Below are 49529 nucleotides of genomic sequence, written 5' to 3'. Positions count from 1 at the left end.
GGGGGGGGCGGCCGGGGGTGTCCGGGTGCTCCCCCCCCGCGGCGGTCGGGCCGGGGGGGCCGTCGCGCTCCTGGTCACGGTGGTCTGTCCTGCGGTGATGCGGGCTCCTTCGTCTCCCGGCGGCTGGGCCGGGCTCGGTGTGCCTAGAGGTGTGCGAGCTTGTAGAGCACGGGAGCGGCTTCCCGGAGGACGGCCCACTCCTCATCGTCGAGCCCCTGGGCGAGCTCGGCGAGCCAGACGTTCCTGCGCCGGCGACTCTCCGTGAGGATCGCCTCGGCCTGCTCGGTGCTGCTGACGACCACCTGGCGGCGGTCCTCGGGGTGCGGCTCTCGCCGCACCAGCCCCTTCTCCTCCAGCATCGCGACGATCCTGGTCATCGAAGGAGGCTGCACGTGCTCCTTCCGGGCGAGCTCACCCGGCGTCGCCTTCCCGCACCGGGCGAGGGTGCCCAGCACTCCCATCTCGGTAGGGCTGAGCGACTCCTCCACCCGCTGGTGTTTGAGTCGTCGGGAGAGGCGCATCGTGGACGACCGCAGCTGTGAGATCGCTGCGAGGTCCTGCTCGGACATCTCGGGCATCTCTTTAGCTTACGTCATTACTCTCGCTAAGGAAAAACGGGTTCCCACCGCGCCGGAAGATCGGCCCGGTGCCATATTGGTCATGGGGCCACCGCTCCCGATGGGGCCACCGCTCCCAACTCCCGGAAGGGCCGACCAGCCATGTCCGACGTCGTCGCCGAACAACCGCCGCAGTCCCCCCAGGGCGACACCGGCTTCGCCCGGCTCGCCATGGTCACCATCGACTGCGCCGACCCGGTCGCGCTGGCCTCGTTCTACGGCGAGCTGCTGGGCTGGGAGACCCGCCACGTGGACGAGCACTTCGCGATCCTGGACAACCCGGAGGGCGGCAGCCCACTGGGCTTCGGACGGGTGACCGGGTACCGGCCCGAGCCGTGGACCGAGCCGGACGGCAGCAAGCACTTCCACCTCGACTTCTACGTGGACGACCTGGAGGAGTCCACCGCGAAGGCCCTCGCGCTCGGCGCCACCGAACCCGGCTACCAGCACGGCCGCACCCTCAAGGTGCTGATCGACCCGGCCGGCCACCCGTTCGGGCTCGCCCCGCTGGAGTAACCGACAAAAGGGCCTGGCGGCGGTGCGCAGGCGGTGTCAGGGCTTGGTGCCAAGATCATGCAGACGGCGTAAAGATGAACCCTGACCTGGGATTTCACGAAAAGCGCGAACCTTGTGCGACCGGTGGGTAGGGGTTACTGTCCCGGCTGTCAGGTGCACCACACGCCAGGCCCCGTCTCAGCGGAACCCGTCTCGTGCCCGTTTCCCGCACGCCCTCCCCGACCGTCCGGCCTGCTGCTTCCGCCCGAGCCCTGGCGCCCGCAACCCCATGTCCAGGGAGCTCAATTGGGTGAGATCCACCATGCCGACCACGGCTGGGTGACACCGGCGGCCTCGTACTTCGTCGCCTGCCTCGGCGCCTTCGTGGCGCTGCGCAGCGCCCGCTGGGCACTCGTCTCGCAGGGGCGCAGCCGGATCGCCTGGCTGCTCTTCGCCTCGACCTCGCTCGGGGCCGGCATCTGGTCCATGCATTTCATCGCGATGCTCGGCTTCTCGGTCAGCGGCGCCGACATCACCTACCAGCCCGGGCTGACCGTGTTCAGCCTGCTGGTCGCCGTCGCCGTGGTCGGCATCGGCCTGTTCACCGTCGGCTACTGGCGCAGCCACCCGATGCTGGCCCTCCTGATCGGCGGGCTGACCACCGGGCTCGGCGTCGCGGCGATGCACTACCTGGGCATGGCCGCGATGGTCCTGCCCGGCCACCTCGCCTACGACCACGTCACCGTGGGGCTGTCGGTCGGCATCGCGGTGTTCGCGGCGACGGCCGCGCTCTGGGCCGCACTGAACATCCGGGGCACCCTCGCCGTACTGGCGGCGGCTCCGGTGATGGGCGTGGCCGTCTGCGCCATGCACTACACCGGGATGGCGGCGCTGTCCGTCCGGCTGGACTACTCGCACTCCACCCAGGGCGGCGTGATGGCCCTGCAGTTCATCTTCCCGCTCGGGGTCGGCCTGGGCTGCTACGTCTTCTTCGGCTCCCTGGCCTTCGCCGTCTCGCCGAGCAAGGCCACCGCGAAGCCGCTGCTGGCCGGCCCGGCGGCGCCGCTGCCGCCGCGTACGCCCCGGGTCCCCCCACAGCAGCGGCGGGCGATGACCGGGGCGCGCGCCCGGCACTGAACCCCGACGTCGGACACCGGCGTCGAACCCCGACGCGACGACGCCCGGCCGGGCCCCCCACCCCGGCCGGGCGTCGTCGTGTCGGGACGGGCCCGGGGGCTACTCCGGCTTCCCGAGCAGCCCGGTCAGGTGCTCCGGCGTGGCCACCGGGCAGACCTTGCGCACGAAGTCCCGCCGCAGCGCGTGGTACGGCTCGCCCGTACGGTAGAAGTTGGCGTGCATCCGGCGCAGTTCCTCCGCCCGGTACTCGGCCAGCGGCTTCGCCTCCTCGTCCTCGGCGCGGCGGCGCTTCTTGTCCACCAGCCGCCCGGTGAGCTCGGGCGAGTCGGCCAGCCGGGCGGCCTCCCGGGCCACCCAGCGGCGGAAGTCGGACGCGTCCCCGCCGGCCGTACGGTCCACCAGGCCGATCCGGCGGGCGTGTTCGGCCCCGACCGGCAGCGCCTCGGTGGTCAGCCGCTCGGCCTGCTCGGCGCCGACCCGGGCCGGCAGGGTGTACGTCCAGTACTCGGAGCCGTACAGGCCCATCAGCCGGTAGTGCGGGTTGAGCACCGCCGACTCGCGGCACCACACCTCGTCGGCGGCGAGCGCCAGCATCAGCCCGCCGGCCGCCGCGTTACCGGCCAGCGCGGCGACGGTCAGCTTGTCGCCCGTGGTCAGGATCGCCTCGACCAGGTCGTCCATCGCGTTGATGTTCTCCCAGGACTCCAGCGCCGGGAAGGCCGCGCCCTCGATGACGTTGAGGTGGATCCCGTTGGAGTAGAAGTCCCGGGGCGCGCCCAGCACCAGCACCGAGGTGGGCCGGTCGGCGGCCTCGCGGTAGGCGGCCAGCAGCCGACGGCACTGCTCGGTGCTCATCGCCCCGCCGGCGTAGGCGAATTCCAGGAAGCCGACGTCGCCCTCCTCCCGGTAGCGCAGCTCCGACCAGGTGGTGCGGCGGGCGGCCTGGGCCGGGGTCACCGGCACCTCGCGGACCCGGTGCAGCTCGTCGGCCAGCACCGTGGCGGCCGGCAGCTTGAAGGTGACCGGCCCGCCGGGGGTGCGGCGCGGGCGCAGCTGCGGGATCCAGACCGCGCCGTCCACGGTGGCCCGGCAGATCGCACCGTCCCGGGTGGCCAGGACGGCGCCGGGCTCCGGGCCGCGCAGCTCGTCCTCGGGGTGGCCGCCGTGCAGGAAGAACTCGCGCCCGTACAGCTCGTCCAGCACTCCGGGCTGGGAGTCGGCGGCGCGCAGCTTGCGCAGCACGGTGGCGGTGTCGTCCTGCTGCCAGTCGATCCGGCGCACCTCCTGCCGCAGGAACGGCCGCAGTTCGCCGCGCACGTCGGGGCGGGCGTAGTCGAGCGGCTCGGGGGTGAACAGCCCGCCCTCGTACCGCTGGACGGCGAGCAGGACCGCCTCGACGGCGGCGTCCGCGACCTCGCCGCGGTACAGCTCGCTCTTGCCGCAGTCCGGGACGGCGAACTCGACGGACGCCCAGATGTCGCCGGCGTCCATCTCCTCGACGGCCTGCAGCACGGTGACGCCCCAGCGCCGGGCGCCCTCGGTGATCGCCCAGTCGAGCGAGGAGGGGCCGCGGTCGCCCTTCGGACCCGGGTGCACGATCAGGACCGTCCGGCTGGACCAGATGTCCGACGGTACGGCCCTGGTGAGCATCGGGCAGATGATCAGCTCCGGGTCGATGCGGGCCACCGCGTCCCTCATCTGGTCGTCGCCGAGCGCGAGTTGGACGGCGACCTGGTGGCCACGCTCGCGCAGCTCGGTGTGGACGCGCTGGGTCAGGCTGTTGAACGCCGTGGCGATCAGGAGAATGCGCAAAGGGGCCTCCGGGCAGGGACTGCGGGTCGCGCGGAGGCGATGAAACCAGGGCATGGACACGTAATGGTCACGGTCCGTGCCTCGGCGCTCTACTCTCACGCACCCCGCACACCTGTGGGCCCGGCGTGGCCGCACTTCGCGGGATCTCCCCAGCCCCTCCCCGGGGTCGGCCCGGGAAGCGCCTTGCGGATGCCCGCCCGGTCGTACCGCGGACGTCCAGCGCCTGCCGCGGACGCCCGTTCGCTACCGCGGCACGTCCGACCCCTACCGCGGGAACGCCCGGCGGGCCCGCCAGGTGGTGTGCTCCCGGGAGACCGCGTCCTCCGCCTCGGCGGCCAGCCGGGCCCAGCGCAGCTCGGCGTCCGGCGCCTTGAGGTCGAGGTCGGAGAGCTGGTTGCCGACGTTCTCCAGCTCGCGCGCGGCCAGCTGGTAGGCGGCGGCCAGCGGGCGCAGCTGCTTGAGCTGGGTCCAGGCGATGATCGCGGCGGCCGCGGCCGAGCTGGCGCCGAAGATGTGCACCTCCAGGGCACCGGTGGCCTGGGCGATCGCCGCAGCGGCGCCGATGATGATCAGCGTCGCTATGCCGAGCCCCCAGGAGACCGCCTGGGACTCGCAGGACTCGGCCCGGGAGCGGTACCAGGTGCGCTGGCCCTCGACCCGGGTGCGCAGGTAGAGGGTGCGCCGGGCGGTCAGGCTGTCGGCCCGGGCGCGCCGCATCTCCTCGGTGATCTCCGGGACACTGCCGGGCGGCACGATCTCCGGGTCCTCGAAGGCCCGCAGCACGTCCTCGACCTGCAGCAGGTAGCCGCGGTCGGCGTCCGCCGACTCGGCCTCACCGTCGAAGGGCCGGGCCCGGACGCTGTACTTCCAGGCCAGCGTCTTGACCGACTCGGCCGCCGCCCGCGCCTCGTACCACCGGCCCTGCGGATTGCTGCGGCGCAGCCGGGACCAGAAGTAGCCGGCGACCAGGAAGGCCGCGACCGAGAACAGTGGCTTGATGTCGCTGTCGCCCTTGTGGTCCGGGCCCGGGAGCGAGCCGATCATCGCGGCGACCACCAGCATGGCGATCAGCCCGCGGTGCCAGCGGAGCGTCTCGCGCTGTCCGTCCAGCGAGGCCTTGTCCGCCCGCCAGAACAACTCCGGCAGCAGTCGCGCCTCGACTCCCCCGGGCGGATCCTGTTGCACCATCGGTCGAGTCCCCTCCCCGTCTCCGTCCAGGCAGTATGCCCCCCGCCAACTTCCCTACACAGGCGCCTTTTTGACACCTTCCGCCGGCCGCCGATTGCCCTGTCCATTCGTAACCGGTAGAAACGGTTACATGCCACTGCACTGGAAGCTCGTCATCGACTGCGCCGACCCGCACCGCCAGGCCGCCTTCTGGGGCGCCGCCCTCGACTACGCCGTCGAGGACCACGGCGCCCTGATCACCCGCCTGCTGGCCGCCGGCGCGGTCACCGGGGACGCCGTCACCGAGGTCGACGGCCACCCCGCCTGGCGCACCCTGGCCGCCGTCCGCCATCCCGAGGACGAGTACGACCCGGCCTCGGACACCGGTCTCGGCCGCCGCATCCTCTTCCAGGCCGTCCCCGAGGAGAAGCGGCAGCCCAAGAACCGCCTCCACCTGGACGTCCACCCCGGCCCGGGCGAGCGCGCGGCCACCGTCGCCCGCCTCGAAGCCCTCGGCGCCACCGCCCTGCGGGACGTGCAGGAGTCCGGCGGCGAGTGGACCGTCATGCGGGACCCGGAGGGCAACGAGTTCTGCGTCCACTGACGGGGCCCGCCGAGAACGCCGAAGGGACCTCCCCGCGCGCGGGGAGGTCCCTTCGGGGCAGTACGGCTCAGAGCAGGCCGAGGGCCGGCATCAGGTAGTAGAAAGCGAAGACCGCCGCCACCGCGTACATCGGGGCCGGCACGCCGCGGCCGCGGGCGGCGGCCAGGCGCAGCACGCAGAAGGCGATGAAGCCGAAGCCGATGCCGTTGGTGATCGAGTAGGTGAACGGCATCATCACGATGGTCAGGAAGGCCGGGATCGCGATGGTGTAGTCCGCCCAGTCGATCTCCTTGATCGAGTTGGCCAGGATCAGGAAGCCGACCGTGACCAGGGCCGGGGTGGCGGCCTGGGCGGGGACCATGGTGGCGAGCGGGGTGAGGAAGAGCGCCACCACGAAGAGCAGGCCGGTGACGATCGAGGCGAACCCGGTGCGGGCACCCTCGCCGACGCCGGCGGTGGACTCGACGAAGCAGGTGTTGGCGGAGGCGGAGGTGGCGCCGCCGGCCGCGGTGGCGATGCCGTCGACCATCAGGATCCGGTTGATGCCCGGCAGGTCGCCCTTCTCGTCGAGCAGGTGGGCCTCGTCGGCGACGCCGAGGATGGTGCCCATCGCGTCGAAGAAGCAGGACATCAGCACGGTGAAGACGAACAGCGCGCCGGTCAGCACGCCGACCTTCTCGAAGCCGCCGAACAGACTGACCTTGCCGACCAGCCCGAAGTCCGGGGCGGCCACCGGGTTGCCGGGCCAGGTGGGGACGGTGAGACCCCACTTGGACGCCGGGACGTCGGCGACCTTGTCGATCACCAGGGCGAGCACGGTGGAGGCCGCGATGCTGATCAGGATCGCGCCGGGCACCTTGCGGATCACCAGGACCAGGGTCAGCACCAGGCCGAACGCGAAGACCAGCACCGGGAAGCCGAGCAGGTGCCCGTTGCCGCCGAGCTGCAGCGGGACGGTGGTGTGGGCGGCGTCCGGGATGCGGCTGACGAAGCCGGAGTCGACCAGGCCGACCAGGCTGATGAACAGGCCGATGCCGATCGCGATGGCCTTGCGGAGCCCGAGCGGCACGGCGTTCATGACCCGCTCGCGCAGGCCGGTGGCGACCAGCAGCATGATCGCGAAGCCGGCCAGCACCACCATGCCCATGGCGTCCGGCCAGGTCATCTTGGGCGCGAGCTGGAGCGCCACGATGGTGTTGACGCCGAGGCCGGCCGCCAGGCCGATCGGCACGTTGCCGATGACGCCCATCAGCAGGGTGGTGAGCCCCGCCGTGAGCGCGGTGGCGGTGACCAGCTGGGCGCTGTTCAGGTGGGCCCCGGTGACGTCCGTGCCACTGGCCAGGATGATCGGGTTCAGCACCAGGATGTACGCCATGGTGAAGAAGGTGGCGACACCGCCGCGGATCTCGCGCGGCAGCGTGGAGCCGCGCTCGCTGATCCTGAAGAAACGATCCAGGGCGCCGTTGGGGGGCGTCGGCGCGGGGGCCGCGGGTTCGGGCGACTCGGTGGTCGGCTGGACCACAGGCATTCGTGCGTCCTCTGTGGGGGGCTGAGGAGAGGGAGACCGCCCGTGGCGACGGTGGCCGGGCGTGGACCTTCAAGTATGGTTTCCCGGTCGCACACGCGCTATCTTCGCGCGTAGAACCCGGCTGGCGCCGGGAGGCCCCCGCCGCATCCCCGCGACCCGCCGCGCACCGTACGCTAGGCCCCATGCCCAAGACGCCGCTGCACCCCTCGCCCCCTCCGCTGGAGGCCAATGACGTCGCCATCGTCGGCGGCGGCACGGTGCTGTGGTTCGTCGCCTTCCTCGCCCTGCTCCCCTTCCAGGGCACCCTCTCCGCCCACGGCCACGGCACCTGGCCCTGGATCTGCCTCTCCGGCGGCCTGCTCGGCCTGATCGGCCTCTGGTACTGCCGCGCCCGGCGGGACGCGATCGCCCGCAGCCGCGCCGCCGAGGCGGCCGCCCGTGCGGCCGAGAACGACCACAAGGGCCCGGCCACCCAGTCGGACTGAATGGTCCTTTAGTAGCACGCATCGGACAAAAGGCACCCGTAGAGTCGGTGCCATGACCCAGCCCGCCCAGCCCGCGGAAGAGCAGCCGAGCGACGGATCCCGCCCCGACGGGGCGCACCCGCTCGGGCTGCTGCCCCGCCGGCGCGGTGGCCTCACCACCGCCGAGGTGGCCGAACGCGTCGCGAAAGGGCAGGTCAACGACGTCCCGGTGCGGTCCAGCCGGTCCGCCAAGGAGATCGTCCGGGCCAACGTCTTCACCCGGTTCAACGCCATCATCGGCGTCATGTTCGGGATCATCCTGATCGTCGGCCCCATCCAGGACGGGCTGTTCGGCCTGGTCATCGTGGCCAACACGGCGATCGGCATCTTCCAGGAACTGCGCGCCAAGAAGACCCTGGACAGCCTGGCGCTGATCGGTGAGGCCCGCCCGCAGGTCCGCCGGGACGGCAGCGTCCAGCAGATCGCCGTCTCCGGGATCGTCCTCGACGACACCGTGCTGCTCGGCATCGGCGACAAGGTGATCGTGGACGGCGAGGTCACCGAGGCGGACGGCCTGGAGATCGACGAGTCACTGCTCACCGGCGAGCCCGACCCCGTCCTCAAGAGGCCCGGCCACCAGGTGATGTCCGGCAGCTTCGTGGTGGCCGGCGCGGGCGCCTTCACCGCCACCAGGGTCGGCCGCGAGGCCTACGCGGCCCAGCTGGCCGAGGAGGCCAGCAGGTTCACCCTGGTGAGGTCGGAGCTGCGCAGCGGCATCAACAGCATCCTGCGGTTCATCACCTACCTGCTGATCCCCACCGCCCTCGGTCTGATCGTCAGCCAGCTGGCCGTCGAAGGCCGGGACTGGCGCGAGGCCGTGCGCCGGATGGTGGCCGGCATCGTGCCGATGGTCCCCGAGGGCCTGGTGCTGCTGACCTCGGTCGCCTTCGCGATCGGCGTGATCCGGCTGGGCCGCAAGCAGTGCCTGGTCCAGGAGCTCCCGGCGATCGAGGGCCTGGCCCGGGTCGACACCGTCTGCCTGGACAAGACCGGCACCCTCACCGAGGGCGGCATGGACGTGGTCGACCTGCGGCTGATCTCCGACGGCGAGCCGGCCCCGGTCGACGAGGACACCGTCCGGCACGCGCTCGCCGTGATGGCCGACGCCGACGCCCGCCCCAACCCGTCCATGCAGGCCGTGATCGACGCGTACGGGCGCGGCGACGGCCAGGGCCCGGGCGGGGGCTGGCGGGTGATCGAGGCGATGCCCTTCTCCTCCGCCCGCAAGTGGAGCGGCGTGCAGCTGCTGGAGCCCCAGGGCGGCGAGGCCAGCTGGCTGCTCGGCGCCCCGGACGTCCTGCTGCCCGCCGGGCACCCGGCGCTCGCCGAGGTGGAGGAGCTGGGCGCCCGGGGCCTGCGGGTGCTGCTGCTCGGCCGCACGCCCGTCCCGCTGGACTCCCCCGATCCGGCCTCCGGCCTCACCCCGCTCGCCCTGGTGGTGCTCCAGCAGCGGCTGCGTGCCGACGCCGCCGACACCCTGCGCTACTTCGAGGGCCAGAACGTCCGGCCCAAGGTGATCTCCGGCGACGCCGCCGTCTCGGTCGGCGCCGTCGCCGCGCACCTCGGGCTCCCCGGCGCGGACCAGCCGCTGGACGCCCGCACCCTGCCGGAGGACCCCGAACGGCTCGCCGAGACCGCCGACCGGACCAGCGTCTTCGGCCGGGTCACCCCCCAGCAGAAGCGCCTGCTGGTCGGGGCGCTGCAGTCGCGCGGACACACCGTGGCGATGACCGGCGACGGCGTCAACGACGTGCTCGCGCTCAAGGACGCCGACATCGGAGTGGCGATGGGCACCGGCTCGGACGCCACCAAGGCCGTGGCCCAGATCGTGCTGCTCGACGACTCCTTCGCGACCATGCCCTCGGTGGTCGCCGAGGGCCGCCGGGTGATCGGCAACATCGAACGGGTGGCCGGGTTGTTCCTGGTCAAGACGGTGTACTCGGTCCTGCTGGCGCTGCTGGTGATCTCCACCCACTCGCCGTACCCGTTCCTGCCCCGGCACTCCACCGTGCTGTCCACCCTCACCATCGGCGTGCCGGCCTTCTTCCTCGCCCTCGCCCCGAACAACGAGCGGGCCCGCACCGGCTTCGTGAAACGCGTGCTGCGACTGGCCGTCCCCGGCGGCGTCATCGCCGGCACCGGCACCTTCGTCGCCTATGCGCTCGCCCGGGCCAACCACGCCACCGACCTCAAGGCCGACACCAGCGTGGCCACCCTGACGCTCTTCCTGATCGCCATCTGGGTGCTCGCCATCATCGCCCGACCGTACAACTGGTGGCGCCTGCTGCTCATCGGCGCCATGGGCTTCGCCTTCACCCTGGTGCTGGTGGTGCCGTGGCTGTCGGACTTCTTCGAGCTCTCCCTCGTCGGCGGCCGCGACCCGTGGACGGGCGTCGCCATCGCCCTGGTCTGCGGCATGCTCCTGGAGACCGCCTGGGCCTGGATGAAGCGCCGCGGGACGGAGTGACGGCCGAGGACGTGGCCGACCGTTCCCGCCGGGCGCGCGACGCGAATTGTCGGCCGCGCCCTCGGCCGTGTCCTTCGGATCACGCCCTAGCATCTTCCCCCGAGAGGGGGTGCCGAATGGCGCGCAGAGGTGGAGAGCTGGAGGCGTTCACCGCCTTCCTGGGCGGACTGCTGGCGGCCGGACTGGCGGCGCTGACGATGGCGGGCGTCGGCCTGACGGACAGGCCGACGCCCGCGCTGAAGACCGCGGCACTGGTGACGCTCGGCGCGATCTGGCTGACCGTCACCACCACCGTCTACCTGCGACTCAAGCCGCGCAGCAGCTGACGCTCGCGGTCGGTACGGCTAGCCCTCGAAGTCCCGGGCCGCGGACAGCTCGTACGCCCGGTCCGGCTCGCTGAGCGCCGCCAGCACCTCGAAGCGCCGGTGCCACTGGCCGACCGACCAGGCGAGCCCGGCCGCCAGGCCCTCCGGGGTGGCGGCGTGCAGCAGGCCGGGCACCGGCGGGACCTCGAACTCGTCGTCCTCGTCGGCGGCTTCGGCCAGCTCCGGGTCGTACGGCGGCTCCGGGGCGTCCGCCTCGTGGTCCCACCGCCAGTCGACCGCGGCCTCGCCGCCGTCCGGGCCGACCACCAGCAGCTCCTCGTGCTCCTCGTAGGCGACCGGGCAGCCGGGCAGCAGCTCCCGCACCACGGCCGGGACGCGGTGCAGCACGCCCTCGGAGAGCACCCGCCCGCCGGCCACCTCGCTGGCCAGCGACACGTGCAGCCGCTCGGCGAGGTCCGCGGCGAGCCCCGGGGCGACCGGCAACAGCGGGTACGGATGGAGGAGTTGGACCAGGTCCGGGGCGTCCGCGACGACCGCCTCGGTGGCGTCCACCACCACGGTGCGGTCCGGGCGGCGTCCGGTGGCCGGATCCAGCGGCGGCAGCGCCCGTACCGTGTCCAGGGGTTCGATCCGCTCGCGGTCGACCCGGGCCAACGCGCTGTGGATGCCGTGCAGTTGGCGGTGCCCGACCTCGGCAGCCGGGTCGGTGAGCCGGTCCAGCACCTCGTCCGGTCCGTGCACCTCGGCGAGCAGCGCGGCCAGCGTGGTGCGCACCCCGAGGGCGTGCAGGAACTGCTCGTCCAGGGTGGTGCGGGCCTCGTCGTACAGGCCGCGCAGCAGCGGGTCGGCCCCGGCGGCGCGCAGCCCGGCGGGCTCGCGGCCGCCCAGCACCGGGTGGTCGCGCAGCCACCAGGCGGTGTACGGCGGCAGGTCGGCGTAGGAGCCGTCCGGCAGCAGGGTGCGCACCGGGTTGACCACGGCGTCCCGGTACGGCGGGCGGGCGAGCGCCGCGAGCGCCTCCGGCCAGGCGTCGTCGTCCACCAGGTCGAGGTCCCGGACGGCCAGCAGCTCGGCGGCCACCGGCGGCACGCCGACCACCTCGTCGGCGTGCAGCGCCTCCAGGGCGTCCTCGGCCCACTCGGCGAGCCCGTCGGGCGCCTCGTCCAGCAGCCCGGTGGGGTGGCCGCCGGCCGCCCGGTCGGCGGGCACGGTCGGGTCGAGCCGCTCCAGGTCGTCCGGGTCGAGCACCACGTCCTCGGCGCGCACCAGCACGAAGTCGGCCAGCACGCCGACGGCCGTGAGCACCTCGGGGCCCCAGCGCTCCAGCAGCTCGTCGTCCACCCAGCCGGCGTCCTCCTCCCGGGCGAGCGCGGCGAACGGGCTGCCGGGCAGCACCAGTTCACCCGCCCGGGCGGGCTCGCCCTCGTCGTCCAGCAGCGCCAGCCGGGCCAGCCACGGGTGCTCGCCGGGCGCCGGGGCGGCGGCCTTCACCAGGGCCATTACGGCGTCGGCCAGTTCGAGCGCCGCGTCCAGGTCGTCGTCGGCCAGTTCGTAGGAGCGGGCGACGGCGGCGCGCACCTCGGGGGTGTCCAGCACTCCGGCCGGGGTGGCGGTGCCGGCACCCAGCTTGGCCAGCAGCGGGTGGGCGGCCTCGGGGTGGGCGAGGCGCAGGTCGAGCGCGGCGAGCGCCGGGGCCAGCGACTCGGGGTAGCCGGGGAAGGCCGCCCAGTCGGCGTCCTCGGAGGGCAGCAGCACCCGCCGGGGCCCGGTGACGGTCCGCCCGTCGGCGAGCGGCACGGGCAGCGCGCCGAGCGCCTCCGGGTCGGCCGCGCCGAGCGCCGCGTACAGGTTGCGCCACCAGGCGGGCTCCCGGTCGAGCCCGCCGAGCTGGTCCACCACCTCGGCCAGCGGCACCCGGCGCACGTTCAGCACCCGCAGCTCGGTGCGGCGCTCCAGCCCGGCCGGCAGCAGCCCTGGGAAGATCGGCGCGAGCGCCTCCACCACCGAGCCGTCCGCACCCTCCAGCAGCGTCGCGTCCCGGGGCCGCAGCGCGGGCGTGCCCTCCTCGACGCCGCCCGGGTGCGGCAGGAACGGCGTGCCGGGCAGCCGGGAGAGCACCGCCCCGCGCAGCGCGTTGTCCAGCGTGCCCTGCCCGAGCGGCCCGGGCACCAGCCCGAGCGAGCCCAGGTCGGCGCCGCGGGCGCGCAGCAGGTCGGCGTAGCTGTCGGCGGCGCGCTCGGTGAGGAAGTCGGCGAGCGGGCCGGGGGCGATGTGCCGGCGGGTGGAGTCCAGCGGGTAGGAGGCGATCAGCAGCGCGGGCAGGCCGATCGGCTCGTCGCTGGGGGTGGGCGCGTGCAGCACCGGCGCGATCGCGGGCCGCTGCGGGCTGCCGTCCTCCTCCACGGGGACGGCCCAGGTCACCGTCCAGTACGGGCGGGTGCGCTCCTCGGTGGGCCGGTCGGCGAGCAGTTCGGCGTCCAGCCGGCCGGAGGCGGCGGCGGTCTGCCAGACCGTCCGCCGCGGCCGGCCCTCCGCGTCGTCGGTCACGGTGACCTCGGTGACGCCGTCCGGGCGCGGCTCGGCGGCGCTGCGGGTGAGCGTCCGGGTGCCCTCCGGGGTCTCCACCACGACCTCGGCCAGGCCAGGCAGGGTGAGCAGCAGGGCGTCGTCGATCCCGGCCAGCAGACGGCGGGTCAGGTCCTCGGCGGCGGCGTCCCGCAGCGGCAGCACCACCACGGTGTCGTAGCCTTCGGGCGCCGGGCCCTCGGCCGCGAACGGCAGCCGCAGCAGCGGCACGTGGCCGTCCCGGGCCCGCAGTTCGTCGGCCAGCGCGGGCTGCGCCGCGGCGAGCGCCCGGGCCTCGCCCAGCGACCAGCGCACTCCGCCCGCGGCGCCGAGCACGGCGGGCTCGTCGGTGACGGCGAGGACGGCGGCGAAGCCGACGCCGAACCGGCCGACGGCGGGCTCCTCGCCGCGCTTGGAGGAGGCGCGCAGGGTGGACAGCGACTCGACGGCCGCCGCGTCCAGCGGGGCGCCGGTGTTGGCGGCGGCCAGCACGCCGTCGGCCAGGGTCAGCCGCAGCCGCCCGGGGCCGCGCCCGGCCCGCACCGCCGCGTCGGCCGCGTTCTGCGCCAACTCGACCACGAGGCGGTCCCGGTAGCCGCCGAGCGCCAGCTCCTCCTCGGCGTTGGCGTCCTCCCGGAAGCGGGCTGGCGAGGCGGCCCAGGCGTCGAGTACCCGCCGGCGCAGCGCGGCGCTCCCGAACGGGTCCGCGAGGTGCTCGTCCGCGCCGCTGCCGATGATCCGAGGTTCCACTGGACCTGCCGCCTTCCCGCCGCCCTGTACGTCGTAGGGCATTCTTCCCTGCCCCACCGACTACTTCCGACCACGGCCTGTTCCGGCGACGGCCAGGACCGGGAATCCGCAGGTGCCGCGCGGCGAACGGGGGGCGGCGAGCAGGGGCGGGGCAGCGGCGAGCAGGGGCGGCGGCTGTCGGCCGGCACCCCACCGGCCGGGCCGACGGCCCGCCCTGCCGCCGCCCGTGGGCTGGGGGTCCCCACGGACGGCGGAAGGGCCGGGGGCCCGCGGCGGCGGGCGCCCCCACCCGGAGGAACGCCGCGGCCCGCCCCACCGGTTCAGTGGGACGGGCCGCGAGAAGTGATCAGGAGTGGCCGAGCTCCTCCGTCGGCGCGTCCGGCTCGACGGAGCCGGAGGCGCGGTCCGGATGGAGCTGCAGCGGCTCGACCACCAGCTCGTCCAGGATCAGCTCGGACGGCGCCGGCGGGGCCGGGATGACGGCCGCCTCGGAGTGGCCGCCGCAGCCGTACGCGAAGGAGACGATCTGGCCGTCGGCCGGTCCGAACTCGTTTCCGCACACGCCGAAGGCCTGTCCGAGCGAGCCGCCGATCGGGATCAGGAAGCCGCAGCTGCCGCACGCGGCCGGGGCGGCCTGCGCCATCGGGGTCTGCGGGCCGTGGGCCTTCTCCCAGCGGTCGGCGGCCAGGTGCAGGCCGAGCCGGGACAGCACCCGGCTGCGACCCATGCCGAGTTCCTCGGCGACCGCGTTGATCTGGGCGCGGGCCGGGGCGGGCTGGACGTGCGGATCGGTGAGGACCACGTCCTCCTCGGCCGCGAGGGCGACCACGGAGTTCGGCGCGGGCTCGTCCTCGCCGCTCCAGCCGGGCTCCAGCCGCAGGTCGTCGGCACCGGTCGGCAGCAGGTCGCCGGGGCCCATGTCGCCCGGGCGCAGCCGCTCGCTCCACGGCACCCACTCCGGCGCCAGCACGGCGTCCGGGCCGGGCAGCAGCACGACCTCGTCCAGCGTGACGTTCTTGGCGCGCGGCGCGCGGGCGACGGTGACCGCCCAGTGCCAGCCGCGGTAGGCCGCGTCCAGGCACTCGAAGCTGTGGGTGACGACGCGGTCGGCGTCGGCCTGCACACCCAGGTGCGGTCCGACTGCCTCCGGGCCGACCGCCTCCTCGGCAGCCTGGCGGGCGAGTTCGACGGCCTCGGCACAGAGCCGGTCGGGGGTACGGCTTCGCATCGCAGCACTCACGGCGTCGATTCTCTCCCAGTTCTTCTGTCGCCCACGGCGTGTTGCCTTCTCCGTCGCGGCTCGGTAGTCCCTCATCCATTCTGCGCGACCCGGGGCCGCCGCGGGTACCGGCCGCGCCGCTCGTCCGGCCTGCCGGCGCCCCTGCGCCCCGGCGGGCGGACCCTGGGGCAGGCTACCCGCCGGTCGGTGCCCCGGCACAGTCCGGGGCGGAGCCGACCGTTCCGGAGGCCGCGCCGAGCGGATCCGGATCCCGCGTCACCGTGGCGATTCTGGGGCAGGATGGGCTTGTGGCGGACGACGACCCGTCGCAGCACGCAGTGCGCGCCTCACAGGCCGGCGGCCCCGACGAGGCGGACGCCGCGCCGCGACAGCAGCCTCACGTCCCCGCTGCGGGCGAACCGCAGCCGGCGGACGGTGACGGGGCGTCCACCGCCCCGGTCGGCATGGAGAAGTCCGCCCGGCCGGAGGCCCCGGAAGCCCGGGAGACCTCGCCGGCGGCCCCCGGTCCGCCGGAGGAGGAGGATCTGCCCGAGGGATCCCCCGAGCCCCGCCGGCACTTCCTGGTCCGCACCGCCTCCGCCGCCGGCCTGCGCACCGGCAAGATGGTGCACGGCACCGGCCGCCGGATCCGCCGGGCCACCTCCGCCGAGGGCGCGGGCGAGTCGGGCCTGGCGAAGCTGATCGAGCTGCACGCGCTGAACTCCTTCGGCGACATGCTGATCACCATCGCGCTGGCCTCCACCATCTTCTTCTCCGTCCCGACCGGCGAGGCCCGCGGCCGGGTCGCCCTGTACCTGCTGATCACGATGGCCCCGTTCGCCCTGCTCGCCCCGGTGATCGGCCCGCTGCTGGACCGGCTGCCGCACGGCCGCCGGGCCGCCATGGCGACGTCCATGCTGGCCCGGGCCGTCCTGGCCTGGACGATGGCCGGGGTGATCTCCGGCGGCGGCATCGCGCTCTACCCGGAGGCGCTGGGCGTGCTGGTGGCGTCCAAGGCGTACGGGGTGGTGCGCAGCGTGGTGGTGCCCCGGCTGCTGCCGAGCCGGCTGTCCCTGGTGAAGGCGAACTCCCGGGTCACCCTGGCCGGGCTGCTGGCCACCGGCGTGGCGGCCGGGGTGGGCGGGCTGCTGCACCTGATCGGGCCGGGCTGGCCGCTGCGCGGAGCCTTCCTGGTGTTCGTGATCGGCACCCTGATGGCCTTCCACCTGCCGCACACCGTCGACTCGGCCAAGGGCGAGCAGCGGGCCGTGCTGCACGCCGACCTGCCCGGCGAGGGCCAGGGCTCCCACCTGATCCACCACAGGCCGCCGAAGGTGAAGGCCTCGCTGCGCACCGTCGGCCCGTCGGTGGTGCTGGCGCTGCGGGCGATGTCGGGGATGCGGTGGCTGGTCGGCTTCCTGGTGTTCTTCCTGGCCTTCCTGCTGCGCACCGACCCGATCGGCGGCCTGCAGCCGACGGTGGCGCTGGGCCTGGTGGCGCTGTCGGCCGGGACGGGCAACGCGCTGGGCTCGGTGCTCGGCTCCTGGCTGCGCACCCGCGGCCCGGAGGCGACGGTCACCGCGATGCTGCTGCTGGCGACCTGCGTGACGGCGGCGGCCGCGCTCTGGTACGGCGTGGTGACGGTGGTCCTGGTCGCCGGGGTGTCCGGGATGGCTGCCTCGCTGGGCAAGCTGGCGCTGGACGCGCTGATCCAGCGGGACGTCCCGGAGGCGGTGCGGACCTCGGCGTTCGCCCGTTCGGAGACGCTGATGCAGCTGTCCTGGGTGGCGGGCGGCGGCGTCGGCATCGTGCTCCCGCTGAGCGGGGTGCTGGGGCTGTCGATCGCCGCGGCGGTGGTCGGCCTGGTGCTGGTGTGGACGGGCCACTCGCTGCTGCGGCTGGGCCTGCGGCGGCATCCCGCCGCGCCCCGGGTGGCCTGAACCCGCCTGAACGGGGTGACGGGCAACACGCGGTGGCCGACCCCCGCGTAGCGTGATCGGCCGGGCCCGGTAGATTCTGACGCATGAGCCTCAATACCCGTGTCATCGCCGCCCTCGGCGCCGTCGTCGTGGTCGGTGCCGCCACGGTGGGCACCTCCGTCGCGATCGCCGCCGGCAAGACCGAGCACAACAGCCACCGGGCCACCCTGACGGTCGGCACCTCGTCGATGGCCGCGGACCCGTTCTGCTGGAACGGCGGCAGTCCGCTGACCGACGACCAGCAGGACCAGTGCAAGGCCAACGCCACGAAGGCCCTGAAGGACGGCTCGCTGCCGTCCTCCGACGTGGTGCCGAGCGACCGGATCGGCGTCGGCGTCAGCCCGAACGTGGCGAAGACCGGCTGGTGGGCCTCCACCAACGGCGGCTCGTCCGCCCAGGGCGGGCAGACCAGCCTGTTCTCGTACGCCCAGGGCCCGACCTTCTCCGGCCTCCAGACCGCCGGCTCGGTGCTGAACGCCAGCGGCCGCACCCTGGTCACGGTGGTCGAGATCGACAAGAAGGCCGAGGCCCCGATCGCGGTCTGGTACTTCCAGCTGAACGGCAAGAACGCCACGGACGCCGGCAACAGCTGACGCCCTCGCGATGACCGCGCACGTCGTCGACGCGCACTCCGGGCAGCCGGGCCCCGAACGGGCCCGGCTGCTCGTCGTCGTCGCGGTCCCGGCGGAGGCCGAGGCGGTGCTGCGCGGTCTGCCCGGCGGGGCCGAGGCCGTACCTCTGCCCGGCGGGGTGCTGCACCGCTGCGCGGGCGCGCCGGTGGACGTCCTGGCCGCCGGGGTCGGACCGGCCGCCGCCTCCGCCGCCGCCTCCGCCGCCCTGGCGGCCCGCCCGTACGGTCTGGTCGCCTCGGCCGGGATCGCCGGCGGCTTCGCCCCGCACGCACCGGTCGGCGCCACCGTGCTGGCCGACGCGATCGTCGCCGCCGACCTCGGCGCCGAGACCCCGGAGGGCTTCGCCGACGTCACCGAACTGGGCTTCGGCACCGTCCGGCACACCCCTCCCCCGGCCGCCGTGGCACTGGCCGCGAAGGCGCTCGGCACCCGGGACGTCGACGCCGTCACCGGCCCGGTGCTGACCGTCTCCACCGTCACCGGCAGCGCCGGGCGGGCCGCCGCGCTGGCCGCCCGTCACCCGGGCGCCGCGGCCGAGGCGATGGAGGGCTTCGGCGTGGCCGAGGCCGCCGCCCGGTACGGCGTGCCGGTCATCGAGCTGCGCACCGTGTCCAACCCGGTGGGCCCGCGCGACCGGGCCGCCTGGCGGATCGGCGAGGCGCTGGCCGCCCTGGAGCGGGCCTTCGCGGCCCTGCCCGTCCGAGAACTGATCGAGGAGGCCGGCCGTGGCTGAACGGCTGAGCATCGCGTACTCGCCCTGCCCGAACGACACCTTCGTGTTCCACGCCTGGGCGCACGGCGAGGTCCCCGGGGCGGACGCCCCCGAGGTGACCTTCGCCGACATCGACATCACCAACGGCCTGGCCGAACGCGGTGAGCTGGACGTGCTGAAGATCAGCTACGGCGCGCTGCCCTGGGTCCTGGAGGAGTACGCCCTGCTGCCCTGCGGCGGCGCGCTCGGGCGCGGCTGCGGCCCGCTGGTGCTCACCCTGCCGGGCGTCGGCTCCCCCGCGGAGCTCGCCGGGAAGACGGTCGCGGTGCCGTCCGAGCGCTCCACCGCCTACCTGCTGTTCCGGCTCTGGGCGGCGCGGGCGGTGCCGGGCGGCTTCGGCGAGATCGTCGTGCTGCCGTTCCACGAGATCATGCCCGCCGTCCGGGACGGCCGGGTGGACGCCGGCCTGGTCATCCACGAGGCCCGCTTCACGTACCAGCAGTACGGCCTGCACAGCCTGGCCGACATGGGCGAGGCCTGGGAGGCGGAGACCGGCCTGCCGATCCCGCTCGGCGCGATCGTCGCCCGGCGCTCGCTCGGCGCCGAGCGGCTGCGCGAGCTGGCCGCGACGATCCGCACCTCCGTCCGGCAGGCCTGGGCGGACCCTTCGGCCAGCCGGGAGTACGTGCTGGCGCACGCCCAGGAGATGGACCCGTCCGTGGCCGACCAGCACATCGGGCTGTACGTGAACGAGTTCACCGCCGACCTCGGCGAGGAGGGCTACGGAGCCGTCCACGCGCTGCTCACCCGGGCCGCCGCGGAGGGGCTCGTCCCCCCGCTCGACCCGGGTGCGCTCGCATTCCCGTCCTAGGGCCTGTCGCAGGGCCTCCCAGGGCCTGTCAGACGTCGAACTGGTCGGCCACGGCGCGCAGCAGGCCGGCCAGCTTCTGGCCGGTCGGCTTGGCCGGGTAGCGCCCGCGCTGGAGGCCGGGCAGCACCGCGTCCAGGGTGGTGATCAGGTCCTGGACGATCGGCGCCATGTCGTCGGCGCTCCGGCGCTGGGCGGCGGCCACCGAGGGCAGTGCGTCCAGCAGCTGCACGGCCATCGCCTGGTCCCCGCGGTGGCCGGCGACCACCCCGAACTCGACCCGCTGGCCCGGCTTCAGCACGGTGACACCGGCGGGCAGCGCCTTGGTGTGGACGAAGACGTCGCCACCGTCGTCGCGCGACAGGAAGCCGAAGCCCTTCGTCTCGTTGAACCACTTGACCTGGCCGGTGGGCATCTCGAACAGTCCTCGAATGGGTGTGAGGGATCCCGGAGCTGGCCGGGGATCACTGGGTGGGGTGGAAGAAAGACGGCCGGCCTCGACTCGGCGCCCGCGGGCGCTCACGGCCGGTGCGTTGTCAGGAGCAGACTAACGGCCCGTCACTGCCTCATCCGCGTTCCGCGATGGATCCGCGTTCCGAGGCCCGCCAGGGGCGACGGGGGCGCGGGGATCTCACGGTCACGGGCGACCCGGCACTGGCACGGCCGGGGCGCGGTCCTGCGCTGTCCATCGGCTCACACCCCCGGGTCTGAGGACACGGGGCGCACCTGTAGCGCCCCTCGGCATCCCGTGCATACCCCCGCCCAGCAGGGATCAAAACGCATCGCTGCCGGGAAACTGCGCAACGTGACCGGGCCGCTCCGGTGGGCCGCCGCGCCGGGCGTTCTGTCAGACTGGACGGCGCAGACTGGGGCCCGCACCGGGCGGCCCGGCGCAGCCCCCGAGGAGTGAGCGGACGTGAGCAGCCAGAGCGCCGACCCGGGCGACGTGTACGTCAAGGCCGGGACTGTCGTCTTCGCCCTGGGCGCGCTCGCCACCCTGGTCACCTTCGTCCCGCTGTTCCTGCACCTGACGCCGCTGCCGACGGCCATGTACTGGCTGAGCATGCTGATGCCGGCCGGGTTCCTGGCCGCGCTGACCGGGCTGTTCCTGAACGCCCGGGCGCAGCGCCGCCGGCTGGAGCCCCGGCAGCCCGCCTAGGCGCCCTCGGGTGCGCCCTGGCCGGCGAGGTGCCGGTCGAGCCACTCCGGGAAGCCGGTGAGATCGGCCAGCACCACGTCCGCCCCGGCCGCGCGCAGCTCCTCCGCCCCGTACGGGCCGGTGGCCACGGCGACCGCGACGGCCTCCGCGTGCCGGGCGCCCACGATGTCGCCGAGGTGGTCGCCCACGTAGATGCCCGCGCCGTTGGCCCGCAGCGCCTCGCCCTTGGTCTCCGCCCACAGGTCGCCGATCACGGTGTCGGCCTTCAGCCCGGCGTGCTCCAGGTGGAGGCGGGCGTTCGGCTCGTACTTGCCGGTGATCACCGCGACCCGGCCGCCGCGGGCGCGGACCGCCTCCACGGCGGCGTGGGCGCCGGGCAGCGGCACGGTGGGGGCGAAGGCGTGGTCGCGGTAGAGCTCGCGGTAGCGGTTCGCGGTCCGCTCCACCTCCGCCTCCGGGAACCAGTTGCGGATCTCCTCCAGCAGCGGCGGGCCGAGCCGGGTGACCACCAGGTCCGCGTCGATGTGGACGCCGGTCTCGGCGGACAGCGCCCGGTAGGTGGCGTGGATGCCCGGCCGGGTGTCCAGCAGTGTCATGTCGAGGTCGAAGCCGACGGTGAGCGGGGCGGGTGCGGTCGCGGGCATGCCGTCAGGCTACCGAAAGGAGCTCCGGGCGTGACGCGGCGATTTGCCCCACCTCCGAGGGGGAACTCAGGTTTACCTGAGTTCTCTGCGGAGAGGCCCCATGACCGACACCACCGCACCACCGGGCAAGCGGCGGACACCCCGTCACCGAATCCTGTGGCTCGCCGCCGCGCTGGCCGTCCTGGCCGTCGCGGTGCTGCTGAGCCTGGCGGTGGGCAGCCGTGACGTGCCGCTCTCCGGGACGGTCGGCGCACTGCTGCACGGCGGCGACTCCGCCGACGCCGTGGTGATCCGCGAGCTGCGGGTGCCGCGGACGGTCGTCGGGCTGGCCGTCGGCGCGGCGCTCGGCCTGTCCGGGGCCGTGATGCAGGGCCTGACCCGCAATCCGATCGCCGATCCGGGCATCCTCGGCGTCTCGCAGGGCGCGGCGGCGGGCGTGGTGGTCGCCATCTCCGGATTCGGGGTCTCCACCCTGACCGGGTACGTCTGGTTCGGCTTCGCGGGCGCCGTGGCCGCCACCGTGCTGGTGTACGGCCTGGCCGGGCGCGGCCGGGGCGGGGCCACGCCGGTCAAGCTGGCGCTGGCCGGCTCGGCGATGTCCGCCTTCATCGCCTCGCTCAACGCCCTGGTGCTCACCACCGACGCCGCCACCATGGACCGGTTCCGGTTCTGGCACGTCGGCTCGCTCTCCGGCCGGACGGCGGACGTGGCCTGGCAGCTGCTGCCCTTCCTGGCCGTCGGCACCCTGCTGGTGGTGGCGGTGGCCCGCGGGCTGGACGCGCTGGCGCTCGGCGAGGACACCGCGAAGGGCCTGGGCGCGAAGACCGGTGCGGTACGGGCGGCCGGAGCGCTCGGCGCCACCGTGCTGACCGGCTCGGCGGTCGCGGCGGCCGGCCCGATCGCCTTCATCGGCCTCGCCGTCCCGCACGCCGCCCGCGCCGTGGCCGGCGCCGACCACCGCTGGATCCTCGCCTTCTCCGCCGTCCTCGGCCCGGCCCTCCTGCTGGCCGCCGACACCCTCGGACGGGTGCTGTTCCCGCCCTCGGAGGTCCCGGCCGGCGTGATGACGGCCCTGGTGGGCGTTCCGGTGCTGGTCGCCCTGGTCCGCCGCCGCAAGGTGGTGGCGGCATGACTTCGGTGTCCCTGCGCGGGTACTCCGCCGTCCGGGCCGGGCGGGCGTCCTTCCTGCTGCACCGGCGCTCGGCGCTCGCCGCCGTCGGGCTGCTCCTCGCGCTCGCGGTGACCGTGGTCGCCTCGCTGTGCCTGGGCGAGTCGACGGTCCCGCCGGGCGAGGTGGTCAAGGTGGTGCTCGGGCAGCCGAGTCCGGACGAGCTGGTGGTCGGGGAGTTCCGGCTGCCGCGCGTGGCCGTCGGGCTGCTGGTCGGCGCGGCGCTGGGGCAGGCCGGGGCGCTGTTCCAGACCGTCGCCCGCAATCCGCTGGCCAGCCCCGACGTGGTGGGCGTGACCTGGGGCGCGACCGCGACCGTGGTCGGGCTGATGGCCTACGGGGTGGTCGGCTCCACCGGGCAGGCGCCGTACGCGGCGGTCGGCGGCGGGCTGGCGGCCGGGTTCCTGGTGTACGCGCTGGCCTGGCGGCGCGGGCTGCACGCCCAGCGCTTCGTGCTGATCGGGATCGGGATCAGCGTGGCGCTGTCCTCGCTGACCTCGGTGTTCCTCACCAAGGGCGACGGCTTCCAGGCCCAGGCCGCGAAGGTCTGGATGACCGGCAGCCTGAACGGCTCCGGCTACGACCAGGCCGGGTGGCTGGCCCGGGTGCTGCTGGCGGCCCTGCCGGCGGCGCTGTGGGCGGCGCGCGCCCAGCGGTCGATCTCCTTCGACGACGCGACCGCCGTCGGCCTCGGGCTGCGGCTGGACCGGATCCGCCTGGGCATGGCGCTGCTGGGCGTCGTGCTGGCCTCCTGCGCGGCGGGCGCCGCCGGACCGGTGGACTTCGTGGCGCTGATGGCCCCGCAGATCGCCCTGCGGCTGGCCCGGTCGGCGCAGGTCCCGCTGCTGTGCTCGGCGCTGACCGGCGCACTGGTCGTGGTGCTCGCCGACCTGATCGCCCGGCGCCTGCTCGCCCCGACCGAGCTGCCGGTGGGCGTGGTGACCGGCATGGTCGGCGCGCCGTACCTGATGTGGCTGTTGATCCGTTCCCGCCGTGGAGGCTCCTGATGACCGCACACCGTCTGGAGGCCCGGGGCCTCACCCTGGCCTACGAGGCGCGCACGGTCGTCGAGGGGCTGGACGTGGGCATCCCGGACGGGCGGGTGACGGTGATCGTCGGGCCGAACGCCTGCGGCAAGTCCACCCTGCTGCGGGCCCTCGGCCGGCTGCTGAAGCCCGTACGGGGCGCGGTGCTGCTGGACGGCGAGGAGCTGGCGCGGATCCCCACCAAGCGGATCGCCCAGCGCCTGGGTCTGCTGCCGCAGTCGCCGACCGCCCCGGAGGGCATCTCGGTGGCGGACCTGGTCTCGCGCGGCCGCCAGCCGCACCAGAGCTGGTGGCGGCAGTGGTCGCCGGAGGACGAGGCGGCCGTCGCCGAGGCGCTGGAGCGCACCTCCACGGCGGAACTGGCCGACCGCAGCATGGACGAGCTGTCCGGCGGCCAGCGCCAGCGCGCCTGGATCGCGATGGCGCTCGCCCAGGGCACCGACGTCCTGCTGCTGGACGAGCCGACCACCTACCTGGACATCGCCCACCAGGTGGAGGTGCTGGACCTGGTGCGCCGGCTGAACGTGGAGCGCGGCCGGACGGTCGTCGCCGTGCTCCACGACCTCAACCAGGCCGCCCGGTACGCCGACCACCTGGTGGCGATGCGGGACGGCCGGGTGGTCGCCGAGGGCGCGCCCGGGGACGTGGTGACGGCGGAGCTGGTGCGGGAGGTGTTCGGGCTGGACTCGGTGGTGGTGCCGGACCCGGTGACGGGCACCCCGCTGGTCGTCCCGGGCGCGCCGTGGGCGGCGAGGGAGGAAGCCGCGGACAGCGTGGAGGCTTGACGGCACTTCACGACTTCCCGCCCGATTTCGGACATAATCGACGCGCCCCCGCAGCCTCACGCCCGAGGACCCGCCGATGCCCCGGATCGCCCGCCGTACGTTCCTCGCCGGCCTCGGCGGGGCCGCGCTCACGGCGTGCACGTCCCCCTCCGGGGGTCCGCAGCCGCCCACCCCGGACGGCTTCGAGGGGAGCGGTGCGCCCTCCCCCACCCCGCTGCCGCGGGTGACGGTGAACGCCGTGAACGGCCCGGTGCTGGTACCCGGCGAGCCGCAACGGGTGGTCGTCCTGGACACAGACGTGCTCGACTCCGCGCTGACCCTGGGCATCACCCCGGTCGGCGCCGCGCTCCCGGCCGCCGACACCCGCTTCCCCGACTACTGGCCGGTCTCCCGCACCACCGGCATCCGGCTGGTCGGCCCGGCCGGCGCGCCCGACCTCGACGCGGTACGGGCGCTGCGGCCGGACCTCATCCTCTCCAACCAGGCCCGCGACGGGGACCGGTACGAGCAGCTGCGCGGGATCGCCCCGACCGTGCTCACCCAGACCACCGGGGCGCCGTGGAAGGCGGACTTCCAGCTGCACGCCCAGGCGCTGAGCCGGGAGGCGGCCGCGGCGGCCTTCGTCGCCGCGTACCAGAAGCACGCCGGTCAGGTGGTGCAGGCGCTGTCGGCGGCGAAGCTGTCCGGGCGCCGGGTGAGCCTGGTGCGGTTCGTCGAGGGCGGCGGGATCCGGCTGTTCGGCCGGCAGAGCTTCCCCGGGACCGTGCTCGCCGACGCCGAGGCGGGGCGGCCGGACGCGCAGAACGTCGACCAGTCGGACTTCGAGATCCCGCTCGACCAGCTCGCCAAGGCGGACGGTGACCTGCTGCTGTACGCGACGTACGGCGACCCGGCGAAGGCCGGCACCGACGCGGCGCTGGCGAGCCCGGCCTGGCAGGCGCTCGGGGCGGTCAAGGCGTTCCGGGCGTTCCCGGTGGACGACCAGCTGTGGTTCCAGGGGATCGGGTACACCGGCGCCAACTTCATGCTGGACGAGCTGCAGCGCTTCCTCGGGGCGTAGTCGGTCCACTGACGACAAGTCGACATACCCGGGTTGTACGACCGACCGGCACTTCCGCCACAATGGCGCCGCCCGTCACACACCTTTCATCCCGGGGGACGAACACCATGTCAACTGCGGTAGCTCCGACCGCTCCCGCCCGCAAGGGGAAGGCCGCCGCGCTCGGCTGGCTGATCAGCATCGCGTTCAACGTGGTCGCGCCGATCATGATCTACAACCAGCTGCACGACCACGGCTACAGCGAGTCGACCGCCATCCTGCTCTCCGGCCTCGGCCCGGTCGTCGACACCGCGATCTACCTGGCCTGGCACCGCCGGATCGACGAGTTCGCCGTCGTCTCGCTGCTCTTCGTGGTGCTGAGTCTGGTCGTCGCGCTGGTCGGCCCGACCGACCCGAAGATGCTGCTGGCCAAGGACTCCTTCGTCACCGGCCTGCTCGGCGTGTTCTACCTGGCCTCGCTGGCCGCACCGAAGCCGATCATGTTCTACTTCGGCCGCAAGTTCGCCACCGACGGCACCCCGGAGATGGTCTCCTGGTGGAACTCGATGTGGCAGTACGAGGGCTTCCGCAAGGTCCAGCGCAACCTGACCCTGGTGTGGGGCATCGCCTTCGTGCTGGAGGCGGTGCTGCGGATCGTGTTCGTCTACACGCTCTCGCACGGCACGGTGGTGACGATCAACAACGTCCTTCCGTACGTGGTGATCGGCGGGCTGGTGTACTGGACGATGACCTACGCCAAGCGGGCCGGCGCCCGTGGCCGGGCCGCCGCCGAGGCGGCCGCGGCGGCCTCGGCGGCGGCTTGATTCAGCGCGAACCCGCGTAGCGCGCCGGTGAGATGCCGACCGCCGCGGTGAAGTCGCGGGTGAGGTGGGCCTGGTCGGCGTAGCCGAGTTCCACGGCGAGCGCCGCCAGGTCCAACTTGCCTTCTTTCGCGGCGCGTTCGGATGCCTCGTGCAGCCGGGCGCGCCGCAGCACCCACTTCGGGGAGGCGCCGACGTACTCCGCGAACAGCCGCTGGAGGCTGCGGACGGACAGGCCCAGTTCGCGGGCCAGGTCGTCCACCCGGCGCAGGTCCGGGGAGCCGGTGATCCGCTCCACCATCGCGGCCACCTCCTCGGCGGCCGGATCGGGCGCGGGCAGGCGCGGGCGGAGGAAGTCGTCGACGAGCCCGGCGTCCGGGGCGTCGAGGATCCGGGCGTTGACCCGGTCCGCCTCGGGGCCGAAGTACTCGGCGGCGGGCACGGACCGGTCGGCGAGGTCGCTCACCGGGTGTCCGGCGAAGGGCCGGAAGGCGCCGGGGCGGAATTTCACCCCCAGCACGTGCCCGGCGCCCTCCAGCCGGCGGACGAACAGCGAACGGTCCACCCCGTAGACGCGCGCCCGAGGCGCCTCGAAGACGAGGTGGATGCTCGGGTGGGCCAACACCTTCTGCTCGTACGGCGGCCGGCCGGCCAGGTCCCAGCGCACCAGCCAGTAGAACTCCACGAACCGCGCCACGGCGGGATCCGGCACGAGCCGTTCGACATCGATCAGCTCGGCCGCCCGGGCGGGATGCAGCACGCCTCGGCCGAGGTCGGATTCGGAGGAGCCCATGGCAGCCAGGCTAGTGCGCCCGGCCGTGGTGCCACTCGGCCGACACCTCTGCGGTGGTGTCGCGTTTCTTCAAGACCCCACGGCACGGCCTCAAGCATGATCCGAGCATGAACGTTCACCCGATGCACCCGTTCCTCGCCCGTGCCGCCGCCGTTGCGTCCGGCGTCGCCGCCGCCGTTCCGGCCGGGGCGCGGCTGGACGCGCCGACGCCCTGCGGGGAGTTCGACACTCGGGCGCTGATCAACCACTGGGTGCTCTACACCTCCCACGGCCTGGAGCACCGGGCCCACCGCACCGAGCTGCCCGAGGCGCTGAGCTCCCGCGACTTCACGGCCGACGCCGACTGGCGCTCCGCGTACGCGGCCCAGCTGCAGCACGCGGTGGCGGCCTGGGGCGAGCCGGCCGCCTGGGAGGGGGACGTCGACCTCGGCGGGTCGCCAGTCCCGGCGGTGGGGATCGCCCGGATGCTGATCCTCGAACTGGTGCTGCACGGCTGGGACGTGGCCCGGGCGGTCGGCGCGGAGATCGAGGTCGACGAGGAACTCGCGCTGCTGGTCGGCGAGATCGTCGAGGAGAACGCCGAACTGTACCGCCAGTACGCGGGGTTCGCGGAGACGGCTTCCGTGCCGGACGACGCCTCGGCGTGGGAGCGGGCACTGGCCGCCTCCGGGCGCGACCCACGGTGGAAGGCCTAGCAAGCCGCACCCTGTGGCGGGCTCCCGGTAGTCCGGGCTGCCGCCGGGCCTTCGGCGGGGTCCTCAGCCGCGGTCTTCACCCCGTGGGCACCGAAGCAGCCGACGTCCACCGACTGCTCCTGAGTTCGGTCAGTCGGTAGAACCACCCATCGCCGCAAGGATCTTGGCGCGCAGCAGCCGGACCGCCGGGGAGTGCTGGTCGCGACGGGCGACCAGGCCCAGCTTGGCGTACGTCGCCGCGTCGGCGATCGGAACGGCTCGCAGGCCGGCGCCGTCCACGGAGGATTCGCTGAGCACGGCGACGCCGGCGCCGCGCTCGGCGAGGCGGAGCACGGCGAGAGGGGAGCTGGCGTCGATGTCCACGCGCGGTTCGAGGCCGAGCCGGCGACAGGAGTCCTCGTAGGCGGCCCTGAGGCCGGTGCCCTGGGAGAGGCTGAGGACCTTCTCGGACCGGAGGTCGCCGAGCTTCAGCTCCGTGCGGTCGAGCGGGTGCCCGACCGGGACGGCCGCGACGATCCGCTCGTCCACGACGAGGTCGACGTCCAGGCCCGGGTCGGCCTCGCCCGCGAAGCCGACCAGGGCCAGGTCGAGGGAACCGGAGAGGACCTGTGCCTGGAGGAGGTCGGAGTGCCCCTCGTGCAGGCTCAGGTCGATGCCGGGGTGGGTACGGCCGAGGTCCGCCACGGCGTCCAGGAACGGCGGGATCGAGCAGCCCGTGATCATGCCGAGCCGGACGCGCCCGCGCACCGCGTCGGCGAACTCGGCGGCGGTGTGCTCGATGGCCTCCAGGGTGGCCAGGGCGCTCTTCGCCAGCGGGAGGACGGCCTCGCCGGCCGGGGTCAGCCGGACGCGGCGGCCGGAACGCTCCAGCAGTTGCTGGCCCAACTCCCGCTCTAGTTTGGCCACCTGGGTGCTGATGCCGGACTGGCTGACGTGCAGGCGGTTGGCGGCCGCCGTGAACGACCCCTCGTCGACGACGGCGGCGAAGTAGCGCAGCTGGTGCATCTCCATGACCCGTGACGATATGCGACGGCCGGTGGATCAGTCCGGCGGATGCGGCGGACGGCGCAGACGGGTCGGGCCGTCGCCACGCGGGGCGGCGACGGCCGAGCGGGGGCGGTCACCGGCGACGCTCCTCGCCCCGGGACGGAAACCTGGGGCCGTTCCGAGCCGGTCGCCACGGCGAGGCACTTTCATCACTGATGCTGATATTTATCATCGGATCTATGTGTTGGACGGATGGATTGGCGCGAGCGGAGGATGGAGGCATGACGACGAAGACTGCGCGTGAGCTTGCCGAGACCTACTTCACCGCCTGGGAGGCGGGCGACTTCGAGGCCATCCGGGGCCTGCTGGCCGAAGACGTCGACTTCGTCGGGACCCTGGGCACGGCATCCGGCATCGAGCAGGCGCTGGGCGGGCTGAAGGGACTCGGCCAGGTGCTGGAGAAGATCGACGTGAAGGTGCGGGTCGCGGAGGGGGACGAGGTGATCACCTGGTTCGAGCTGCGCACCACCATCGCGCCGCCGGCGCCGACGGTGAACTGGATGCACGTGGAGAACGGGAAGATCGCCCGGATCCGGGTGACCTTCGACCCGCGGGGACTGCTGGCGGGATTCGAGAAGAAGAGCTGAGCAGAAGAGCCTGAGCAGGGCGGGCAGGACAGCAGGACAGCGGGGCAGGGGGCCGTGATCGCCGGGGGCGGTGACGGCCCTCTTCGGCTGTTGGCGCTCAGGCGTCCTCGTCGGGCGGGGTCGCCCTGAGGGCGGTGATGACGCCCAGGGCGACCGTGGCGAACGCGAGGGCGAGGAGGAAGGCGAAGGCCGCCCCGATCAGGAATCGCACGGGCGCTCGCGGTCGGCGTCGAGGAGGAGGACGAGGAGGTTGAGGAGCGTCGAGGCCGGGGCCGTGTTGAAGCGGACGAGGACCCGGCCGTCGAGGGTGCGGTCGAGGTCGGCGGAGGGGAAGAGGAGGCCGAACTTGCGGCCGCGCTCGTGGAGTTCGGCGAGGAGGGTGCGGATGTGGTCCTCGGTGTAGGCGCGGATGCGGGGGTCGGTGGGCTGCATGGGGTATCGGTTCACGCGGCACCGTCCAGCTCGCACTCGAACCAGATGGTCTTGCCGCGCTCCTGGGGGTCGACGCCCCAGCGACTGGTGAGGGCCGCGACGAGCTGCAGGCCGCGACCGGACTCGGCGAGGAGGTTCAGGGGCTGCATCTCGGGCAGCACCGGGCTCTCGTCGGAGACACCGACCCGGAGGGTGCGGGAGGTGACGGAGAGGATCTGGACGACCGGCGCGGGGGTGTTCGCGTGGCGCCAGGCGTTCACGATCAGCTCGCCGAGGGCGAGTTCCGCGTCGAAGGTGGACGAGGGCGGCCAGCCGAGGCGGGACATGGCGCCCTGGAGGGACTGCTTGGCGAGGGTGAGAGAGGGCGTGTTGCACTGACGCATGGGAGATCTCCCGGCGTGAGGTGGGGTGAAGAACCGGCGGACACGTCACCGTGAGCCAGGCCAGGCACATGGGCATGGCTGCTCTGCGGTGCAGACAGCGCGCATTACTGACGATCCGTCGGATCGCTGTGAGATCGACCATAGCGCACGCAACCTGAAATTTGAGACTCTCGCAAAGAACGTCCCTCTAACGTGGGGCACACTGATCTCAGACCCGCAGCGAGAGGACGTCATGGCTCTTCGACCGAACCCAACCCTGCGCCAGCGACGGCTGGGAGCCGAGTTGCGAAGGATGCGGGAGCAAGCGGGCCTTGGCGGCAGCCAACTGGCGCGCGAACTCGGCATCCAGCCCGCTCAGATCACGCAAATGGAGAGCGGCAAGAGCGGGATCAGCGCCGAACGGCTGCGGACCATCGCTTCTGTGTGCATGTGCACCAACGAGCCTCTGATCGAGGCGCTGGCGAACATGGCTTCCGAGCGAGGAAAGGGCTGGTGGGAGGAGTACCGCAGCACTCTCACCATCGACTTCCTTGAAGTCGCGGAGCTTGAGGGCCACGCCGAGCGGATCACCTTCTGCAACACCGTCTACATGCCCGGCTTGCTCCAGACCAGGGCATACGCATCTGCGGTGTTCGCACGGATCGTGCCTTCCTTGCCCCCACAGGAAATCGAGACCCGAACGGCCTTCCGTCTCAGGCGCCAAGAAGTCGTCCGATCCGGAGCAACTCCACTTCGAGCCTTCATCCACGAAGCTGCACTGCGCATGCAGTTCGGAGGACCCGTGGTGCTCGTCGATCAACTTGCCGCGTTGCTGGAGGATTCCGAGCGTCCCGGAATCTCCGTTCGAGTGGTGCCGTTCAACATCGACACCTTTCCTGGCGCGGGCGAGAACCTGATCTACATCGAAGGACCGGTGCCCGAACTGGACACCGTCGAGATGGACGTCTCCCAGGGCGCCCTGTTCTTCGATTCACCGGCGAACCTGGCCAAGCACCGAACCATCTTCTCCAGCCTGGAAGCCACTGCGCTGTCTGAAGAACGGTCGCGAGACTTCATCCGATCCATCATGAAAGAAGTGACGTCCACCCATGCCTAACTCAGAGTGGCAGAAGTCCAGCTACAGCGCTGCAAGCAATGAATGCGTAGAGGTTCGCGCGACCGATGGGCTGGTTGAAGTGCGAGAATCCGACGAAGGCCACCTCGTCCTCCGCACCACACCCGCCGCGCTCTCCGCCCTCCTCCACGGCATCAAGGCCGGCGAATTCGATCACCACGCCTGATCTGCCCCGGAGTAGGAAGTCGGCCCCGCCGACTTCCTACTCCGCCCCCATGCCATCCTGGCCGCCATGAAGATCGCCGCCGCCCAGCTCTCCTGCGTCCCCGCCGACGTCCCCGCCAACGTCCGGCAACTCGTGGCCCTCGCCGACCAGACCCGCTCGCAGGGTGCCGAGCTGATCGTCTTCCCCGAACTCGCCCTCACCGGCTACGAACTCGACGCCCTGGCCGCCGACCCCACCCTCTCCCGGCGGTGCGCCAGGTCGTTATCCGGGCGGCCCGGCCGAGCGCGGGGGTCGGCACGAACAGGGCGCAGAAGCCGCCGAGGTAGGCGGCGAGCACCAGGCCCGCGCGGACGGTGTAGTAGCCGGGGCGCCGGTCGAGCAGGCCCTCGGCGGCCATCCGGCGGCTCAGCTGGGCGAAGTCGCTGCCGCCGGCCCCCGGCTGCGGGGCGGTGGCCCGCAGGGCCTCGGGAGCGGCCTTGGTCATCGTCACGGACTGTGTGGGCATGCCCCGAGTCTGGTCCGCCGGGCGGGCCCGAAGAACGGGCAGAGCACCCGTCCCGTAGGGGTGTTAGCCCCCTGGTGGCGACGGAGGCCGCCCCCCGGCCCGAGGGGGTCGAGCGGCCGGGAGCGGGAAGTCGCCGGGTTCGACTTCCCGCTCCTGGAGCCGACGGGAAGACCTCACGGGCGGAACAGCTCGTCGAGATGGTGGCTGAGGACCGCCAACGCCTGCTCACCGGTGCGCTGGCCGCCCAGGACGCTGGAGCCGAGGCCGTTGACCATCGCCAGCAGCCCGGCCGCCGCCATCTCGACGTCCCGCTCCGGCGCGATGTCCCCGGCCTGCTGGGCCGCGCGCAACTGCTTGACCAGGAAGCCCTCCAGCACGGCCGGCGGCTGCGCAGCCTGCCGCTCCAGCACTTCGGGATCGCTGAGCACCAGCGCGTAGTACGCCGCGTACGTCCGGGTGATCCGGCGGCTCTCGGCGTCGGTCGGCAGGATGCAGGACAGGACCGCCGTCACCACCTCCCGGGGAGCGCGGGCCTCGCCGATCCAGCGCTCCATCCGGGCCTGGAGCTGGCTACCGAGCCGGGCGAGGGCGTCCAGCAGCAGGCCCTGCTTGGTCGTGAAGTAGTACTGCACGAGGCGCAGTGAGACGCCCGCCTCGGTCGCGACCGCCCGCATGCTGGCCGACTGCAGGCCTTCGGTGTCCGCGATGCGCAGCAGGGCCTCGGCGATCTGCCGTCGGCGCTGCTCGTGGTCGACCTTCTCGGCCACGGCCCGTCCCTCCTTCTGCGAGATCTCTTGGTACACACGTATCATGCATGTGATACACCTGTACCATGCGAATCAGCGAGTTCAAGAACGGCAAGGCCGAAGCCCGCTTCCGCACCGCGTACGGGCACGCCTTCACCGAGCTCTGGCCCGGGCCGCGCACCCCGCTCGACATCCCGACCCGCTTCGGCACCACCCGCGTCCACCGCACCGGCCCCGCGCACGGGCAGCCGATCGTGCTGCTCCCCGGCTCCGGCGGCAACGCCCTGATGTGGTACGCCTACGTCGAGCGCCTCGCCGAGCGCTACCCCGTCCTCGCCGTGGACACCGTCGGCGAGCCCGGCGCCAGCGTGCAGAGCACTCCGATCGCGAACGGCCACGACGCCGCCGACTGGCTGGAGGACCTGCTCGCCGCCCTCGACGTCCCCGCCGCCCACCTGGTCGGCTGCTCCTACGGCGGCTGGATCGCCCTCCACCACCAGATCCGACACCCCGGACGGACCGCCGCCCTCACCCTGGTCGACCCGGCCGGCCTCGCCGACGCCGGACGGCGCTTCTACACCTGGCTCGTCCTCGGCGGCCTCGCCGCCCTCGCCCCGCGCCCGCTGCGGCCCCCGCTGGCCAGGGCGGTCGGCAACAGCGCCGTCCTGGAGACCGAGCTGATGGCCCTGATGCGCGCCTCGACGGGCTTCCGCCGCCGCCTGCCCATGGCCGCCACCCTCGGCGACGAGCAACTGAGCCGCCTGAGCGCCCCCACGCTCTTCCTCCTCGGCGAGCGCAGCGCCCTGAACGACCCCCGGACGGTCTCCGAGCGGCTGCACCGGGTCGTCCCGGCCGCCCGGGTCGAGGTCGTCCCCGGCGCCGGACACGCGCTGCCCACCGACGACCCGGCCGCCGTCCTCGCCGCAATCCTCAGCATGGCGGCGCCGCAGAGGCGCTGAGCCCTCCGCGAGCGTGGCCCCGGCGGATCAGTAGATGTCGCTCGGCAGACTCCGGCGCCACTCCTGGAAGCCGTCGAACCAGCCGATCCAGTCCGCGAGCCGACCGCCCTCGGCCACGAACAGGGAGCCGATCGCATCGGCCGGCTCGACGAGCGGGATGGAGAACTCCATCCGCTCCTCCATGTCCTCCAGGCAGTCCCGTTCGTACTCCGTCAGGCCGTCCCGCGCGTACGTCACCAGCGGGTGGCCGCCGGCCGGCGGGTGGGGAACCGGCAGAACCGGAATGCAGCGCCACACCACCCCGCAGCGACGGACCAGCGTCTCGCCGAGGTACCAGGCGGGGACCTCCAGCAGCGGGGTGCCCCGGGCTGCCCGTACCTCCTCCCAGGTGTCGAACCGGCTGAGGAGCAGCGCCTGGAGGCGGTCCAGCGAGGCGGGCTCGAAGTCCCAGCCGCCCCCGTTCTCCTGCGCCCACGCGGGGAACGCCGCGCGCTGGGCGGCGAGCCAACCCGCCAGCCGGGGGTTGTCGGCCCACTCGGGAGTGTCGATCGGATCCATGCCGGCAGCCTACGACCGAGCCCGCTACCGGAGCGTAACGGTCCTGTGTGCAAGGTGAGTTGACGTTCGGCAGGGCGTCTAATCGAGGGGCGCGACTGCCGCTTGCCGTCTAGTGTTCGAACTTCGGCGGCGGCGCACACGTCAATTGGGGGCCCGTCAGGGCGTCGCCCGAACAGCCGTCCTTTCCACCGGGCTCCTTGGGGGAGTAGCCACGTGACAGACCTGATACCCCGCCGCGCGCACATCTGGGTGCGCGCCGGCCTCGCACTCACCTGCACCGCCGTCCTGGCGGTCACGGGCCTGCCCGGCCTGCAGGGCACCGCGTACGCGGCGAAGGGCAAGCGCTGCGACGAGCTCTACCCGAGCACGAAGGGCGGCACCCAGGGGACGTCCTTCCCGTGGGACGCGTCGCCCGACAGCATCAGGGACAAGAACGCCTGGGACTCGTACGCCTACGACGCCCCGCGCCAGGTCTTCGACGGGCTCACGCTCCCCTCCGACCCGGCCGAGCAGGAGGCGTTCCTCAAGAAGTTCGACAAGCCGCACGAGCAGTACCCCAAGGGCTCCGAGGACCGCCTCTTCGCGACGTACAAGGAGTACCTGGCCCGCGACCCGCAGAACAAGAAGTACGGCACCTTCGAGAAGTGGCTGTCCGACGCCTACATCCTGCCGAACAACAACAACCGCCGCGGCGCCTTCTACGAGGAGAAGGTGGTCAAGGACCTCGGGCTGATCGGCCCCGACTGGCTCTGCCAGGAGGAGATCCCGATCCTCGACAAGGACGGCAAGCCGGTCCTCGACCCGAAGACCAACAAACCGATGGTCCGCAAGTGGGACGCGGTCAACTACAGGACCAACGACTTCCTGGAGTTCAAGGCCGGCGGCGGCCGTGACACCACCCAGGACGCGACGAACAAGGCCTTCCTGCAGGATCCCCAGCGCAAGGCCGCGCGCGTCACCTACGTCTTCGGCGAGGAGAAGACCAGCGCGACCAAGAAGTACCTCAGCAAGGTCAACACCGACGTGGGCTCGGACCCGGCGAACCCGCGGGTGCGCAGCTACGAGCACCGCTCCACCAGCGTGCCCGTCTCCAAGTTCGACCCGAACACCTCCAAGCCCGACCCGTACATGAACACCGGGGCCAAGCAGCCCTCCGGTGGCGCCGCCCGGAACGTCGAGGGGTCCATGCCCACCCCGAAGGACATGGCCGAGCGGATGGCCCGGATCCGCGCCGACGACCCGGCCGGCCTGCGGGTGCGCGGCCCGGGCGGCGTGGACTTCTCCACCCTGCAACTCTCCTACGTCGGAAAGCCCGTCAAGGGCCAGGCGCTGAACTACGCGTTCGCCGCCAAGAAGGCCGACGAGGACGAGGAGAACCTCGGCTGGGGCGGCCAGGAGAAGGCCCAGCTCATCTCGGACTCCTTCTTCACCTGGCTCGCGCTGAGCCCGGACAAGTTCTGGGTCAACCTGATGCCCGACCAGCCCGACCGGATCATGGATCCGACCTTCGGGAAGACCGACGCCGGGCGGGTGCTGCTCCAGGCCGACCTGGAGATGAAGCACGACTGGTCCAAGGACGTGGACCCGCGACAGGGCCTCGGCCAGAAACTCATGGAGGCCATGCGGGCCGAGGGCCTCCCCTGCGGGGTGGTCGTCCGCAACTGGATCGTGCCCCAGCCCGCGAAGGTCCGCGCCGACGAGAACGGCGTCTACATCATCGACGCGCCGTTGAAGGTCAACTCCGAGGCCGCGAGTCCCAGCGTCCACAACCCGAACGGGGACTGCAACCTCACCGAGGCCCAGGTCCACGCCTACGAGCGGCTGGTCCACGAGATCGTCCTCCCGGACGTCGAGCACAAGGTCAACACCGCCCCGGCGTACGCGGACCTGCGCCGCGTCTACAGCGCCCGGGTCGCCGCCGAGTACGTGCGGCAGCAGGACCAGCAGGAGGCCACCGACTACCGGTCGATCATCAACAGCAACGACGCCTCCCAGTGGCCGCTCCGGGGCGAGAACCGGAGCTGGACCCCGCGCCAGACGTACGACGAGTTCCTCAAGTCCTGGACCCAGGGGGACATCCAGTACCCCTGCGGAGAGAACGGCAAGATCTGCGTCCTGGGCGGCGTCGACCTCTCCCAGGCGCCCAAGCAGGACATCGGGGCGACGGAGTTCACGGCCAAGCACAAGGACCTGCCGCGCTCCGCCCGGACCTCGGTGAAGGCCATGACCGACAAGGCGGACACCGAGGACCAGCTGCTCCTCGGCGGCGGCGGGCCGGTCGACAACGGCCCGACGCCCACGCCGACTCCGACACCGACGGACACGCCGACGCCGACGCCGACCGGCAGTCCCACCGGCACCCCGACCGGCGGCCCGACGGACACCCCGACCGCCACACCCACGACCGCCACGCCCACGACCTCGCCGAGCACTCCGGCGGGTGACGGCGGCGCCAGCCCCTCCCCGGCCCCGGCCAACGGCAACGGCAACGGCAACGGCAACGGCAACGGCGGCAGCAGCACCGGTGGCGGGGGAAACCTCGCCAGCACCGGCTCCGACGCCCTACCCCTGGCGGCCACCGCCGCCGTGCTGCTCGCGAGCGGCGCGGCCATGGTCTGGTGGCGTCGCCGCCGGGTCTGACCGACCGCACAACCGCACGACCGGCCCGCACCCACCCGGTGCGGGCCGGTCCCGTCCTCAGCCCTGCTGCGGCGGGCGGCGGCGCAGGCTGAGCAGCAGCAGGACCACCGCCGTCGCCACGGCGGCCGTACGCAGCACACCCGGCGCCATCGACCAGCTGAACTGGCCCAGCGGGGAGCCGGGTTGGACGGCACCTCCGGCGTCACCCGCCTGCTTGGCGTGGTTCATGGCGACCAGGGTGGTCACGCTCATGGTGATCATCGGGATCCCCAGGATCACGACCTTGCGCATCAGATCCGAGAGTTGGCGGGTCAGATAGCCGAGGCCCCAGCCCGCCAGCATGGCCGGGAAGAACCCGGACACCGCGCCGCCGACCAGCAGCCCGCAGGACAGCAGGACCAGCAGGGACGGCCTGCGGGCGCCCTTGCCCGCCGTCGCCCCGGCGACGGGCGCGGCCTTGGCCCGGGCCTTCGCCTTCCGCTGCCGCTTCGGCTTCGACGGCTTCGCCCCGGCCTGCTCGACCGCCTGCTGCTGCGCCGCCTCCTCGGCCGCGCGCTGCTCGGGGATCGGCTTGGGCGCGGGCTGCGGCGTGTCCGAGAAGTCGAGCATCGTCATCGTCCACGGGCTCGAACTCTGCACAGTCGGCGGCGGGATCGCCTCCGAACCGCCCCCGGGACCGGCGACGCCCGGCAGGTCCAGCGACACGTTCGGGATGCCCCCCGTCGCGCCGGAAGCGGCCGGCGGGCCGTACACGCCGTCCTCCCCCGCGCCGCCCGCCGCCGCACCTTCGGCCGGCGGGCCGCTCGGGGCGTCAGGCGCACCCGACGCCCCCGTCCGCCCGTTCCACGGCCCGCTCTTGCGCCACCACTCGCCGTCCGTCATCACCGACACCCCGCTTCGCCCGGCCCGCCCATGCAGAGCGCGGCCGCCCACGAACCGCCCTCGGCCGTGACGGTACCCACCGTGCCCCGGCCGCGCGAGTCCATCGCGGCCACCGCCGTCCACGGGCGCCGCCCCGCGCACGGGCGCACCCCGTCGTCCGCGCTCCCGACTAACCTAGGTCGAATGACCACACAGCAGGGCCCCCAACGACAAGGCAGGACGCCCGCCGGCCCCCGCACCCTCGCCGAGGAGCTGCGCGCCCGCCCCGACGACGCGATCGCCGCCCTGCTCCGCGCCCGCCCCGACCTGCTGAACCCCGTCCCCGGCGACCTCACCCAGCTGTCCGCCCGGCTCTCCTCCCGCGCCTCCGCGCTGCGCGCCCTGGAGCGGCTCGACCGCTTCACCCTCCAGGTCGCCGAGGCCCTGGCCACCGCCCCGGACGGCACCGGCCTGGCCACCGTACGGACGCTGCTGACCGGCCCGTCCAAGGTCAAGCCGCACCCCGGCGCCACCCCGCTCACCCCGGCCGACCGGTCCGCCGTCGCCGCCGCCCTCCCCCGGGCCGTCGCCACCCTGCGCGACCGGGCGCTGCTCTGGGGCCCGGACAACGGCCTGCGGCTGGTGCTCGCCGTCCGCGAGGCGCTCGCCCCGACGGCCGCCAACCCCGGCCGCACCGGCCTCGGCCCCACCCTCGCCGAGGCCACCACCGGCATGTCCCCGGCCCGGCTGCAGCAGCTGCTCGCCTCCGCCGGACAGCCCGCCACCCCCGACCCGGTCACCGCCGTCGCCGCCCTGACCGCCCTGCTCACCGACCGCACCCGCTGCGCCGCGCTGCTCGACACCGCCCCCGAGCCCGCGCTGCGGCTGCTGGAGCGGCTGGTCTGGGGCCCGCCCACCGGCACCGTCCCGGACGCCACCCGCCCGGTCACCGCCGAGGACGCCCAGAGCCCGGTCGAATGGCTGCTCGCCCGCGGCCTGCTGCTGCCGACCAGCCCGGGCAGCGTCGTGCTGCCGCGCGAACTGGCCCTCCACCTGCGCGGCGGCCGCACCCACCGCACCGTCGAACCGCTCCCGCCCGAGCCCGCGCCCGCGGCCGCCCCGCGCGATCCACAGGCTGTGGACAGCGCCGCGGCCGGGCAGGCGCACACCGCCGTCAGGACCGTCGAAGAACTGCTGGAGGCCTGGGGCCTCACCCCGCCGCCCACCCTGCGGGCCGGCGGCCTCGGCGTACGGGACCTCAAGCGCGCCGCCCAGACCCTGGAGACCACCGAGCAGCAGGCCGCCTTCTGGCTCGAACTCGCCTACACCGCAGGCCTGCTGGCCCCCGACGGCGAGGCCGACGAGTGCTGGGCGCCGACCCCCGGCTACGACAGCTGGCTGCAACTGGACACCGCCGAGCGCTGGTCCGTCCTGGCCCGCGCCTGGCTCGCCGCCACCCGCGTCCCCGCCCTCACCGGCACCCCGGACGCCAAGGGCAAGCCGCGCGCCGCCCTCGGCCCCGAACTCGACCGCACCCTCGCCCCGTCCGTACGCCGCGCCGCCCTCGCCCTGCTCGCCGAACTCCCGCCCGGCACCCCCGCCACCGCCGAGGAGCTGCTGCCCACCCTGCGCTGGCAGCGCCCGCTGCGCGGCGGTCCGGCCGGCCCGGACGGCCGCGAACTGCGCGACGACCTCACCGCCTGGACCCTCGCCGAGGCCGAACTCCTCGGCATCACCGGCCGCGGCGCCCTCGCCGCCCCCGCCCGCGCCCTGCTCACCGCCGAGTCCGACCCGGCCGAGGTGCTCGCCCCGCTGCTGCCGCGGCCGCTGGACCACGTGATCCTCCAGCCGGACCTCACCGCGATCGCCCCCGGCCCGCTGCTCACCCCGCTCGCCCAGGCGCTCGCCCTGTGCGCCGACATCGAGTCCAAGGGCGGCGCCACCGTCTACCGGTTCACCCCGAACTCCGTGCGCCGAGCCCTGGACGCCGGACGCACCGCCGCCGACCTGCAGACCTTCCTGACCCAGCACAGCCGCACGCCCGTCCCCCAGCCGCTCGCCTACCTGATCGACGACGTCGCCCGCCGGCACGGCATCCTGCGGGTCGGCGCCGCCTCCTCCTACCTGCGCTGCGACGACCCGTCACTGCTCAACGAGGTGCTCGCCGACCGCCGGGCCGCCGACCTGCGGCTGCGGCTGCTCGCCCCCACCGTCCTCGCCTCCCAGGCCGCGCCCGACGTCCTGCTCGCCGCGCTGCGCACCATGGGCTACGCCCCGGCCGCCGAATCCGCCGAGGGCGACGTCCTGATCACCCGGCCGGACAGCCACCGCACCCCGCCGCGCACCGCCCCCGCGCCCGTCCCCGACGGGCCGCCCACCCCCGACGACACCCTCCTCGCCGCCGCCATCAAGGCCATCCGGGCCGGCGACCGCGCCGCCACCGCCGCCCGCCGCGAGCCCACCCCGGACCCCCGCCAACTCCCCCGCACCGCCGCCGCCGAGACGCTCGCCGCGCTCCAGACGGCCGTCCTGCTCGGTGAACGGATGTGGATCGGCTACCTCAACGCCGAGGGCATCGCCAGCCAGCGGATCATCGACCCGGTCAAGGTCGAAGGCGGCTTCGTCACCGCCTTCGACCACCACGCCGACGAACTCCGCACCTTCGCCCTCCACCGCATCACCGGCGTCGCGGAACTCGACGAGTAGCGGCGGACGGCCGGGCGTCAGTGCCCCTTGGCCTCCTTCATCTTGTCCTTGACCGCCTGGTCCGCCAGGCTGCCGATCTGCCCCTGCCCGACCGGCAGCGAGGTGCCGCCCACCTGCTCGGCGATCAGGAATCCGGGCGCCGCGAGCAGACCGCCCGGCCCCTCCCCGACGCCCGCGAGGGCGTGGGCGGAACCGGCCGAGGAGGCGGTGGCGGCGAAGGCCGTGCCCATCAGGGCGAGGGCGGTGAGAACACGCTTCGAGGTCTTCATGACCAGCTCAACGAGCGAGTGCGCACCGTGGTCACTTCGGGCGATCCCTCGTTCGGCCCCTGCGGGCGCGTGCATCGCTGACCATCCGTCAATGTGACGTATACATCGCTTGTTCCCAGTTCTTCACAGCTCACGGTTCCGCCGGCCCCGAATCATCGCGGTTCACTGTCGGGGCGCGGAGCCGTGGCGCCGGTTGCGAGGAGAGAGCGATGCGTCTGGCCGGTTTGCACGTTTCCGCGGGTCAGCCCGCACGTCCCGGCCCGGAGGCCGAAAGCAGTGGACCTCGGCCCGGGCCGTGGGCCCGGGTGCGGGCCTTGGCGGCCGGGCTGGCCCTGACGGCCGGGCTGGCGCTGCCGGTGCTGGCCCCGTCCCCGGCCATGGCCGCCACGGGCCAGCAGGGCTACGTCGACAACCCCGGCGCCAACACGGTGACGGTGTTCAACACTGCCACCAACACCGTCACCACGACCATCCCCGTCGGCACCAGACCGGTGGCTGTAGCGGTCACCCCGAACGGCCTCCACGCCTACGTCGCCAACCGCAGCTCGGACAACGTGTCGGTGATCGACACCACCACCAACACCGTCACCACCACGATCCCCCTGCCCGCCGGTGACTCCCCGCAGGATGTGGCGATCGCCCCGAACGGGCTGCACGCCTACCTCCCCAACTTCGGCACGAGCACCGTATCGGTGATCGACACCACCACCAACACGGTCACCACCGACATCCCCCTGCCCTCCGGCAGCGACCCGCGGTTCCTCGCGATCACCCCGGACAGCCTGCACGTCTACGTCACCGAGCTCGGGCTCGGCCAGGTGCAGGTGATCGACGCCACCAGCAACACCATCAGCGCCACCATCCCCGGCTTCGTCCAGCCTTCGGGTGTGGTGATCACCCCGAACGGCCTGCACGCCTACGTCGATGATTTCGGCACGGCCAGCGTGTCGGTGATCGACACCGGCACCAACACCGTGGTGGGCCCCGCGATCCCCGTCGGCAACAACCCGTACGGCAACGCGATCACCCCGGACGGCCTCCACGTCTACGTCGGCAACGCCAGCGACGGCACCGTGTCGGTGATCGACACCACCACCAACACCGTCAGCACCACCGTCCCCGTCGGCACCAGCCCCTACAAGCTCGGAATGAACCCCGACGGCAAACACGTCTACGTCGGCAACTTCTCCTCGAACACCGTGTCGGTGATCGACACCACCAGCAACACCGTCACCGCCACCATCCCCGTCACCGGGCCGTTCGGTATCGCGATCACTCCCGTCCCCGCGGGGCCTGCCCTGACCATCACCAAGACCCACACCGGCAACTTCACCGCGGGCAGGACGGGCACCTACACCATCACCGTCGGCAACAACGGGACCGCCCCGACCGACGGCACCACCGTCACCGTGAAGGACACCCTCCCGGCCGGACTCACCGCCACCAGCATCACCGGCAGGGGATGGCGCTGCACCCTGAGGACCCTGACCTGCACCCGCAGCAACGTCCTCAACCCCGGGAACACCTACCCGCCCATCACACTGCGGGTCCGCGTCGCCCGCACCGCCACCGGCACCCTCACCAACACCGCCATGGTCAGCGGTGGCGGCGACGGCACCGCCACCGCCACCGACCCCACCACCATCAACCCCTGGGACGACGACCACCACCACTGGTGACCGCAACGCTCCGACCACCCGACCCGCGGGACCGGCACATCTGAACAGTCGAACGCTTCACCGGCATCCACGCTCGACCCCGACGAGCGTGGATGTCGGCGTACCGGGGCCGCTCGCCGCGGACGGCGCGGCGGCCGGGTCCGCGCGAGCGAGTCCGCCCGAGCACCGGCGGCCGGTCGACCAACGGCAGTCCGAAGGAGCCCGCCCACGTTGCACGCGGAATGCGCGACACTGGAGGGTCTGCGTCAATCCAGCCTGTCAGCCAGTGGAGGGCTCCCCCGCGTGAACGACGGACCGCTCATCGTCCAGAGCGACAAAACTCTTCTCCTGGAGATCGACCACCCCAAGGCCGCCGACTGCCGCCGCGCCATCGCGCCGTTCGCCGAGTTGGAGCGGGCGCCCGAGCACGTGCACACGTACCGGGTGACACCGCTCGGTCTGTGGAACGCGCGGGCGGCCGGGCACGACGCCGAGCAGGTGGTGGACGCCCTGGTGACGTACTCGCGCTACCCGGTGCCGCACGCGCTGCTGGTGGACGTGGCGGACACCATGGGCCGGTACGGGCGTCTCCAGCTGGTCAAGCACCCCACCCACGGGCTGGTGCTGACCACCACCGACCGCCCCGTGCTGGAGGAGGTGCTGCGCTCCAAGAAGATCGTCCCGCTGGTCGGTGCCCGGGTCGACCCGGACACCGTGGTGGTGCACCCCTCCGAGCGCGGGCAGATCAAGCAGGTGCTGCTCAAACTCGGCTGGCCCGCCGAGGACTTCGCCGGGTACGTGGACGGCGAGGCGCACCCGATCGACCTGGACGAGGACGGCTGGCAGCTGCGCCCGTACCAGGCGCAGGCGGTCGAGGGCTTCTGGCACGGCGGGTCCGGCGTCGTCGTGCTGCCCTGCGGCGCCGGCAAGACGCTGGTCGGCGCCGCCGCGATGGCGCACGCCAAGTCGACGACGCTGATCCTGGTCACCAACACCGTCTCGGCCCGTCAGTGGAAGCACGAGCTGGTCAAGCGCACCTCGCTCACCGAGGACGAGATCGGCGAGTACAGCGGGACGAAGAAGGAGATCCGCCCGGTCACCATCGCCACCTACCAGGTGATGACCACCAAGCGGAAGGGCGTGTACGCGCACCTGGAGCTGTTCGACGCCCGCAACTGGGGCCTGGTGGTCTACGACGAGGTGCACCTGCTGCCCGCGCCGGTGTTCAAGTTCACCGCCGACCTCCAGGCCCGCCGCCGGCTCGGCCTGACCGCCACGCTGGTGCGCGAGGACGGCCGCGAGGGCGACGTGTTCAGCCTGATCGGCCCCAAGCGCTTCGACGCCCCGTGGAAGGAGATCGAGGCGCAGGGCTACATCGCGCCCGCCGACTGCTGCGAGGTGCGGGTCACCCTGACCGACTCCGAGCGGCTCGCCTACGCCACCGCCGAGCCCGAGGAGCGCTACCGCTTCTGCGCCACCACGGCGACCAAGCGGCGGGTGGTGGAGGCGCTGGTCAGGAAGCACGAGAAGGACCAGACGCTGATCATCGGCCAGTACATCGACCAGCTGGACGAGCTCGGCGAGGTCCTGGACGCCCCGGTGATCAAGGGCGAGACCAGCAACGTCCAGCGCGAGAAGCTCTTCGACGCGTTCCGCAACAAGGAGATCAGCGTCCTGGTGGTCTCCAAGGTCGCGAACTTCTCCATCGACCTGCCCGAGGCGACGGTGGCCATCCAGGTCTCCGGGACCTTCGGCTCCCGCCAGGAGGAGGCCCAGCGCCTCGGCCGCGTCCTGCGCCCCAAGGCGGACGGCCACGCGGCGCACTTCTACTCCGTCGTCGCCCGGGACACCGTGGACCAGGACTTCGCCGCCCACCGGCAGCGCTTCCTGGCCGAGCAGGGCTACGCCTACCGGATCATCGACGCGGACGACGTGCTGTAACCGGCGGAACGGTCAGTACCGGAAGACACCGTCGCGCCCGAGGAAGATCACGCGCGCGGCGGTGTCCAGGGCGATGCCGACGTTGCGGACGACGGTGCTCAGCAGGTTGTGGTGGCGGCCCGGGACGGCGGTCGCGCCGGCCGGGGCGGCGAGGGGTTCGTTTCGGCTGCTCATGTCTTCAACGGTAGGCACCCGACCGGCCCACGGCATCACTCCGAAGGCCCCATCCGGCGAGCCGTCCGTCCTCCTCCCGGTGTACGGGAGCCCCGAGACCTGCAGGGCTGGAACCCTGAGACGGACGGGTCTAAGATCGTCCGCCTGTCCCCTCCCGAACCGTGGTACCTGGCGGTGTCCCGCAGGCAGCCGGGGGAGGCGCCGACCGCACGGCAACCGGTCGGCCCGTACACCACCGTGAGCTCCATCGATCCGCTGCGCCCGCCACCGGGGCAGCCGGGAAGGTTCGCTGTGCCCGCCACCCCCACCACCGACCCCCTCCAGCGCGAACGCGACCACCTGGCCGCGTCCCGGTCCGCGCTGCGAGCGATGCGCCAGGACGTCGAGTCGCTCGACCTGCGCAACGTGACCGGCACCTGGGTGTCCGCCGTCATCCTCCGCAACCAGATCGAGGCCAGGATCGCCGCCCTGGCCGACCTCTCCGACACCCCGCTGTTCTTCGGCCGCCTCGACTACCTCCACGCGGTCAGCGAGGAGCTGAGCGAGGGCGGCGGCGGGGAGAGCTTCTACATCGGCCGCCGCCACGTCCACGACGCCGACGGCGACCCGATGGTGATCGACTGGCGCGCGCCGGTCTCCCAGCCGTTCTACCGGGCCAGCCGCGCCGAGCCGATGGACGTCGAGCGCCGCCGCCGCTTCGGCTACACCGGCGGCGAGCTCACCGCCTACGAGGACGAGCACCTCACCGACCCGACCGAGGCCGACACCGCCTCCGCCCTGCTCGCCGCCGAGATCGAGAAGCCCCGCGTCGGCCCGATGCGCGACATCGTCGCCACCATCCAGCCCGAGCAGGACGAGATCGTCCGCTCCGACATCACGGGCACCATCTGCGTCCAGGGCGCGCCCGGCACCGGGAAGACCGCCGTCGGCCTGCACCGCGTCGCCTACCTGCTGTACGCGCACCGCGAGCGCCTGGCCCGGACCGGCACCCTGGTGATCGGGCCGAACAACGCCTTCCTCTCGTACATCGAGCAGGTGCTGCCCGCCCTCGGCGAGCTGGAGGTCGCCCAGGCCACCGTGCAGCAGCTGGTCGCCCACGTCGAGGTGAAGGGCGAGGACACCCCGGAGGCGGCCCGGCTGAAGGGCGACGCCCGGATGGCCGAGGTGCTGCGCCGCGCGGTGCGGGCCGGCATCACGCTGCCCACCGAGCCCTGCGTGGTGGTCCGCGGCTCCCGCCGCTGGCGCGTTCCGGTGTACGAACTCGTCGAGATCATCGAGGAGTTGAAGGGCCGCGACATCCGCTACGGCGCCGCCAGGGACGCCCTGCCGCAGCGCATCGCGCACGCCGTGCTGCTGAAGATGGAGCAGGGCGGCGAGGCCCCGGACGACCGGGTGCAGGACGCGGTGGCCCGCAACAGCGCGGTCAAGGCCGTGGTCAAGGAGTGCTGGCCGGCCGTCGACCCGGCCAAGCTGGTGCTGCGGCTGCTCTCCGAGCCGGAGTTCCTGGCCGAGTGCGCAGAGGGCGTGCTGACCGCCGAGGAGCAGCAGGCGGTGCTGTGGCCCAAGCCCGGCCGCTCGGTGAAGACCGCCCGCTGGACCCCGGCCGACGCCGTCCTGGTGGACGAGGCGACGGACCTGGTGCAGCGCACCCCCTCGCTCGGGCACGTGGTGCTGGACGAGGCCCAGGACCTCTCCCCGATGCAGTACCGCGCGGTCGGCCGCCGCTGCACCACCGGCTCGGCGACCGTCCTCGGCGACCTCGCCCAGGGCACCACCCCCTGGGCGACGGCGAGCTGGCCGGATGCGCTGCACCACCTGGGCAAGCCGGAGGCCCACGTGGAGGAGCTGACCAAGGGCTTCCGGGTGCCCGAGGAGGTCATCGCGTACGCCTCCCGGCTGCTGCCCGCGATCGCCCCGGGTCTGGCCCCGGCGACCTCGGTCCGCGACGCCCCCGGCTCGCTGGTGATCCGTCCGGTCACCGAGTGGGAGGACGCCGTCCTGGACGCCTGCCGGGAGGCGCTGAAGAACGAGGGCTCGACCGCTCTGATCGCCGCCGACGCCCGGATCCCGCAGCTCGCCGAGCTGCTCACCGGGGCCGGGATGCCGTTCCTCTCCCCCGGCACCGAGACCAGCACCGAGGCCCGGCTGACCCTCGTCCCGGCCTCGCTGGCCAAGGGTCTGGAGTACGACTACGTGGTGCTGGACGAGCCCGCCGCGGTGATCGCCGGCGAGCCGGACGAGCGGACCGGCCTGCGCCGGCTGTACGTGGCGCTCACCCGCGCCGTCTCCGGTCTGACGGTGCTGCACGGCGAGCCGCTGCCCGAGCAGCTCCGGTGACGGGAGCGGCCGGTCCTCGTCGACGAGGACCGGCCGCTCGCGCACGGCTCCAGGCGCCGGCCCCGCGGCCTCAGGCGTCGATCAGTGCCCGCCACTCGGCGACCTTGGCCGCGTCGACCGGCGTCCGCCAGCCGTCGACCCGCACCGCGCCGCCGACGTGGAAGGCGTCGAAGCCCTCCGCCCGCAGCTCCTTGAGGTGCTCGGCCCGCAGGCCGCCGCCGATCAGGATCCGCTGGGCGTAGCCGGGCTCGCCCGTACGGGCCAGCTCGGCGGCCAGCACCTCGCGTCCGGCGTCCACACCGGCGTCCGCACCGGAGGTGAGGAAGGTGTCCAGCCCCGGCAGCTCGCCGACGGCGGCGCGCAGGGCGGCCCGGTCGGCACTGTGGTCGATCGCCCGGTGGAAGGTCCAGCGGCAGCCGGCGATCGCCCCGGCCACGGCCGTGGTGGCGGCCAGGTCGACGGCGCCCCCGGCGTCGAGGAAGCCGAGGACGAACTCCTCGGCCCCCTCGGCCCGCAGCGCGGCGGCCCGGGCGCACAGCTCGTCCAGGTCGCCGGGTGCGAAGCCGTCCCGGATCCGGAGCATGACGCGCAGCGGGATGCCGACGGCGGCCCGGATCCGGGCGAAGTCCTCGACGGACGGGGTGAGCCCGTCGGCGGCCATGTCGGTGACCAGTTCGAGCCGGTCGGCGCCGCCCGACTCGGCAGCCTGGGCGTCCTGGGGCGTCAGCGCGATGACTTCGAAAATTGGTCTAGACATGTGAGACAGCCTGCCACACCCGGCCGCCCCCGGCGAGACCGCACCCCCGCCTGCGGGCCCTTCAGGCCGGCTGCCGCCCGCCCGGCCCGGACGGACCCCTCCGGCGACCCAGCAGCACCAGCACGACGGACGCGACGACCGTCAGCACGGCGATCGGCAGCAGCTTCCAGGCGCCACCCTCCTGCTGCCAGAGCGCGTGCAGGTTGACGCTGAACGTCCACGGCAGCGCCGCGAGCCCCGGAACGGCCACCAGGTCCCAGCCGCGCACCGCCGTCAGCGCCATCAGCAGCGGCACCACGACCATCAGCGCCCGCCACCGCGGGTCCAGGTGGTGCCAGCTGGTGTAGACGTTGTCCGCGAACGCCGCGACCGGGGTCAGCACCGCCGCAGCCAGCAGCAGACCGCGCTCCCGCCAGCTCGGCACCGGCAGCCCCTCCCTGGGCGCGGCCAGCAGCACCAGGGCCCAGAGCACGAACGGCCCGTCCCACTGGAAGGCTTCGAGGAAGGTCCACAGCGGCTGGATGATCTCCGGACGGGTCGCCACCCGGACGAGTTCCACCACCGCGGCCAGCGCCGACACCCCGGCCAGCACCTTCGCCACCGTCCACCGTCCGAGCAGCGCCGCGACGGCGGAGAGCATCGCCGCCCCCAGCAGCGCCCAGTAGGGCAGGAAGTACAGCAGCCCCCACCCCCCGTGCGGCACGCCCGACTCCAGGTAGCTCAGCAGAGCCTGGCCCGCCGCCAGACCTCCGGCGGCCCCGACCACCAGCGGAGCGGCCAGCGCCGCCAGCCGCCCACCGGTGGAGGTGGAGGTCAGCCCGGTCCGCATCCGCAGCCCGTACGCGCCGAGATCGAGGAGCTCCCGGGCCTTGGCCACCGGCCCGGCCCCGGCAGTCGTGTCGGCGAAGACCACGGCCAACTCGTCGCCGCGCTCGCGGCGGTAGCGCCCCGGGTACAGCGCCAGCGCCGTCCGAACGGCGAAAACGGTGGCATCACTCATGCGAAGGCCCCCCTGACCCTCGGACTGGCAACGGCGACGGACAGTCGCCGCTCGGCCTCGGTGGCCACGGCCCGCAGCCGCTCGGCCTCGGCGGCCAGGGCACCCCGACCGGCGTCGGTCAGCGCGTAGGTGCGCCGGGCACGGCCGTCCACCACCTCCTCGGCGGCGACCTCGATCAGGCCCTGGCCCAGCAGCCGGTCGAGCGCCCCGTAGAGCGTGCCGGTGCGCATCTTGACCCGGCCGTCCGAGATCGCGGCGATCTCCTGGATGAGCGCGTAGCCGTGCCTCGGGGCATCGGCCAGCGCGGTGAGCAGGAGCAGCGTCGGCTCCTGCATGGAGCGTTCTGTCATGTGACTACATATATCGCTGACCGGCACATCCCGTCCATCAGAACGACCAGACAGAATGTGCCCATGCCGACCGAGGACCTGCTCACCGCCTGGACCGCCCTGCTGCACCGCTGCGGCGCCGCCGACGACCCCGAACCGTACGGACGCGAGCTGCTGCGCCGCTGGTCCGAACCCCGGCGGCGCTACCACACCCCCGAGCACCTGCGGGCCGTCCTGCGCCACGTCGACGACCTCGCCGGACACGCCGCCGACCCGGACGCCGTCCGGCTCGCCGCCTGGTTCCACGACGCCGTCTACCGGCCCGACCGCACCGAGAACGAGGAGCGCAGCGCCGCCCTGGCCGTGCGGGCGCTGACCGCCGCCGGACTGCCCGACGCACGCGTCGCCGAGGTCGAACGGCTCGTGCTGCTCACCGTCACCCACGACCCGGCCCCCGGCGACCGCGACGGCGAGGTGCTCTGCGACGCGGACCTCGCCGTTCTCGGCGGCACCCCCGAGGCGTACGCGGCCTACGCGGCCGCCGTCCGGGAGGAGTACGCCTTCGTTCCGGAGCCGGACTTCCGCGCGGGCCGGGCGGCCGTCCTGCGGCAGCTTCTGGAACTCCCGGCCCTCTACCGCACGCCCGCCGCCCGCGAGCGCTTCACGGCGGCCGCCCGCGCCAACCTGGCCGCCGAACTCGACCGCCTCCAGGGCGCGTCCTTCGGATCGCGCCCCGGCGGTTACCAAAAGCACGCCCCCCCGAGAACACAACACCGCCCCGGGCCACCCCCACCCCCGAGATTGCCGC

At 73.4% G+C, this 49529-nt stretch carries 47 protein-coding genes and 2 pseudogenes; 28 read left to right on the top strand and 21 right to left on the bottom strand.

The genetic code is table 11. The features are described 5' to 3' along the window. Nucleotides 1–143: 143 nt before the first annotated feature. Nucleotides 144–578 (bottom strand): MarR family winged helix-turn-helix transcriptional regulator, encoded by a 435-nt coding sequence (locus tag ACFV1W_RS00630; RefSeq protein WP_380411489.1) that lies wholly within the window; start codon nucleotides 576–578, stop codon nucleotides 144–146. Nucleotides 579–719: 141 nt separating this feature from the next. Here ACFV1W_RS00630 and ACFV1W_RS00625 point away from each other — a divergent pair, with 141 nt between their 5' ends. Then, nucleotides 720–1133, top strand: coding sequence for a VOC family protein (locus tag ACFV1W_RS00625; RefSeq protein ID WP_380411486.1), 414 nt, complete (start codon nucleotides 720–722; stop codon nucleotides 1131–1133). 285 nt (nucleotides 1134–1418) lie between these two features. Next, complete coding sequence (locus tag ACFV1W_RS00620; protein WP_380411485.1) at nucleotides 1419–2249, top strand: MHYT domain-containing protein; 831 nt, start codon at nucleotides 1419–1421, stop codon at nucleotides 2247–2249. 99 nt (nucleotides 2250–2348) lie between these two features. On the opposite strand, the gene ACFV1W_RS00615 is transcribed toward ACFV1W_RS00620, so the two are convergent. Both ACFV1W_RS00615 and ACFV1W_RS00610 read right to left on the bottom strand, forming a co-directional pair. Further along, nucleotides 2349–4061, bottom strand: a complete 1713-nt coding sequence (locus ACFV1W_RS00615; protein ID WP_380411483.1) for a hydrogenase maturation protein — start codon at nucleotides 4059–4061, stop codon at nucleotides 2349–2351. A gap of 264 nt (nucleotides 4062–4325) precedes the next feature. Beyond that, on the bottom strand, nucleotides 4326–5249 hold the full coding sequence (locus ACFV1W_RS00610) for a DUF4231 domain-containing protein (RefSeq protein ID WP_380411482.1): 924 nt from the start codon (nucleotides 5247–5249) through the stop codon (nucleotides 4326–4328). A 130-nt stretch (nucleotides 5250–5379) separates the two neighbouring features. Between ACFV1W_RS00610 and ACFV1W_RS00605 the strand changes: the two genes are divergently transcribed. Then, entirely contained in the window at nucleotides 5380–5832 is a 453-nt protein-coding gene (locus ACFV1W_RS00605; RefSeq protein ID WP_380411479.1) for a VOC family protein, read from the top strand. Nucleotides 5833–5899: 67 nt separating this feature from the next. On the opposite strand, the gene ACFV1W_RS00600 is transcribed toward ACFV1W_RS00605, so the two are convergent. Continuing rightward, nucleotides 5900–7360, bottom strand: a complete 1461-nt coding sequence (locus ACFV1W_RS00600; RefSeq protein ID WP_380411477.1) for an NCS2 family permease — start codon at nucleotides 7358–7360, stop codon at nucleotides 5900–5902. A 182-nt stretch (nucleotides 7361–7542) separates the two neighbouring features. Here ACFV1W_RS00600 and ACFV1W_RS00595 point away from each other — a divergent pair, with 182 nt between their 5' ends. The 3 genes from ACFV1W_RS00595 to ACFV1W_RS00585 all read left to right on the top strand — a co-directional run bounded on the left by ACFV1W_RS00595 (nucleotide 7543) and on the right by ACFV1W_RS00585 (nucleotide 10677). Beyond that, nucleotides 7543–7845 carry a DUF2530 domain-containing protein gene (locus tag ACFV1W_RS00595; protein WP_380411474.1) on the top strand — a complete coding sequence of 101 codons (303 nt, stop codon included), beginning with the start codon at nucleotides 7543–7545 and terminating at the stop codon, nucleotides 7843–7845. A 52-nt stretch (nucleotides 7846–7897) separates the two neighbouring features. Beyond that, on the top strand, nucleotides 7898–10351 hold the full coding sequence (locus ACFV1W_RS00590; RefSeq protein ID WP_380411471.1) for an HAD-IC family P-type ATPase: 2454 nt from the start codon (nucleotides 7898–7900) through the stop codon (nucleotides 10349–10351). A gap of 116 nt (nucleotides 10352–10467) precedes the next feature. Then, a complete protein-coding gene (locus tag ACFV1W_RS00585) occupies nucleotides 10468–10677 on the top strand; it encodes a hypothetical protein (protein WP_380411469.1) in 210 nt (69 codons plus the stop codon). Between the two features lie 18 nt (nucleotides 10678–10695). On the opposite strand, the gene ACFV1W_RS00580 is transcribed toward ACFV1W_RS00585, so the two are convergent. Next, nucleotides 10696–13992: a sacsin N-terminal ATP-binding-like domain-containing protein gene (locus ACFV1W_RS00580; protein WP_380411466.1), complete on the bottom strand. Its 3297-nt coding sequence runs from the start codon at nucleotides 13990–13992 to the stop codon at nucleotides 10696–10698. Between the two features lie 346 nt (nucleotides 13993–14338). Further along, on the bottom strand, nucleotides 14339–15220 hold the full coding sequence (locus ACFV1W_RS00575) for a DUF3027 domain-containing protein (RefSeq protein ID WP_380411872.1): 882 nt from the start codon (nucleotides 15218–15220) through the stop codon (nucleotides 14339–14341). A gap of 614 nt (nucleotides 15221–15834) precedes the next feature. On the opposite strand from ACFV1W_RS00575, the gene ACFV1W_RS00570 reads away from it, so the two are divergent. From ACFV1W_RS00570 to ACFV1W_RS00555, 4 genes are all read left to right on the top strand, one after another. After that, entirely contained in the window at nucleotides 15835–17151 is a 1317-nt protein-coding gene (locus ACFV1W_RS00570; protein WP_380411870.1) for an MFS transporter, read from the top strand. A gap of 83 nt (nucleotides 17152–17234) precedes the next feature. Beyond that, on the top strand, nucleotides 17235–17783 hold the full coding sequence (locus ACFV1W_RS00565; protein ID WP_380411464.1) for a hypothetical protein: 549 nt from the start codon (nucleotides 17235–17237) through the stop codon (nucleotides 17781–17783). A 10-nt stretch (nucleotides 17784–17793) separates the two neighbouring features. Then, the gene (locus ACFV1W_RS00560) at nucleotides 17794–18555 is read left to right on the top strand and encodes a futalosine hydrolase (protein ID WP_380411462.1); all 762 of its coding nucleotides are present in this window, start codon (nucleotides 17794–17796) and stop codon (nucleotides 18553–18555) included. After that, nucleotides 18548–19405 carry a 1,4-dihydroxy-6-naphthoate synthase gene (locus ACFV1W_RS00555; protein WP_380411459.1) on the top strand — a complete coding sequence of 286 codons (858 nt, stop codon included), beginning with the start codon at nucleotides 18548–18550 and terminating at the stop codon, nucleotides 19403–19405. Before ACFV1W_RS00560 ends, ACFV1W_RS00555 begins: the two co-directional genes overlap by 8 nt. A gap of 28 nt (nucleotides 19406–19433) precedes the next feature. Here ACFV1W_RS00555 and ACFV1W_RS00550 read toward each other — a convergent pair whose 3' ends face one another. Further along, entirely contained in the window at nucleotides 19434–19817 is a 384-nt protein-coding gene (locus ACFV1W_RS00550; protein ID WP_030289703.1) for a cold-shock protein, read from the bottom strand. A gap of 501 nt (nucleotides 19818–20318) precedes the next feature. On the opposite strand from ACFV1W_RS00550, the gene ACFV1W_RS00545 reads away from it, so the two are divergent. Continuing rightward, entirely contained in the window at nucleotides 20319–20561 is a 243-nt protein-coding gene (locus ACFV1W_RS00545; protein ID WP_380411457.1) for a hypothetical protein, read from the top strand. Here the strand turns inward: ACFV1W_RS00545 and ACFV1W_RS00540 are convergent. After that, nucleotides 20558–21205: an HAD family hydrolase gene (locus ACFV1W_RS00540; RefSeq protein WP_380411456.1), complete on the bottom strand. Its 648-nt coding sequence runs from the start codon at nucleotides 21203–21205 to the stop codon at nucleotides 20558–20560. The genes ACFV1W_RS00545 and ACFV1W_RS00540 overlap by 4 nt on opposite strands. Before the next feature lie 100 nt (nucleotides 21206–21305). Here ACFV1W_RS00540 and ACFV1W_RS00535 point away from each other — a divergent pair, with 100 nt between their 5' ends. From ACFV1W_RS00535 to ACFV1W_RS00515, 5 genes are all read left to right on the top strand, one after another. After that, nucleotides 21306–22337: a FecCD family ABC transporter permease gene (locus tag ACFV1W_RS00535; protein WP_380411453.1), complete on the top strand. Its 1032-nt coding sequence runs from the start codon at nucleotides 21306–21308 to the stop codon at nucleotides 22335–22337. Next, nucleotides 22334–23380: a FecCD family ABC transporter permease gene (locus ACFV1W_RS00530; RefSeq protein ID WP_380411451.1), complete on the top strand. Its 1047-nt coding sequence runs from the start codon at nucleotides 22334–22336 to the stop codon at nucleotides 23378–23380. Before ACFV1W_RS00535 ends, ACFV1W_RS00530 begins: the two co-directional genes overlap by 4 nt. Next, nucleotides 23380–24204 carry an ABC transporter ATP-binding protein gene (locus ACFV1W_RS00525; RefSeq protein ID WP_380411449.1) on the top strand — a complete coding sequence of 275 codons (825 nt, stop codon included), beginning with the start codon at nucleotides 23380–23382 and terminating at the stop codon, nucleotides 24202–24204. The genes ACFV1W_RS00530 and ACFV1W_RS00525 overlap by 1 nt, the downstream gene beginning before the upstream one ends. A gap of 76 nt (nucleotides 24205–24280) precedes the next feature. Continuing rightward, complete coding sequence (locus ACFV1W_RS00520) at nucleotides 24281–25264, top strand: ABC transporter substrate-binding protein (protein ID WP_380411447.1); 984 nt, start codon at nucleotides 24281–24283, stop codon at nucleotides 25262–25264. A 107-nt stretch (nucleotides 25265–25371) separates the two neighbouring features. Further along, nucleotides 25372–26067: a VC0807 family protein gene (locus ACFV1W_RS00515; protein WP_380411444.1), complete on the top strand. Its 696-nt coding sequence runs from the start codon at nucleotides 25372–25374 to the stop codon at nucleotides 26065–26067. Between the two features lies 1 nt (nucleotide 26068). On the opposite strand, the gene ACFV1W_RS00510 is transcribed toward ACFV1W_RS00515, so the two are convergent. Further along, nucleotides 26069–26857 (bottom strand): DUF6597 domain-containing transcriptional factor, encoded by a 789-nt coding sequence (locus tag ACFV1W_RS00510; RefSeq protein WP_380411442.1) that lies wholly within the window; start codon nucleotides 26855–26857, stop codon nucleotides 26069–26071. A gap of 107 nt (nucleotides 26858–26964) precedes the next feature. Between ACFV1W_RS00510 and ACFV1W_RS00505 the strand changes: the two genes are divergently transcribed. Beyond that, nucleotides 26965–27552: a TIGR03086 family metal-binding protein gene (locus tag ACFV1W_RS00505; protein ID WP_380411439.1), complete on the top strand. Its 588-nt coding sequence runs from the start codon at nucleotides 26965–26967 to the stop codon at nucleotides 27550–27552. A gap of 129 nt (nucleotides 27553–27681) precedes the next feature. Here ACFV1W_RS00505 and ACFV1W_RS00500 read toward each other — a convergent pair whose 3' ends face one another. Then, nucleotides 27682–28563, bottom strand: coding sequence for a LysR family transcriptional regulator (locus ACFV1W_RS00500; RefSeq protein ID WP_380411437.1), 882 nt, complete (start codon nucleotides 28561–28563; stop codon nucleotides 27682–27684). Between the two features lie 257 nt (nucleotides 28564–28820). Between ACFV1W_RS00500 and ACFV1W_RS00495 the strand changes: the two genes are divergently transcribed. Next, on the top strand, nucleotides 28821–29186 hold the full coding sequence (locus ACFV1W_RS00495) for a nuclear transport factor 2 family protein (protein ID WP_380411434.1): 366 nt from the start codon (nucleotides 28821–28823) through the stop codon (nucleotides 29184–29186). Between the two features lie 198 nt (nucleotides 29187–29384). Here the strand turns inward: ACFV1W_RS00495 and ACFV1W_RS00490 are convergent, their stop codons facing one another. Both ACFV1W_RS00490 and ACFV1W_RS00485 read right to left on the bottom strand, forming a co-directional pair. Beyond that, entirely contained in the window at nucleotides 29385–29633 is a 249-nt protein-coding gene (locus tag ACFV1W_RS00490; RefSeq protein ID WP_380411431.1) for a hypothetical protein, read from the bottom strand. Next, the gene (locus ACFV1W_RS00485) at nucleotides 29630–30001 is read right to left on the bottom strand and encodes an ATP-binding protein (RefSeq protein WP_380411429.1); all 372 of its coding nucleotides are present in this window, start codon (nucleotides 29999–30001) and stop codon (nucleotides 29630–29632) included. The genes ACFV1W_RS00490 and ACFV1W_RS00485 overlap by 4 nt, the downstream gene beginning before the upstream one ends. Before the next feature lie 232 nt (nucleotides 30002–30233). On the opposite strand from ACFV1W_RS00485, the gene ACFV1W_RS00480 reads away from it, so the two are divergent. The 3 genes and pseudogenes from ACFV1W_RS00480 to ACFV1W_RS00470 form a co-directional block, all read left to right on the top strand. Next, nucleotides 30234–31097: a helix-turn-helix domain-containing protein gene (locus ACFV1W_RS00480; RefSeq protein WP_380411426.1), complete on the top strand. Its 864-nt coding sequence runs from the start codon at nucleotides 30234–30236 to the stop codon at nucleotides 31095–31097. Further along, on the top strand, nucleotides 31090–31281 hold the full coding sequence (locus ACFV1W_RS00475; RefSeq protein ID WP_380411423.1) for a DUF397 domain-containing protein: 192 nt from the start codon (nucleotides 31090–31092) through the stop codon (nucleotides 31279–31281). The genes ACFV1W_RS00480 and ACFV1W_RS00475 overlap by 8 nt, the downstream gene beginning before the upstream one ends. Nucleotides 31282–31347: 66 nt before the next feature. Further along, a pseudogene (locus tag ACFV1W_RS00470) lies at nucleotides 31348–31434 on the top strand (carbon-nitrogen hydrolase family protein); the annotation flags it as partial. A 43-nt stretch (nucleotides 31435–31477) separates the two neighbouring features. Here the strand turns inward: ACFV1W_RS00470 and ACFV1W_RS00465 are convergent. Both ACFV1W_RS00465 and ACFV1W_RS00460 read right to left on the bottom strand, forming a co-directional pair. Next, nucleotides 31478–31786 carry a hypothetical protein gene (locus tag ACFV1W_RS00465; protein WP_380411421.1) on the bottom strand — a complete coding sequence of 103 codons (309 nt, stop codon included), beginning with the start codon at nucleotides 31784–31786 and terminating at the stop codon, nucleotides 31478–31480. 173 nt (nucleotides 31787–31959) lie between these two features. Beyond that, the gene (locus ACFV1W_RS00460) at nucleotides 31960–32553 is read right to left on the bottom strand and encodes a TetR/AcrR family transcriptional regulator (RefSeq protein ID WP_380411419.1); all 594 of its coding nucleotides are present in this window, start codon (nucleotides 32551–32553) and stop codon (nucleotides 31960–31962) included. 65 nt (nucleotides 32554–32618) lie between these two features. Between ACFV1W_RS00460 and ACFV1W_RS00455 the strand changes: the two genes are divergently transcribed. Continuing rightward, complete coding sequence (locus tag ACFV1W_RS00455) at nucleotides 32619–33491, top strand: alpha/beta fold hydrolase (protein ID WP_380411416.1); 873 nt, start codon at nucleotides 32619–32621, stop codon at nucleotides 33489–33491. A 27-nt stretch (nucleotides 33492–33518) separates the two neighbouring features. On the opposite strand, the gene ACFV1W_RS00450 is transcribed toward ACFV1W_RS00455, so the two are convergent. Then, entirely contained in the window at nucleotides 33519–34049 is a 531-nt protein-coding gene (locus ACFV1W_RS00450; protein WP_380411413.1) for a hypothetical protein, read from the bottom strand. Between the two features lie 213 nt (nucleotides 34050–34262). Here ACFV1W_RS00450 and ACFV1W_RS00445 point away from each other — a divergent pair, with 213 nt between their 5' ends. After that, nucleotides 34263–36689 carry a hypothetical protein gene (locus ACFV1W_RS00445; RefSeq protein WP_380411411.1) on the top strand — a complete coding sequence of 809 codons (2427 nt, stop codon included), beginning with the start codon at nucleotides 34263–34265 and terminating at the stop codon, nucleotides 36687–36689. 57 nt (nucleotides 36690–36746) lie between these two features. Here the strand turns inward: ACFV1W_RS00445 and ACFV1W_RS00440 are convergent, their stop codons facing one another. Next, nucleotides 36747–37571, bottom strand: coding sequence for a hypothetical protein (locus ACFV1W_RS00440; RefSeq protein ID WP_380411409.1), 825 nt, complete (start codon nucleotides 37569–37571; stop codon nucleotides 36747–36749). A gap of 183 nt (nucleotides 37572–37754) precedes the next feature. On the opposite strand from ACFV1W_RS00440, the gene ACFV1W_RS00435 reads away from it, so the two are divergent. Next, nucleotides 37755–40256: a helicase-associated domain-containing protein gene (locus ACFV1W_RS00435; RefSeq protein WP_380411406.1), complete on the top strand. Its 2502-nt coding sequence runs from the start codon at nucleotides 37755–37757 to the stop codon at nucleotides 40254–40256. Between the two features lie 17 nt (nucleotides 40257–40273). Here the strand turns inward: ACFV1W_RS00435 and ACFV1W_RS00430 are convergent, their stop codons facing one another. Then, a complete protein-coding gene (locus tag ACFV1W_RS00430) occupies nucleotides 40274–40525 on the bottom strand; it encodes a hypothetical protein (protein WP_380411403.1) in 252 nt (83 codons plus the stop codon). Nucleotides 40526–40839: 314 nt separating this feature from the next. Here ACFV1W_RS00430 and ACFV1W_RS00425 point away from each other — a divergent pair, with 314 nt between their 5' ends. Next, entirely contained in the window at nucleotides 40840–42204 is a 1365-nt protein-coding gene (locus ACFV1W_RS00425) for a beta-propeller fold lactonase family protein (protein WP_380411401.1), read from the top strand. Nucleotides 42205–42486: 282 nt separating this feature from the next. After that, nucleotides 42487–44124 (top strand): DNA repair helicase XPB, encoded by a 1638-nt coding sequence (locus ACFV1W_RS00420; RefSeq protein WP_380411398.1) that lies wholly within the window; start codon nucleotides 42487–42489, stop codon nucleotides 44122–44124. 12 nt (nucleotides 44125–44136) lie between these two features. Here ACFV1W_RS00420 and ACFV1W_RS00415 read toward each other — a convergent pair whose 3' ends face one another. Beyond that, nucleotides 44137–44298, bottom strand: coding sequence for a hypothetical protein (locus tag ACFV1W_RS00415; RefSeq protein WP_380411396.1), 162 nt, complete (start codon nucleotides 44296–44298; stop codon nucleotides 44137–44139). A gap of 291 nt (nucleotides 44299–44589) precedes the next feature. On the opposite strand from ACFV1W_RS00415, the gene ACFV1W_RS00410 reads away from it, so the two are divergent. Next, nucleotides 44590–46635, top strand: a complete 2046-nt coding sequence (locus tag ACFV1W_RS00410) for a HelD family protein (protein ID WP_380411395.1) — start codon at nucleotides 44590–44592, stop codon at nucleotides 46633–46635. Nucleotides 46636–46705: 70 nt separating this feature from the next. On the opposite strand, the gene ACFV1W_RS00405 is transcribed toward ACFV1W_RS00410, so the two are convergent. From ACFV1W_RS00405 to ACFV1W_RS00395, 3 genes are all read right to left on the bottom strand, one after another. Further along, nucleotides 46706–47392 (bottom strand): copper homeostasis protein CutC, encoded by a 687-nt coding sequence (locus ACFV1W_RS00405; protein ID WP_380411392.1) that lies wholly within the window; start codon nucleotides 47390–47392, stop codon nucleotides 46706–46708. A gap of 61 nt (nucleotides 47393–47453) precedes the next feature. Next, entirely contained in the window at nucleotides 47454–48392 is a 939-nt protein-coding gene (locus ACFV1W_RS00400) for a hypothetical protein (protein WP_380411390.1), read from the bottom strand. Then, nucleotides 48389–48742: a PadR family transcriptional regulator gene (locus ACFV1W_RS00395; protein ID WP_380411387.1), complete on the bottom strand. Its 354-nt coding sequence runs from the start codon at nucleotides 48740–48742 to the stop codon at nucleotides 48389–48391. Before ACFV1W_RS00395 ends, ACFV1W_RS00400 begins: the two co-directional genes overlap by 4 nt. 63 nt (nucleotides 48743–48805) lie before the next feature. Between ACFV1W_RS00395 and ACFV1W_RS00390 the strand changes: the two are divergent. Continuing rightward, nucleotides 48806–49432 (top strand): annotated as a pseudogene (locus tag ACFV1W_RS00390) (hypothetical protein); the annotation flags it as partial. Nucleotides 49433–49529 lie beyond the last annotated feature (97 nt).

Origin of the sequence: Kitasatospora sp. NPDC059648, assembly GCF_042734825.1 — a bacterium.
In the GTDB taxonomy this organism is placed as follows: domain Bacteria; phylum Actinomycetota; class Actinomycetes; order Streptomycetales; family Streptomycetaceae; genus Kitasatospora.
Note: the sequence above shows the minus strand (reverse complement) of the source record. Positions and strands in the feature narration are given on the sequence as shown.

What these genes read in the sequence shown, in the direction of transcription:
- ACFV1W_RS00480 (WP_380411426.1), top strand. Translation starts at nt 30,234, where the DNA reads ATGGCTCTTCGACCGAACCCAACCCTGCGCCAGCGACGGCTGGGAGCC.
- ACFV1W_RS00570 (WP_380411870.1), top strand. Translation starts at nt 15,835, where the DNA reads ATGGTGCACGGCACCGGCCGCCGGATCCGCCGGGCCACCTCCGCCGAG.
- ACFV1W_RS00605 (WP_380411479.1), top strand. Translation starts at nt 5,380, where the DNA reads ATGCCACTGCACTGGAAGCTCGTCATCGACTGCGCCGACCCGCACCGC.
- ACFV1W_RS00575 (WP_380411872.1), bottom strand. Translation starts at nt 15,220, where the DNA reads ATGCGAAGCCGTACCCCCGACCGGCTCTGTGCCGAGGCCGTCGAACTC.
- ACFV1W_RS00510 (WP_380411442.1), bottom strand. Translation starts at nt 26,857, where the DNA reads ATGGGCTCCTCCGAATCCGACCTCGGCCGAGGCGTGCTGCATCCCGCC.
- ACFV1W_RS00540 (WP_380411456.1), bottom strand. Translation starts at nt 21,205, where the DNA reads ATGCCCGCGACCGCACCCGCCCCGCTCACCGTCGGCTTCGACCTCGAC.
- ACFV1W_RS00395 (WP_380411387.1), bottom strand. Translation starts at nt 48,742, where the DNA reads ATGACAGAACGCTCCATGCAGGAGCCGACGCTGCTCCTGCTCACCGCG.
- ACFV1W_RS00610 (WP_380411482.1), bottom strand. Translation starts at nt 5,249, where the DNA reads ATGGTGCAACAGGATCCGCCCGGGGGAGTCGAGGCGCGACTGCTGCCG.
- ACFV1W_RS00595 (WP_380411474.1), top strand. Translation starts at nt 7,543, where the DNA reads ATGCCCAAGACGCCGCTGCACCCCTCGCCCCCTCCGCTGGAGGCCAAT.
- ACFV1W_RS00400 (WP_380411390.1), bottom strand. Translation starts at nt 48,392, where the DNA reads ATGAGTGATGCCACCGTTTTCGCCGTTCGGACGGCGCTGGCGCTGTAC.
- ACFV1W_RS00530 (WP_380411451.1), top strand. Translation starts at nt 22,334, where the DNA reads ATGACTTCGGTGTCCCTGCGCGGGTACTCCGCCGTCCGGGCCGGGCGG.
- ACFV1W_RS00520 (WP_380411447.1), top strand. Translation starts at nt 24,281, where the DNA reads ATGCCCCGGATCGCCCGCCGTACGTTCCTCGCCGGCCTCGGCGGGGCC.
- ACFV1W_RS00600 (WP_380411477.1), bottom strand. Translation starts at nt 7,360, where the DNA reads ATGCCTGTGGTCCAGCCGACCACCGAGTCGCCCGAACCCGCGGCCCCC.
- ACFV1W_RS00560 (WP_380411462.1), top strand. Translation starts at nt 17,794, where the DNA reads ATGACCGCGCACGTCGTCGACGCGCACTCCGGGCAGCCGGGCCCCGAA.
- ACFV1W_RS00450 (WP_380411413.1), bottom strand. Translation starts at nt 34,049, where the DNA reads ATGGATCCGATCGACACTCCCGAGTGGGCCGACAACCCCCGGCTGGCG.
- ACFV1W_RS00475 (WP_380411423.1), top strand. Translation starts at nt 31,090, where the DNA reads ATGCCTAACTCAGAGTGGCAGAAGTCCAGCTACAGCGCTGCAAGCAAT.
- ACFV1W_RS00565 (WP_380411464.1), top strand. Translation starts at nt 17,235, where the DNA reads ATGAGCCTCAATACCCGTGTCATCGCCGCCCTCGGCGCCGTCGTCGTG.
- ACFV1W_RS00590 (WP_380411471.1), top strand. Translation starts at nt 7,898, where the DNA reads ATGACCCAGCCCGCCCAGCCCGCGGAAGAGCAGCCGAGCGACGGATCC.
- ACFV1W_RS00485 (WP_380411429.1), bottom strand. Translation starts at nt 30,001, where the DNA reads ATGCGTCAGTGCAACACGCCCTCTCTCACCCTCGCCAAGCAGTCCCTC.
- ACFV1W_RS00495 (WP_380411434.1), top strand. Translation starts at nt 28,821, where the DNA reads ATGACGACGAAGACTGCGCGTGAGCTTGCCGAGACCTACTTCACCGCC.
- ACFV1W_RS00415 (WP_380411396.1), bottom strand. Translation starts at nt 44,298, where the DNA reads ATGAGCAGCCGAAACGAACCCCTCGCCGCCCCGGCCGGCGCGACCGCC.
- ACFV1W_RS00505 (WP_380411439.1), top strand. Translation starts at nt 26,965, where the DNA reads ATGAACGTTCACCCGATGCACCCGTTCCTCGCCCGTGCCGCCGCCGTT.
- ACFV1W_RS00455 (WP_380411416.1), top strand. Translation starts at nt 32,619, where the DNA reads ATGCGAATCAGCGAGTTCAAGAACGGCAAGGCCGAAGCCCGCTTCCGC.
- ACFV1W_RS00515 (WP_380411444.1), top strand. Translation starts at nt 25,372, where the DNA reads ATGTCAACTGCGGTAGCTCCGACCGCTCCCGCCCGCAAGGGGAAGGCC.
- ACFV1W_RS00500 (WP_380411437.1), bottom strand. Translation starts at nt 28,563, where the DNA reads ATGGAGATGCACCAGCTGCGCTACTTCGCCGCCGTCGTCGACGAGGGG.
- ACFV1W_RS00435 (WP_380411406.1), top strand. Translation starts at nt 37,755, where the DNA reads ATGACCACACAGCAGGGCCCCCAACGACAAGGCAGGACGCCCGCCGGC.
- ACFV1W_RS00550 (WP_030289703.1), bottom strand. Translation starts at nt 19,817, where the DNA reads ATGCCCACCGGCCAGGTCAAGTGGTTCAACGAGACGAAGGGCTTCGGC.
- ACFV1W_RS00630 (WP_380411489.1), bottom strand. Translation starts at nt 578, where the DNA reads ATGCCCGAGATGTCCGAGCAGGACCTCGCAGCGATCTCACAGCTGCGG.
- ACFV1W_RS00465 (WP_380411421.1), bottom strand. Translation starts at nt 31,786, where the DNA reads ATGCCCACACAGTCCGTGACGATGACCAAGGCCGCTCCCGAGGCCCTG.
- ACFV1W_RS00430 (WP_380411403.1), bottom strand. Translation starts at nt 40,525, where the DNA reads ATGAAGACCTCGAAGCGTGTTCTCACCGCCCTCGCCCTGATGGGCACG.
- ACFV1W_RS00535 (WP_380411453.1), top strand. Translation starts at nt 21,306, where the DNA reads ATGACCGACACCACCGCACCACCGGGCAAGCGGCGGACACCCCGTCAC.
- ACFV1W_RS00525 (WP_380411449.1), top strand. Translation starts at nt 23,380, where the DNA reads ATGACCGCACACCGTCTGGAGGCCCGGGGCCTCACCCTGGCCTACGAG.
- ACFV1W_RS00440 (WP_380411409.1), bottom strand. Translation starts at nt 37,571, where the DNA reads ATGACGGACGGCGAGTGGTGGCGCAAGAGCGGGCCGTGGAACGGGCGG.
- ACFV1W_RS00585 (WP_380411469.1), top strand. Translation starts at nt 10,468, where the DNA reads ATGGCGCGCAGAGGTGGAGAGCTGGAGGCGTTCACCGCCTTCCTGGGC.
- ACFV1W_RS00405 (WP_380411392.1), bottom strand. Translation starts at nt 47,392, where the DNA reads ATGTCTAGACCAATTTTCGAAGTCATCGCGCTGACGCCCCAGGACGCC.
- ACFV1W_RS00625 (WP_380411486.1), top strand. Translation starts at nt 720, where the DNA reads ATGTCCGACGTCGTCGCCGAACAACCGCCGCAGTCCCCCCAGGGCGAC.